We start from the raw sequence: 57204 nt of genomic DNA on the forward strand, positions 1-57204 counted from the left end.
GGGCAGCGGCATTGCCATCCTGGCCTTTGGAACCCTGCTGCACCCGGCTTTGCAGGCGGCCGAGGCGCTGGGCGCCACGGTGGTCAATATGCGCTGGGCCAAGCCGCTGGATACCGCCTTGCTGCTGCAGGTGGCCGCCAATCACCAGGCGCTCGTTACGGTGGAAGAGGGTGCCACCATGGGCGGCGCCGGCAGCGCGGTGACCGAAGCGCTGCATGCCGCTGGGGTGCTGTTGCCGGTGCTGCAGCTGGGGCTGCCAGACGTGTTCATTGAGCACGGTGATCCGGCCAAGCTGCTGGCCCTGCAGGGGCTGGACGCGCCGGGCATCCAGGCGTCCATTGCACAGCGCTTTGCCGAGCTGTTGGCACCTCGGGCACGCGCCGCTTGACAGGCTGGTAGCCGCGCCCCGGGAGTCCGTCGCCCGCCGCAGCGGGGTGGGCCACTGCCTTCCGGTGGAGTGCGACAACGCTGTCTTGGTTTTGTAGCCGTTTTGTCATATGCGTTTGGCAACATCACGCCATGACACTACTTGCCAATTTGCGTATCCGTTCGCGGCTGATGTTGCTGCTGGTCTTCTCGGTGGTTGCCCTGGTGGGGCTGGGGGCATTCGCCTCGCTCACCATCAAGCGGGAGGCCGACCGGGCCACGGCCTTTATCGACGGGGAGTTTGAATCGGTACGCGCGGTCAGCGATGTCCGCTTTGCCATCGGGAACGCGCGCCGTTACGAGAAGGACGTGTTCCTGAACATGGGCGATGAAGCCCAGACCGAACGCTATACCGGCTTGTGGAACGGCGAGATCGTCGCGATCCGCAAGGCCATTACCCATGCCCAGGACCTGGCTCACCCCGCCGAAGCTGCCCGGCTGCAGGACATGCTCACCGGAATCGACGGCTATGCCAAGGGGTTCAAGGACATCCTGGGTCATCTGGAGCGGGGGGAGTTGAATGACCCCTGGGCTGCCAACAAGGCCATGGAGCCGCTCAAGACCTACATCGACCAGACCGACAAGGCACTGGTGGAGGTGTCCGACACCATCTCCGCGCGGGCCAACGCACGGCGCAGCGCATTGGCCATCACCGCGGGGCAGGCGCCCTGGCTGGTGGTGGCGGCCACGGCGCTGGTGTCGGTGATGGCAACCCTGCTGGTGCTGGCCATTGTCCGGTCCATCCTGGTGCCGATCCGGGATCTGCAGGTGACGGCGGATGCCTGGGGACTGGGGGACCTGAGTGTAGGTGTGCACAGCAGCGGCAAGGACGAGCTGGCGGACGTCAAGCGGGATCTGGGGCGCATGCACCAGTCCCTCACCCATCTGGTGGCACAGGTGCGCTCGGGCGTGGAGGTGGTCAACAGCAATACCAGCGAGATCGCCAGCGCCAACAACGACCTGTCGGAGCGCACCGAGAGCGCCGCCATTGCCCTGCAAAAAACAACCTCGTCCATCGACCGGCTGTCGCTGGCGGTGAAGCACACGGCCGATTCGGCTACCCAGGCCGTCGGAACGGCCGCAAATGCAACGCAGGTAGCCGTTCGCGGAGGGGATGTGGTGGCGCGGGTGGTGGACACCATGCACGCCATCAACACCTCATCGCAAAAAATTGCCGACATCATCGGCGTGATTGACAGCATTGCCTTCCAGACCAATATTTTGGCGCTCAACGCGGCGGTGGAAGCGGCCCGTGCCGGGGAGCAGGGGCGGGGCTTTGCGGTGGTGGCCAGTGAGGTGCGCAGCCTGGCCGGGCGCTCAGCCGACGCGGCCCGGGAAATCAAGTCGATCATCGATGCATCAGTCGACCAGGTGCGCGAGGGCTCGGTGCTGGTGGAAAGCGCCGGGCAGACCATGCAGGAAATTGTGCGCAGCGTGGGGCAGGTGTCGGCCGTCATCGACCAGATTCGCGTGGCGGCGCAGGAGCAGCATGAAGGCATCGGCCTCATCAGCGCGGCCATGGGAGGCATCGACCAGGCCACGCAGCAGAATGCCGCCATGGTGGAAGAGTCGGCGGCCGGCGCCATGAGTCTGGCCGAAGAGGTCAAGCACCTGCGGGGTGCCGTGTCGGTGTTCAAACTGCACCACGGCGAGGCCGGCGTGGGGCTGGCCAAGCCGGTAGCCTTGGTCGGGTATGCGTGAGAAGCGCGGGGGTGCTAGCGGCCCAGCCAGTGGCGCAGCGCGCGCAGCCGCTGGCGTGCACGGGCACGCACGGTGTGGACCATGCCGGCAACGGCGCGCCACGCCGCAGTGGCTCTGAAGCGCTGCATTAGGTTGTCCTTCCAGGGTTTCCAGCGCGCATAAAGCCGGGCAAACCATGCCAGGCGCATCAGCGCGGGCTGCGTCAGCGTGAACAGACGCGCCACGCCGGCCGTGCCCAGCACCTTGGCCGCCAGCACCACCAGCAGGCCCAGCAGGGCGTGGCCCTGGCTGATGGCGTAGAGCGCCAGCAGTTTGATGGGGAACAGCAGCAGCATCGGGACGGCAAACACCACCAGCGCGGCATAGGGCGGCAGGCGTGCAATCCATGCCTCCATGTGGGCCCACAGCGGCAGGCGGGCCAGCCGGGTCATCAGGCGCGCGAGCGGCTCCCAACCCCATTCTTCGAAGATCAGCAGCAACGCCAGCACCGGGGCCAGCGTGGCGTTGAAGGCGGCGGTCAACAGGCGTTTGAACATCGGCAGGACCTTACCTGTGTGCGGCAGGCGTGGCGGTTTGCGTGGTGCCAGCGGGCAGGGCCGGTACCCGCTGCTATTGCAGGGGGGGCAACTGGTGGACGGTCCAGATGCCGGCCGCCGTCATCAGCAGGGAACCCATGACGTGCAGGCTGGCCGTGCCCAGTGCCAGCGCGTAGCGTTGCTGCAGCAGCATGCTGACCACCTCGGCGCTGAAGCTGGAGAAGGTGGTAAGCCCTCCTAGAAAGCCTGTAACCAGGGCCAGACGCCACACTGGGTCGAGCTGGGGCAGGGCCTGGAACACGGCAACGCACATGCCGATGAGATAGCCGCCCACCAGATTGGCCACCAGGGTGCCCCAGGGGATGACGCCTCCGGGGCTCAGCCACAGCCCCAGGCCCCAACGGGCCAGTGCGCCCACGCTGGCGCCCACGCAAATTGCAATCACAGACAACATGGCCCTAGTTTGCCATCTTTTGCCGGGCCATTTGCCGGGTTACGAACGCGCGTGCGTGACCCCGCCATCGACCACCAGCGTGGACCCCACGACATAGTCGCCGGCGCGCGAGGCCAGGTAGATGGCCGCGCCGGCCATGTCCTCATCGGTCCCGATGCGCCCGGCCGGGATGTGGTGCGACACCTCTTCGGCATGGTCGCGTGCGAGCTTGTTCATGTCCGACGCAAAGGCTCCGGGCGCGATGGCGCTGACCACGATGTTGTCCTGGATCAGCCGCAGCGCCATGCGCCGCGTCATGTGGATCAGGCCGGCTTTGCTGGCCGCATAGGAGTAGGTTTCCATGGGGTTTACCGATACCCCGTCAATGGACGCAATGTTGATGACCTTGGCCGGCCGGGCTCCTCCATTGGCGGCCGCCGCCGTGCGCAGCAGGCCGGCCAGGGCCTGGGTCAGGAAGAAGGGGGTCTTGAGGTTGAGGTCAACCACCTTGTCCCAGCCCGATTCGGGAAATTCATCGAAGGGCGCGCCCCAGGCAGCGCCGGCGTTGTTGACCAGGATGTCGAGCGAGGTCTCGTGCCGGCCGTAAGCGGCAGCCAGGGCCTTGGCACCCTCCACCGTGGACACGTCAACCGGCAGGGATACGCATTTGCCCAGTGCCGACAATTCCTGGGCCGTCTGATCACAGGCAGCCGCCTTGCGCGCGGTGATGTAGACCGTGGCGCCCTGGGCCAGAAAGCCAGCGGCAATCATGCGGCCAATGCCGCGCGAGCCGCCAGTGACCAGGGCGGTGCGGCCTTTGAGGGTGAAAAGTTCGCTGGTGTTCATGGGGGAGTCTCCTTGTGTTGTGGGGTCATGGGATGGCAAGTGTCGCCGCGCGCTGCAAGCGTAGCCGCAAGGCGCGGGGCCGACCGTCGCCGACGTGCCATCCTGGCGGGCGGCGGGGGGCATGAAAAAAACCCGCCGCAGCGGGTTTTTGGAGGGAGGCCGGGAGATTACTTCTTGGCGGCGCTGGCGGCGGGCTTGGGCGCTTCGGCTTTGGCATCTGCCTTGGCTTTTTTCGCTTCTTCAGCCTTCATTTTGGCTTCAGCTTTGGAGTCTTTCTCTTCCTTCTTGGCGGCGGGGGCTGCGGCAGCGTCCTTGAAGCCGGCGCCGTTGACCGTCAGGCCTTCGGCGGAAAACTTGGCGGCGTTGCCTTCGCCCACGCCCTTGACGCGTTCAATGAAGTCGTTCCAGTCCTTGAAACTCCCTTTTTTACGCTCATCCAGGATCTTGGTGGAGATGGCCGGGCCAATGCCCTTGATGCCGTCGAGCTCGGCGGCAGTGGCTTTGTTGACGTCGACGGCGGCAAAGGCGGCGGCGGCGTACAGCATGGCCACGATGGCCAGGATTTTTTTCAACATGGGTTGGTTCCTTCAGGGTAGGCGATGAACTCGGACCAGTGACACCAGGGCTCTGGTGTCCACTGGATAACGGTTCGGCATCTGCCATGCCGTCAGGGTAAACCCGGAATTGCGCCGGTCAGCCTTGCGCCGCCAGGGCCTGCACGTAGCGGCGCACGCCGGTTTGCACATCGGCGAACACATGCTGGCAGCCGGCGCTGCGCAGGGCGCCGAGGTCGGCCTGGGTGTAGCTCTGGTATTTGCCGCGCAATGCGTCGGGGAAGGTGATGTACTCAATCAGGCCTGCCGATGCGGCCTGTTCCAGCGTGAGCGGGCCCTCGCCACGCTGCTGGCGCAGGGTGTTGACGACGGTGAGGGCGACGTCGTTGAACGGCTGCGCGCGACCGGTGCCCAGGTTGAAGATGCCCGATTCGCCCGGATGGTCGAAGAACCAGAGATTCACCGCCACCACGTCGTCGATGAAGACGAAGTCGCGCATTTGGCCGCCAGCAGCGTAACCACCGTACTCGCCAAACAGCTTGACCTTGCCCTCGGCCTGAAACTGGTGGAACTGGTGGAACGCCACGCTGGCCATGCGGCCCTTGTGCTGCTCGTGGGGACCGTAGACGTTGAAGTAGCGAAAGCCGACGACCTGGTTGGTCTTGCCCGCCTTGGTGCGCTGGAAGTCGGACCCGCATTCGCGGCGCATGCGCTGGTCAAACAGCAGCTTGGAGTAGCCGTAGACATTGAGGGGGCGCTCAAAGGCCGGGTCTTCGCGGAAGGTTTCCGAGCCGCCGTAGGTGGCGGCCGAGGAGGCATAGAGCAGGCGCGCGCCACGCTTCTGGCAGGCGTGGAACAGGTTGCACGACAGCGTGTAGTTGTTGTCCATCATGTACTTGCCGTCCTGCTCCATGGTGTCGCTGCAGGCGCCTTCGTGGAAAACCGCTTCGATCTGGCCGTACGCACCGTTGACAAATGCGTCGTAGAAAGTGTCCACGTCCACGTAGTCGGAGATGCGCAAATCGACCAGGTTGCGGAATTTGTCGCCCTGTTTGAGGTCATCAACGGCGATGATGTCGTCGATGCCGCGGGCGTTGAGCCCCTTGATGATGTTGCTGCCAATGAAGCCGGCGGCGCCGGTTACTACGATGCGGGTCATGGTGTTCTCTTTTCAGTCAGGCGGTGGCAAACAGCTCGTCAAAGCTTACCGTGGCGGTGCCGAATTTGCCAACGACCAGGCCACCGGCCTGGTTGGCGATGGGGACGGCATCGCGCAGGCTGACGCCGGCCGCCACCAGGGCCGCCATGGTGGCGATGACCGTATCACCGGCACCGGTGACGTCAAACACTTCGCGCGCCTGGGCGCTGACATGCAGTTCACCCTGGGCGTCAAACAGGGTCATGCCCTCTTCGCTGCGCGTGAGCAGCACGGCCTCCAGGTTTAGCTGCTGGCGCAATTGCTGGACTTTGGCGCGCAAGTCGTCTTCGTCGCGCCAGTTGCCGATGACCTGCTGCAGCTCGGCGCGGTTGGGGGTGATGACGCTGGCGTTCTGGTAGCGCGTGTAGTCGCTTCCCTTGGGGTCCACCAGAATGGGTTTGCCGGCGGCGCGCGCGCGCGCGATCATGTCGGTGATGTGGGCCAGCCCGCCCTTGCCGTAGTCCGAAAACAGCACAGCGTCGTGCAGGGGCAGCAGGTTCTCGAACGCGGCCGTCTGCGAAGCCAGTATTTCGCTCTTGGGCGTGTTTTCAAAGTCGAGCCGCAGCAGCTGCTGCTGGCGCCCGATGACGCGCAGCTTGACAGTGGTCTTGAGGTCGGCATCGCGCCCGAAATGGGTCTGGATGCCGGTGTTGGCAACCAGGGCTTCAAGCTTGTGGCTGGCTTCGTCGTCGCCTACGACGGTCAGCAGGGAAGCCTGGGCGCCCAGGGTCACCACGTTGTAGGCCACGTTGGCGGCGCCACCGTTGCGTTCCTCTTCGCGTGTGATGCGCACCACGGGTACCGGGGCCTCGGGGGAGATGCGGTCCACCGCACCGTACCAGTAGCGGTCCAGCATGACGTCGCCGACGACCAGCACGCGCGCGGCCGCCATTTGTTCTCGGGATATTTTCATGGAATTGACGTGTGGGGTCATAGCTCTTCTACGCGCCGCGCCGGGTAGCTGTCCCAGGCCTGGCAGCCCGGGCATTGCCAGAAGTGCAGCTTGGCTTCAAAGCCGCAGGCCGCGCAGCGGTAGCGGGTCAGGGGTTTGACGGCGTGGTCCAGTGCCCGCTGCACCTGGGGGTGAAACTGCTCGTGTTCAAGCTTCTCGCCGGCAATCCATTTGGCGGCTGCCACCAGCGAAGGCTCTTGCTCCAGGTGGCGCGCATACCACTCACGGGCACTGGCGCTGGGTGCGCCGCTGGCGGCTTCCAGTGTCACGATGGCGTCGAGCACGTCCAGCGACGGGGCCTGGGCATAGGCGGCCTTGAATTGCTCCAGTGTGCGCAGGCCCTGGTGGGCCGCGATGGCGTACTGGGCTAGCGGTGCTGCAATCAAGCCCATGGCGGTGGGTGCGGCGACCATGGCATCGGCCAGCGTGTCGCAGGCCAGGGCGGGCTGGCCCAGCGTGCTCTGGATCTGCGCCAGGTCCATGCGCGGGCGGGGTGCTTCAGGGGCAATCTGCACGGCTTGGAGCAGATGCGCCTGGGCCTGCGGGATGTCGTGGGCTGCCACGCAGGCTGCGGCCTGCTCGCACAGGTAGTGGGACAGGCGCCCGGTAAAGCTGCCCTGGCCGGATGTCTGCAGCTTCTGGGCCACCTGTGCCGCGTGCTCCCAGTCGCGCGAGCGTTCGTAGTTGGCCAGCAGCGCCAATCGGGCCTGGGCTTCAAAGCGCGTGCCTTCCAACTTGATCAGGGCTTCTTCTGCGCGGTCCAGCAGGCCGGCCTTCAGGTAGTCCAGCGCCAGCGCGTGCTGGGCTCGGTGGCGGTCGTCTTCGCTCAGGTCACCCCGCGAGAGCAGGTGCTGATGGACCCGCACCGCGCGCTCGTATTCACCGCGGCGGCGAAACAGGTTGCCCAATGCGAAGTGCAGCTCGGAGGTGTCCGGGTCGTTCTGGACGGCCTCGATGAACGCATCGATGGCCTGGTCCTGCTGCTCGTTGAGCAGGAAATTCAGACCCTTGAAATAGGCTTTGGGGGCTTGGCGGTTCTCCATGCGCAACTGGCGCACGTCGAACCGGGAGGCCATCCAGCCCAACGCAAAGGCAAGGGACAGCCCCAGCAGTATCCAACTCAGATCAAATTCCATAGGGCGGCGGGGCAGGCGGTTTATCGGCTTCGGCGGGCACTGCGGCAACCTGGCGCGCGCGCGTTGCGTCGCGGCGGTGTTTCCACCAGCGCGGCACCATGCCCAGCACACCGATGACGAGTCCGATGGCGAAGGCAATCAGAACCACGAGAACCAGCGGGGCCGTCCATTGCTGGCCGAAGAAGAAGTGCACGGTCACGTCGTGCTGGTTGTTCAGCGCGAAGGCGAAAAGAGTAAAAAAAATGGCTGCTTTAAGTATCCACTTAAAGAACCATGCAAGTTGTTTCATTGATCTCCCCGGTGTCGAGGTGATTCTACCGTTGCCGTTCAGGCCTGGGGCTTGGCTTCGAGTTCGGCCGTGCGCTGGTCCACCGCCTCACGCAGGGCTTTGCCAGGCTTGAAATGGGGGACGCGCTTTTCCGGGATGGCCACGCTTTCGCCGCTGCGCGGGTTGCGGCCCATGCGCGGGGGCCGGCGGTTGATGGAGAAGCTGCCGAAGCCGCGGATCTCGATGCGGTGCCCAGCCACCAGGGCATCGTTCATGGCGTCCAGAATCGCCTTGACGGCGAATTCAGCGTCGCGATGCGTGAGCTGGCCAAACCGGTTGGCGAGTTCTTCAACAAGGTCGGAGCGTGTCATGAAAAAGTATCTTCTTTAATGAAAAAACGACCGGAGCACACAGGCAACCGGTCGTTTGTTCAGTTCAACAGCAAGGCTTAGTTGTTGTTGTCCAGCTTGGCGCGCAGCAATGCGCCCAGGCTGGTGGTGCCGGCGTTTTCACGGGCGGACTGCTGGCTCAGGCTGGCCATGGCTTCGGACTGGTCGGCAGCATCCTTGGCCTTGATGGACAACTGGATGTTGCGGGTCTTGCGATCCACGTTCACGACCACGGCGGTGACTTCGTCGCCTTCCTTGAGCACGTTGCGGGCATCTTCCACGCGGTCGCGGGAGATTTCGGAAGCGCGCAGGTAACCGATGATGTCGTCACCCAGGTCGATTTCAGCGCCCTTGGCGTCCACAGTCTTGACCTTGCCGGTAACAACCTGGCCCTTGTCGTTGATCGACACGAAGGTGGTGAACGGGTCGGAATCGAGCTGCTTGATGCCCAGGGAGATGCGCTCGCGGTCCACGTCCACGGCCAGAACGATGGCTTCGACTTCCTGACCCTTCTTGAACTCGCGCACGGCGGCTTCGCCGGTTTCGTTCCAGGACAGGTCGGACAGGTGCACCAGGCCGTCGATGCCAGCAGCCAGACCGACGAACACGCCGAAGTCGGTGATGGACTTGATCGGGCCCTTGACGCGGTCGCCGCGCTTGGTGTTCTGCGCGAACTCTTGCCAGGGGTTGGCCTTGCACTGCTTCATGCCCAGGGAGATGCGACGCTTGTCTTCGTCGATTTCCAGGACCATGACTTCGACTTCGTCACCCAGGGCAACGATCTTCGAAGGAGCAACGTTCTTGTTGGTCCAGTCCATTTCGGACACGTGCACCAGACCTTCGATGCCGGGTTCGAGTTCCACAAACGCGCCGTAGTCGGCGATGTTGGTGATCTTGCCAAACATGCGGGTACCTTGGGGGTAACGGCGGTTGACGCCCATCCAGGGATCGTCGCCCATCTGCTTCAGACCCAGGGACACGCGGTTCTTCTCGGTGTCGAACTTCAGGATCTTGGCGGTGATTTCCTGGCCAGCGGTCACCACTTCGGAGGGGTGACGGACGCGGCGCCATGCCATGTCGGTGATGTGCAGCAGGCCGTCGATACCACCCAGGTCCACGAACGCACCGTATTCGGTGATGTTCTTGACCACGCCTTGGACCACAGAACCTTCCTTGAGGGTCTGCATCAGCTTGGCGCGCTCTTCGCCCATGGAGGCTTCCACCACGGCGCGGCGGCTCAGCACCACGTTGTTGCGCTTGCGGTCGAGCTTGATGACCTTGAATTCCATGGTCTTGTTCTCGTACGGAGACAGGTCCTTGGTGGGACGTGTGTCGACGAGGGAGCCGGGCAGGAATGCGCGGATGCCGTTGACCAGAACGGTCAGGCCGCCCTTGACCTTGCCGGAAGTGGTGCCGGTGACGAATTCGCCGGATTCCAGGGATTTCTCCAGGGACATCCAGGAAGCCAGGCGTTTGGCGGTGTCGCGGCTGACGATGGTGTCGCCGTAGCCGTTTTCCATGGCCACGATGGCGACGGAAACGAATTCACCGACCTGGACTTCGAGTTCGCCCTTGTCGTTCTTGAATTCGGAGATTGGCACGTAGGCTTCGGACTTGAGGCCGGCGTTGACGACCACGAAGCTGTGTTCGATGCGAACGACTTCAGCGGTGACGACTTCACCGATGCGGGTTTCCGAGCGTTTTTGCGACTCTTCGAATAGGGCTGCGAAAGATTCTGACATTTTGTGATGCGGCGCGAACCGCAGGTTAATTCGCGGGTTGAGCCGCGGGTTAGTTGTTGAACCACACCACCAGTGCGCTGCTGCGCGAGAGGGGCGGTGTGGGCCGACCAGCCTTTCAAACGGTTTTGAAAGGCTGTTTGCCCTGCCACCAGTCCAACACCAGATCGACCGATTTTTCAACCGTCAAATCCGAGTTGTCCAGCAACCGGGCGTCTTCTGCAGGTTTGAGTGGCGCTACGGCCCGGGAGGAATCCCTGGCGTCACGTGCTTCCAAGTCCGCGCGAAGAGACGGGAGTGTAGCGGAAATTCCCTTAGAAATCAACTGCTTATACCGCCGCTCGGCCCGCCGCTCGGCACTGGCCGTCAGAAACACCTTCAGTGGCGCCTGCGGGAAGATCACGGTGCCCATGTCGCGTCCGTCGGCTACCAGGCCCGGCAACTGGCGAAAGCTGTGCTGCAGGTCGACCAATGCCGCGCGGACCTGGGGCAGGGCCGAAACCTTGGAGGCGTTCATGCCGGCTTCCTCGGTGCGGATGGCGTCGCTGACGTCATCCCCGTCCAGCAGCACCCGCCCCCCGGTAAAACGGATCTGCAGGCGTGGGACCAGGCTGGCAATGGCGACTTCACTGCCGCCATCGAGCCCCAGGCCGGCGCGCAGGGCGGCCAACGCCGTGATGCGGTACAGGGAGCCGGAATCCAGGAAGTGGTAACCCAGTTTTTGCGCCAGCACCACTGCCAGCGTGCCCTTGCCGGAGGCCGTGGGGCCGTCCACGCAGAGCACGGGAATGTCGGTCTGCGGGGTGTGGGCGACGGAAAACAGGGCCTCGAAGTAGTCCGGGAAGGTCTTGGCCACGCACTTCGGGTCTTCAATGCGCACCGGCAGCGCGGCCGGGTTGAAGGCCGCCAGTGAGAAGCACATGGCGATACGGTGGTCGTCGTAGGTGTGGATGCTGGCAGCGCGCCAGTCGCCGGCCGTGGCTGGGGGTGTGACCTGGATGAAATCGGCGCCCTCCACGACCCCGGCGCCCAGCTTGCGCAACTCCGCGGTCATGGCGGCAATGCGGTCGGTCTCCTTGACGCGCCAGCTGGCAATGTTGCGCAGCGTGGTGGTGCCGTCGGCGTACAGCGCCATGACGGCCAGGGTCATGGCGGCATCGGGAATGTGGTTGCAATCCAGGTCAATGGCCTTGAGCGGCCAGCTTCCGCGCCGGATTTCCAGCCAGTTGGGGCCGCTGGTGATGTGCGCGCCCATCTGTTGTGCGGCGTCCATGAAGCGGATGTCACCCTGGATGGAGTCTGCACCCACACCCAGGATCTTAATGCCATTTTGGCTTCCAGCGCCCGTGGTAATTGCGCCAAGCGCTATGAAATAGCTAGCAGAAGAGGCGTCGGCTTCCACATGGATGGCGCCTGGCGAGCGCAGGCGGCAGCCGGCGGGAATGGTGAAACGTTGCCAGCCATCGCGCCGGACCTGGACGCCAAAGCGTGCCAGCAGGTTCAGCGTGATTTCGATGTAGGGGCGGGAAATCAGCTCGCCCACCACGTCGATCACGATGTCCTGCTGCGCCACCAGTGGCAGGGCCATCAGCAGGGCCGTCAGGAACTGGCTTGACACGTCACCGCGTACCAGAATCGGTGCGTCGAGCTGGAGTTGGGGGCGACCAATGTGCAGCGGCGGGTAGCCGTCGTTGCCGAGGTAGTCAATCTCGCAGCCGAGCTGGCGCAAGGCGTCCACCAGGTCGCCAATGGGGCGTTCATGCATGCGCGGCACGCCGCCCATCTCAAAGTCGCCACCCAGCACGGCCAGCGCGGCGGTCAGCGGGCGCATGGCGGTGCCGGCATTGCCCAGGAAAAGCTTGGCCTGCTGGGTGCTGAGCCGGCCGCCCAGGCCGTCGATGTAAACCGTGGAGCCGTCCTGGCGAATGCCGCAGCCCAGCACGCGCAGGGCGTCCAGCATGACGCGGGTGTCGTCGGAGTCGAGCAGGTCGTGGACCGTGGTGGTGCCGTCGCACAGGGCCGAGAGCAGCAGCACCCGGTTGGAAATGCTTTTGGAGCCGGGGAGGGTGACGGTTCCGCTGGCGTGGCGCAGCGGTGGTAGATCCAGGAATGCGGTAGAAAACATTAGGCGTTGTGCTTGGAGGTCATGCTCCAGTGGGCGCGGGTGTTGCTGGCCTGCTCCAGCAGGCCTTCGAGTGCATCGGCGTTGCCACTGGCAATCATCAGTTCCAGGGCGTGGAGGTTGCGCTGGAAAATCTGGGATTGCGCCAGCAGCTCTTCCCGGTTGGAGGCCAGAATGTCGCGCCACACCTTGGGGTCACTGGCGGCAATGCGGGTGAAGTCCCGAAACCCCGGGCCTGCCAGCGAGAGGTAGTCCTTGCCCTGTGGCTGGCCCGAGATGGCGTTCATCAGCGCAAAAGCGATCAGGTGGGGCAGGTGGCTGACGGCGGCAAAGGCGGCATCGTGCTGCTCGGGGGACATTTTCAGCACCCGGCACCCCAGCGCAGTCCACAGGTCCACGGCCTTTTGCAGTTGCGCGGTAAGGGTGCGCTCAATGGGCGTGATGATGACCTGACGGCCCCGGTACAAGTCGGCGTCGGCGTGCTCGACGCCGGACACTTCCTTGCCGGCAATGGGGTGGGCCGGAACAAATGAGCCGATCTGTTCGCGCAGGGCGCGCCGGCCGGCATCGATCACGTCGCGTTTGGTGGAGCCCACGTCCATCACCAGCATGCTGGGGGTCACCAGGTGCTTGATGGCCTTGAAGGTGGCTTCGGTTGCCGCCACTGGGACGGCAATGAGCACGATGTCGGCGCCGGAGACGGCCAACAGGGCCGAGGGGGCCTCCACATCGATGACTCCCATGGCGCGGGCGCGTTCCGTGGTGCTGGGCGACTTGCTGTAGCCCACGACGCGTTTGACCAGACCTGCGCGTTTGAGGGCCAGGGCAAACGAGCCCCCCATCAAACCGCATCCAATCAAACCAAGCTGTTCAAACATAGGGTTTCCTGAGGGGCCGCATCAATCGGCCAGCGGGTAAGTGCCCAGCACTTTGTAAAAAGCGCACAGACCCTGCAGGTCCTTGAGCGCTGCCGCGACGTGGGGCTGCGAGGGGTGGCCCTGCAGATCAATGTAGAAATAGTATTCCCATTGTCCGGAACGGGCCGGACGCGATTCAAAGCGCGACATCGACACGCCATGTTGCTTGAGGGGCACCAGCATGTCGTGGACGGCGCCCGGACGGTTGGGCACCGACACCACCAGGCTCACGCAGTCTTTTCCGGTGGCTTCCGGTGCGGGCATGGTGCTGGGCAGGCTCACCACGACAAAACGGGTGCGGTTGTAGGCATCGTCCTGGATGGCGTGGGCCGCCACATGCAGGCCGAAACTGGAGCCGGCACGCTCGCTGGCAATGGCGGCCCAGGCCGGATTGCCGGCAGCCAGGCGGGCACCCTCGGCGTTGCTGGACACGGCGCGCCGCTCGGCGTGGGGCAGGTGGGTGTTGAGCCATTGCTGGCATTGGGCCAGCGCCTGGGGGTGGGCCAGAACCACTTCGATGCCAGGCAGTTCGGGCGTGGTGCGCAGCAGGTTGTGGCGTACCAGCAGGCTGATTTCTCCCACGATGTGCAAGGGCGACTGCAGCAGCAGGTCCAGCGAACGGGTGACGACGCCTTCGGTGCTGTTCTCCACGGGCACGACGCCAAACTCGGCGGCGCCGGAGGTGGCTGCGTGGAAAACCTCGTCGAAGTTGTCGCAAGGCACATGCTGAATGCTGGAGCCAAAGAACCGCAGGGCGGCATCTTCGCTGAACGTGCCGGACGGGCCCAGGTAAGCCACCCGTTGGGGGGCCTCCAGCGCGCGGCAGGCCGACATGATTTCACGCCAGATCAGGGCTACGCTGCTGTCCTTGAGCGGGCCCGCGTTGCCCTGCTGCAGGGTCTGGATGACCTGGGCTTCGCGCTCCGGGCGGAACACGGGTGAGCCTTCGACGCGCTTGATTTCGCCCACTTCATGGGCCAGCGCGGCCCGCCGGTTGAGCAGGGTGAGCAGTTCCAGATCGACGGCATCGATCAGGACGCGGAGTTCGGGGAGTGTCTTGGCCATGGCGGGTAGAGCGCTGCGTGGGGCGGTGGGTTGGGCTTAGGCGCTGGTGCGCTCGAATTCGCGCATGTAGCCCACCAGGGCCTGCACGCCCTCCAGGGGCATGGCGTTGTAAATACTCGCGCGCATGCCACCGACCGATTTGTGGCCCTTGAGTTGCAGCAGGCCGGCCGCCTTGGCGCCGGCCAGGAAAGCGTCGTTGCGCGACTCGTCGCGCAAAAAGAAGGGCACGTTCATGCGCGAGCGGCAGTCGGGATGAACCTTGTTGACGTAGAAGCTGGAGGTGTCGATGGCTTCGTACAGCAACCGGGCCTTGGCCACGTTGCGCGCTTCCATGGCCGCTACCCCTCCCTGGCGCTTGAGCCACTGGAAAATCAGGCCGGCAATGTAGATGGAGTAGGTGGGCGGCGTGTTGTACATGGACTGGTTGTCCGCCACCGTCTTGTAGTTGAAGGCGCTGGGGCAGATGGGGAGGGCGTGGCCCAGCAAGTCTTCGCGCACCACCACCAGGGTCAGGCCCGCCGGCCCCAGGTTCTTCTGGGCGCCGCCGAAGGCCAGGCCGACGCGGCTCCAGTCCACGGGCCGGGAGGCTACATGGGAGGAAAAATCGATCACCAGTTCGGCGCTGGAGCCCAGCGCCTTCAGGTCGGGCAGGGTGTGGTACTCCAGACCGTTGATGGTCTCGTTGGTGCACAGGTGGACATAGCTGGCGTGGTCGCTCAGCTTCCAGGTGGCGGGGTCGGGAATGCGGGTGTGACCGTCTGCCTGGTTACTGGCGGCAATGTTGACCTGGCAGTACTTGCGGGCTTCTTTTTGCGACTTGTCGCTCCAGCTACCGGTGACGACAAAGTCGGCCGTGCCCTGAAACCCCGGTGTGGCCCGCATGCCGCCCAGGTTGAGCGGAACAATGGCGTTTTCCGCCAGCCCGCCGCCCTGCATGAACAGGATCTTGAAGTGCGCCGGAACGGCCAGTAACTCCCGCAGGTCGGCTTCGGCCTGCGTGTAGATGGACTGGAATTCCTTGCCGCGGTGGCTCATCTCCATCACGCCCATGCCGCAACGCTGACCGCTGGCATCCGGCCAGTCCAGCATTTCGGCCGCGGCTTGCGCCAGCACTTCCGGGGCAATGGTGGCGGGGCCTGCGGAGAAATTGAAAGGACGCTGCATCAGGATTTTCTGAGTCAAATACGTGAATGGCCCGCGCACATTGTGCGCGGGTAGCTATGAAAAAGAGAGCAATCAGGTGGCGCTGGCCTCGCCGTCGTCTTCGCCGGAAGCCTCGTCTCCGGCTGCATTGGCATCGTTTTCCACGATGCGCTGCAGGCCGCTGAGCTTGGAGCCCTCGTCCAGGCCGATCAGGGTGACGCCCTGGGTCGCACGGCCGAGCTCGCGGATCTCGGCGACGCGGGTGCGCACCAGCACGCCCTTGTCGGTGATCAGCATGATTTCGTCGTCCGCATGCACCAGCGTGGCGGCAACCACCTTGCCGTTGCGCTCGGACTGCTGGATGGCGATCATGCCCTTGGTACCGCGACCGTGGCGGGTGTATTCGGTGATGCTGGTGCGCTTGCCGTAGCCGTTTTCGGTGGCGGTCAGCACGCTTTGTTGCTCGTCTTCGGCAACCAGCATGGCGATCACGCCCTGGCCGTCTTCCAGCATCATGCCGCGCACGCCGCGTGCGTTGCGGCCCAGGGGGCGCACGTCGTTCTCGTCAAAGCGCACGGCCTTGCCGCCGTCGCTGAACAGCATCACGTCGTGCTGGCCGTCCGTGAGGGCAGCGCCGATGAGGTAGTCGCCGTCATCCAGGTTGACGGCAATGATGCCGCCCTTGCGCGGGTTGTTGAACTCGTCCAGCGCCGTCTTCTTGACGGTGCCCATGCTGGTGGCCATGAACACGTACTGGTCGGCGGGAAAACTGCGTTTCTCGCCGGTGAGGGGCAGCACTACGGTGATCTTCTCGCCTTCCTGCAGCGGGAACATGTTCACGATGGGGCGCCCGCGCGAACCGCGCGAACCCTGCGGCACTTCCCAGACCTTGAGCCAGTACAGGCGGCCCCGGTTGGAGAAGCACAGGATGTAGTCGTGCGTATTGGCAATGAAGAGCTGGTCCACCCAGTCGTCTTCCTTGGTGGCGGTGGCCTGCTTGCCGCGTCCGCCGCGTTTCTGGGCACGGTACTCGCTCAGTGGCTGGCTCTTGATGTAGCCGCTGTGGCTGAGGGTGACCACCATGTCGGTGGGCGTGATCAGGTCTTCGGTGCTCAGATCGTGCGAGGAGTGCTCGACCAGACTACGGCGTGCGCCCAGCTTGCTCTGACCGAACTCGGTCTTGATGGCGGTGAGCTCTTCGCTGATGATGGTCGACACGCGTGCGGGCTTGGCCAGAATGTCCAGCAGGTCCTCGATCTCGGCCATCACCTCTTTGTATTCGGCGACGATCTTGTCCTGCTCCAGCCCGGTCAGGCGCTGCAGGCGCATCTGCAGGATTTCCTGGGCCTGGGTCTCGGACAGGCGGTACAGGCCGTCTGCGCCCATGCCGAATTCCTTCTCCAGCCCGTCAGGGCGGTAATCGTCGGCATTCACCACGCCGCCGTCGGTGCGCGTGCGGGTGAGCATTTCGCGCACCAGCTTGCTGTCCCAGGGGCGGTTCATCAGTTCCACCTTGGCCACCGGTGGGGTGGGCGATTCACGGATGATGCGGATGAACTCGTCAATGTTGGCCAGGGCAACTGCCAGGCCCTCGAGCACGTGGCCGCGTTCGCGGGCCTTGCGCAGGTTGAAGATGGTGCGCCGGGTGACCACTTCGCGCCGGTGCTCCAGGAAGACTTCGAGCAGGTCCTTGAGGTTGCACAGCTTGGGCTGGCCGTTGACCAGGGCCACCATGTTCATGCCGAAGGTGTCCTGCAGCTGGGTCTGCTTGTACAGGTTGTTGAGCACCACCTCGGGCACTTCGCCGCGCTTGAGCTCGATCACCAGGCGCATGCCGGACTTGTCGGACTCGTCCTGGATGTGGCTGATGCCTTCGAGTTTCTTCTCGTGCACCAGTTCGGCCATGCGCTCCTGCAGCGTCTTCTTGTTGACCTGGTAGGGCAGCTCGTCAACGATGATCGACTGGCGCTGGCCCTTGTCGATGTCTTCAAAATGGCACTTGGCACGCATGACGACGCGGCCACGACCGGTGCGGTAGCCATCCTTGACGCCACTGATGCCATAAATGATGCCGGCGGTAGGGAAGTCCGGCGCCGGAATGATTTCCATCAGCTCGTCCACACTGGCTTGCGGGTTGCGCAGCAAGTGCAGGCAGCCATCGACCACCTCGTTCAGGTTGTGGGGAGGGATGTTGGTGGCCATGCCCACCGCGATGCCCGAAGACCCGTTGACCAGCAAATTGGGAAACCGGGCGGGCATGACCAGCGGCTCCTGCTCGCTGCCGTCGTAATTGGGGCCGAAATCCACCGTTTCCTTGTCCAGGTCGGCCAGCAGCTCGTGGGCGATCTTGGACATGCGGATTTCCGTGTAGCGCATCGCTGCCGCGTTGTCACCGTCGACCGAACCGAAGTTGCCCTGGCCATCCACCAGCATGTGGCGCAGGGAAAAATCCTGGGCCATGCGCACGATGGTTTCATACACCGCGCTGTCGCCGTGCGGGTGGTATTTACCAATGACGTCACCCACGATACGGGCGGACTTCTTGTAGGCCCGGTTCCAGTCGTTGTTCAACTCGTGCATGGCAAACAGCACGCGCCGGTGTACCGGTTTCATGCCGTCGCGCGCATCGGGCAGGGCACGGCCCACGATCACGCTCATGGCGTAATCAAGGTAGCTGCGCCGCATTTCCTCTTCGAGACTGATGGGCAGGGTTTCTTTTGCGAACTGGGTCATGGATGGATGCGCCTGGGTCTGGGACAACCCGTGATTCTACGGCCCACGAGATGTGGCTTGCGGGCAACATTCGGCCTGATATACGTCCCCAGGGGCTGGGCTGGCCATTGTGGGTATTCATAAATTGAGATTAGCTATGGCACAATAGGCCAAGCGCTCAAAATGGTAGCCATGGTGGGCGTCGTCCGATTATTCGCAGCGTTGCTGCTGTTTGTTACGCAAAGGGAAAATCATGAAACAACTGAATCGAGTAGCAATCGTCATCGCTGCCGCTGCTTTCGCTACTGTTGCTGGCGCACAGGAAATCCACAACTGGAAGAGCGCTGCTGGCGACGTCTGGAAGAACGCTTCCGGCGAATGCTGGCGTGATGCCAGCTGGACTCCCGCAACCGCAGCTGCTGGCTGCGATGGCGCGCTGACCGCTGCTCCCGCCGCCGCCGCTGCTTCCGGCGCTGCTGCTCCCGCTGCCGCCGCTGCTGCTCCCGTTGCGGCTGCCAGCAAGGTGACCTACGCTGCTGACGCATTTTTTGATTTCGACAAGTCGGTTCTCAAGCCCGAAGGCAAAGCCAAGCTGGATGACCTGGTTGGCAAGGTCAAGGGCATCAACCTGGAAGTGATCATTGCTGTCGGCCACACCGACTCCGTGGGCTCCGATGCCTACAACCAGAAGCTGTCGATTCGCCGCTCTGAGGCAGTCAAGGCTTACTTGGTGTCCAAGGGCATTGAAAAGAACCGCGTGTACACCGAAGGCAAGGGCGAAAAGCAACCCGTTGCTGACAACAAGACCAAAGAAGGTCGCGCTAAGAACCGTCGCGTTGAAATCGAAGTGGTGGGTACCCGCTCTTCCAAGTAATTCGACAGGCGCAAGCCCATCCCAAAAAACCCGCTTCGGCGGGTTTTTTGTTGCCCCTCGCAAACGGTGTTTGCCGTTTGGCCATAATTGCAACATGAACACAACCCTGAATGCCGATCCGGCCGAATTGGCCAAATTCTCCGATTTGGCCCATCGCTGGTGGGACCTCGACAGCGAGTTTCGCCCCCTGCACCAGATCAACCCTTTGCGGCTGGACTGGATCAACGCCATCAGCCCGCTGCAAGGCCAGCGCGTGCTGGACGTAGGGTGTGGCGGCGGCATTCTGGCGGACTCCATGGCGCGCAGGGGGGCGGATGTGCTCGGCATTGACCTGTCTGGCAAGGCGCTCAAAGTGGCCCAGTTGCATGCGCTGGAGGCCCAGACACCGCGTGTGGCGTACCGCGAAATCAGTGCCGAGGGCCTGGCGGCCGAAGTTCCCGGGCAATTTGATACCGTGACCTGCATGGAAATGCTGGAGCATGTGCCCAACCCCGCCTCGGTGGTGCAGGCGTGCGCGGACCTCGTCAAACCGGGCGGCTGGGTGTTCTTTTCCACCCTGAGCCGCAACACCAAATCGTTCCTGTATGCCATCCTGGGGGCGGAATACCTGCTCAATCTGGTGCCCCGTGGCACACATGAATACGCCAAGCTGATTCGCCCCAGCGAACTGGCCGCTTATTGCCGCCGCGCGGATCTGGATGTGCGCCATACCAGCGGGCTGGAATACAACCCGCTGACCCAGCGCTATGCCCTGAGCGCCAATACCTCGGTCAATTACATGGTTGCCGTCCAAAAACCCGGCCAGGTGGCCTGATGACCGTATTTCAGGGAATAGCCGCGGTACTTTTTGATCTGGATGGCACGCTGATCGACAGTGCCCCCGACCTGGGGGCGGCGGCCGACCAGATGCGTGTGGCGCGGGGGCTGCCCTCGCTGCCCCTGGAGGCGTACCGCCCTATGGCGGGTGCAGGCGCCCGCGGGATGCTGGACGTGGCGTTTGGCATGGGTGTGGACGACCCGGCCTTTGAGGCCATGCGGGAAGAGTTTTTCGCCAATTACCAGCGTTGCATGACCCAGCGCACCGTGGCATTCGAGGGGGTGCCGCAGCTGATAGCCCAAATCGACCGGCGACAGATGCTGTGGGGCGTGGTGACCAACAAATCGGCCCGTTTTACGGATCCGCTGACACAGGCCATGCCCCTCTTTGCCACCGCCAAGGCCGTGGTGAGTGGCGACACCACACCCCACGCCAAGCCCCATCCCGAGCCGCTGCTGGAGGCGGCCCGCCGCCTGGGGGTGGCGCCGGCGCGCTGCCTGTACGTGGGCGACGACGAACGCGACGTGGTGGCCGGCCTGGCTGCGGGCATGCAAACCGTCGCGGCGACCTATGGCTACCTGGGCGACAAGGCCGATGTCCGGGCCTGGGGTGCGCATGCGGAGATAAATTCTCCCTTGGGGCTCTTGCAATTGCTGGCAAACGCCTAAAATAGGAACCTTGGGGCTGCACTGGTTTCGACGTGGGTTCGGACGCGCAGCAGGGCATGTCGAGGTTCTGTCACCTCGTAAAACCGCAGAAAAAAACTAACTGCAAACGACGAACGTTTCGCACTCGCCGCTTAATTGCGCGTGAGCCTCACAACAGCAAGCCGATAGGCTGGGCAAGGGTGGCGCAAGCTGTCCAGGCTGTGGGGTAACTTCATTCGGCTGGGTTTGCCTTGGGTAACTTAGGGCAGATCGAGAAAATAGGTTGCTGGCGTTTTGCATAGCGTGCCACTGCGCGATGCAAAAGGCGAGACTCAAATCAGACGGCTACACATGTAGAACTGTTCGAAGAAGGCTTGCGGACGGGGGTTCAAATCCCCCCAGCTCCACCAAATAGGAAAAACCAACCGGATCTCCGGTTGGTTTTTTTTCGTCTGTACCGGCGTGTTTCGCGGCGTTGCGCAGCTTGGATGTTTGGGGGGCCGTGACTTCACGCCTTAAATTTTCATGTTGTGGAATTTTCTTGAACCGACGTCATTATTTCGTCATAAAGTGGTGCATTCAGGGTAAACCCTTGATTGGTATACCGTATACGAAAATACAATATACGCACAACAAACGTTTGCAAGCTATCCATTCAAACCACAGGCAGGTCAGTCCGGTGAATCTTTCCAGCACACTCGTCGAGTCAAATTCCTTGCAGGGTCTCGGCGTACTGTCTTTGTCGCTGCCCGCAGAGGTCCGGCGATCCACTTCCGATTTCGTGGCCGAAACGCTGCGCAATGCCATCGTTTCGGGTCAACTCGAGTCCGGAACGCTGTTGCGGCAGGACGCGCTGGCCGAGCAGTTCCATGTCAGCAAGATTCCGCTGCGCGAGGCGCTCAAGCGCCTGGAGGCAGAGGGTCTGGTCAGCTTCATCCGCAACAAAGGGGCGGTAGTGGCCTCGCTGTCCACCCATGAAATCCGGGAGTATGTCGAGATCCGGGCGATGCTGGAGGCCCGTGCCGCCGAGCTGTCCGCCCCGCTGATCAGTGACGACAGCCTGCAGCAGGCGCGTCTGGCGCTGGAGGCTTTTGGCGTCGAACGCAACCCGGCAAACTGGGCGCAAATCAATTGGCAACTGCACTCGGCTCTGTACGCCGATGCCAGACGGCCGGTTTTGCTGGCCGAGATCCGATCCCTGTACGACAAGGTCGAGCGCTATGTACGGGCGCTGCTTGCCGTGACATCCGAATTGCCGAAAACCCAGGGCGAACACCACGCGATCATCGACGCGTTTGCCGCCCGGGATGCGGAGAGGGCGGCAACTCTGACGCGGGCCCATGTGCTCGACGGTGGAGCCTCCCTGGTGAAGTACCTCTCCGAACACCGCGCCTAAACGCGCATCCACCCAGCCTGAAGTTCCTCACCCTAGGAGATCGAAATGAAGAAAACATTGATTGCAGCCGCGGCTTTTGTCGCCCTGTCCGGCACGGCCTTTGCCGATACGGTTGTGGCCATTGCCGGCCCCATGTCGGGCCAGTACGCGTCCGCCGGCGACCAGATCAAGAAGGGCGCCGAGATGGCGATTGCCGACATCAACGCCCGTGGCGGCGTCCTTGGCCAGAAGCTGGTGCTGGAAGTGGGCGATGACGCCTGTGACCCCAAGCAGGCCGTTGCCGTGGCCAACCAGATGGTCAACAAGAAGATCGCCTTCATGCACGGCCACTGGTGCTCGTCGTCCACGATTCCCGCATCCGAGGTCTATCTCGAATCCAACATCCTGATGGCAACCGTGTCCACCAACCCCAAGGTGACGGACCGTGGCCTCAAGAACGTGTTTGCGATCGCCGGTCGCGATGACCAGCAGGGTCTGGTTGCCGGCACCTATCTGGCCGAGCACTTCAAGGGCAAGAAGATTGCCGTGCTTGACGACAAGAGCGCCTACGGCAAGGGCCTGGCCGACGAGATCGCCAAGGCCATGGAAAGCAAGGGCGCCAAGCCCGTGCTGCGCGAGTCCATCACCGCGGGCGAGAAAGACTACTCCGGCGTGATCGCCAAGCTCAAGCAAGCCGGTGTCGAAGTCATGGCCTATGGTGGTTACCACACCGAGGTTGCACTGATCCTGCGCCAGGCAGAACAGGCCAAACTCAAGCTGACCGTGTTCGGCGGCGACACCATGTCCAATACCGAGTTGGTGACGGCTGCCGGCAAGGCATCCAACAACGTGATGTTCACCTTCGGTCCGGATGCACGCAAGAATCCCGCAGCCGCTTCGGTGGTCAAGAAGTTCCGTGATGCCAAGATCGAACCCGAAGGCTACGTGATGTACGCCTACGCGGCCTTCCAGTTGTTCGAGCAGGCAGCCAAGAACGCGAACAGCATCAAGTTCAACGATCTGGAAAAGGCCATGCGCGGCGGCAACTTCGACACTGTGATCGGCAAGGTCTCGTTTGACGCCAAGGGCCTGAGCAAGGCGCCGGCCTTCGTTGTGTACCAGTGGAAAGACGGCAAGTACGACTACGTCAAGTGATCGGGTGCGGCGTGCTGAACGCCGCCTTGCTCACGCTTCAGTGAACGTTCCCCGCCGCGTCGATCCGCTGGCGGGGAACGCCGGGCGAAAAAGGCCCTGACTCAGGGTACTTCGCTCCTTTTAAGGAATCGGAACATGCTTGCCTTTGCCTTCCAGCAACTCATCAACGGACTGGCCCTTGGCTCCGTCTATGGCCTCATTGCCATCGGTTACACGATGGTGTACGGCATCATCGGCATGATCAACTTTGCGCACGGCGACATCTATATGGTGTCGGCCTTCATTGCCGTTACCAGTTTTACGTTGCTGGCGTCGTTCGGCGTGACGTCGATCCCGCTGGCCATACTGCTTGTGCTGGTCGTGGCCATCGTTCTGACTTCGGCCTATGGCTGGAGTGTCGAACGCATTGCCTACAGGCCGTTGCGCGGTGCTCCCCGCCTGGCCCCCCTGATTTCGGCCATCGGCATGTCCATCTTCCTGCAAAACATGGTGCAGGTCACCCAGGGCGCGCGGGTCAAGCCCATTCCGCCCATGCTGACCGGCGGTATCGATTTGTTCACGCTCGACGGTGTCACCGTCTCGCTGGCATACAGCCAGATCCTGATCATCGCCGTAACGATCGTGCTGATGCTGGCCTTCACGTACCTGATCACCCGGACGTCGTTTGGCCGCCAGCAGCGGGCCTGCGAGCAGGACCGCACGATGACCGGTTTGCTGGGTATCAACGTCGACCGGACGATCTCGATGACGTTCATGATCGGCGCAGCGCTGGCTGCCGTTGCGGGGGTGCTCGTGACGGTCTACTACGGCGTGGTCGATTTCTATATCGGATTCGTGGCCGGCATCAAGGCGTTTACCGCCGCCGTGCTCGGGGGCGTGGGGTCCTTGCCGGGCGCCATGCTGGGCGGTCTGCTGATCGGCCTGCTGGAAGCTTTCTGGGCCGCCTACCTGTCGCCCGAATACAAGGATGTAGCCACCTTCGCGCTTCTTATCCTGGTTCTGATGTTCCGTCCCAGCGGCCTGCTCGGACGGCCTGAAGTGGAGAAAGTCTAATGAGCGCCGTAATCCAGACATCCCATACGCCCACGCTGCCTGAGCGCCTGAAGGACGCCGGGGGCGTTGCGTGCGTCGCCCTCGTGCTGGGCATTCCCATGATCGGGTTGACGACAGTCGACAGCGGCGGTGCGCTGCAGGTCCAGACCCGTTGGGGCGCTCTGGCCTTGTGCATTGCGCTGGTCTTTGTCGGACGCCTGCTGTTTGCGGTGATGGGCGACCGGCTTCGCGCGAAGCAGAAGACCCGCGTTCGTGCGGCTGAGCCAGCCAAGACGGCCTCGCCGGTGGCCTTGAAGGCACTGGGTTGGACACTGCTGGGCCTGGCGCTCGCGCTGCCCATTTTTTGGTCCGGAAACCGGTATGTTGTCGACACTGCCACCACGGTACTGATCTACGTCATGCTGGGCTGGGGCCTCAACGTCGTGGTCGGACTCGCTGGCCTGCTGGATTTGGGCTATGTGGCTTTCTACGCCGTCGGCGCGTACTCGTATGCACTGCTCTCCACCCAGTACGGCTGGGGCTTCTGGGAGGTACTGCCCGTGGCCGGCGCTGCCGCCGCGACCTTCGGCATCGTGCTGGGTTGGCCGACACTGCGTTTGCGGGGCGACTACCTCGCCATCGTGACACTGGGTTTTGGCGAGATCATCCGGGTCATCCTGGTGAACTGGACGGACTTTTCCGGTGGCCCCAATGGCATTTCGTCCATTCCGCGTCCCACCTTCTTTGGTCTGCCCTTCAAGGCGCCGACGGAAGACGGGCCGGCCACTTTCGCCAGTTTCTTCGGGCTCGAATATGTCCCCGAGCACCGGGTCATGTTCCTCTACTACCTCATTCTGGCGCTTGCGCTGCTGACCAACCTGCTGGTGCGCCGCTTGCGCAAGCTGCCGATCGGGCGGGCCTGGGAGGCCATGCGCGAAGACGAGATTGCCTGCAAGGCGATGGGCATGAACGTAACGAATATCAAGCTGTCCGCCTTTGCGCTGGGCGCGATGTTGGGTGGCTTTGCGGGGGTCTTCTTCGCAGCGCGCCAGGGTTTCATCTCGCCGGAATCGTTCGTCTTCTCCGAGTCCGCCATCATTCTGGCCATCGTGGTGCTCGGGGGCATGGGCAGCCAGCTGGGCGTGGTGCTGGCCGCACTGGTGCTAGTCCTGATCCCCGAAGTCGGTCGTGACTTTGCGGAGTACCGCATGCTGATCTTCGGCGCGGCCATGATCCTGATCATGGTGTGGAAGCCGGGCGGCCTCCTGTCCCATCGGGAGCCTACGTTGAAGGCCCCCGCCACCTTTACCCGCCGTTCCAGCCAGGAGTCCGCATGAACAACATCCTTCATGTCGAAAACCTCACCATGCGTTTTGGTGGGCTGACCGCCATTGACGACCTGTCCTTCTATGCCCCGGGCAAGCAGATCACGTCGATCATCGGCCCCAACGGTGCCGGCAAGACCACGCTGTTCAACTGCATCACCGGTTTCTACAAGCCAACCGTGGGCAGCGTGCGCCTGCAGCACCCCGTCAACGGTGAGATGCGTCTGGAGGCGCTGGCCAGCCACAAGGTGGCCAGTGATGCCCAGGTCGTTCGCACCTTCCAGAACATTCGCCTGTTCCCCAAGATGACCGTCCTGGAGAACCTGATCGTGGCGCAGCACAACACCCTGCAGGGTGCGTCGGTGTTCTCGATCGCCGGCCTGTTCGGCCTGCCGTCCTATCGGCGCGCCGAAACCGCGGCGATGGAGCGCGCAATGAACTGGCTGGAGCGGCTGGGCCTGCTGGACCTGGCCGATACCCCGGCTGCCGGTTTGCCCTACGGTACCCAGCGCCGCATCGAAATCGCGCGGGCCCTGTGCGTCAACCCCGTGTTGCTGTGCCTGGATGAGCCTGCCGCGGGCCTGAACCCCCGTGAGTCGGCGGAACTCAACCAGTTGCTCCTGAATCTGTCGCGCGACGAGAACATTGCCGTGCTGCTGATCGAACACGACATGAGCGTCGTGATGAAGGTGTCGGACCACATCGTCGTGCTCAACCATGGAAGCAAGATTGCCGAGGGTACGCCCGTGCAGGTCCAAAACGACCCGCATGTGATCAAGGCCTATTTGGGCGAAGACGATTCAGAAGAGGTGGCCGCATGAGCATGCTGCAACTAAAAGGGGTGCATACCCACTACGGCCACATCCATGCCCTCAAGGGGCTGGACGTGGAGGTCGGGACGGGCGAGGTGGTCACGCTGATTGGCGCCAACGGTGCCGGGAAATCGACCCTGATGATGACGCTCTTCGGTGCGCCGCGCGCCAGTGCCGGCCGCATCGTCTTCGAGGGCGAGGACATCACGAAACTGAGTCCGCACGAAGTCGCCCGGCGCGGCATTGCACTCGTGCCGGAAGGGCGACGGATCTTCCCGCGCATGACCGTGCTGGAAAACATCCAGATCGGCGCAACATTTGCCGACCCCGTGAACTTCGATGCCGACATCCAGCGCATGTTCGCCATGTTTCCCATCCTGGAAAAACGCCTGCAACAGCGGGCCGGAACGCTCTCGGGTGGCGAGCAGCAGATGCTGGCCATTGCGCGGGCGCTGATGGGGCGACCCAAGCTGCTGATGCTTGATGAACCCTCGCTGGGGCTGGCGCCGATTTACATCCGGCGTGTGTTCGAGATCATTCGTGAACTCAACCGTGACCATGGCATGACCATTCTGCTGGTCGAGCAGAATGCCCACCACGCCCTGCGCGTGGCCCATCGGGGCTATGTGTTGCAGCACGGCGAGGTGGTGCTGGCGGGCACGGGTGCCGAGTTGCTGGCCAGCCCCGAAGTGCGCGCAGCCTATCTGGAGGGTGGGCACTGAACGCCCGTGCGTTTCAGCGCAGCATCAGGCGGGTCGAGTTCTTGACTTCTTCCATGACGGCATAGGTGCGTGTTTCACGCACGCCGGGCAGTTGCCACAGAACCGATCCGGCAAAGGTGCGGTAGGCGTCCATGTCGGCGGCCCGGGTCTTGAGCAGGTAGTCAAAGCCCCCCGCCACCATGTGGCACTCCATGATCTCGGGGCGCACCTGCACGGCCGCCTTGAACTGCTCGAACACATTGGGCGTGGTGCGGTCCAGCAGGACTTCCACAAAAACCATCATGCCCGCACCGAGTTTGAGCGGATTGAGCCGCGCCTCGTAGCCCAGGATGAAGCCTTCGCGCGTGAGGCGCTGCACCCGTGCCAACACGGCGGTGGGGGACAGCGCCACGGTTTCGGCCAGCTTGAGGTTGCTGGTGCGCCCGTCTTGCTGCAAAACATCCAGTATGCGCAGGTCGATGCGGTCGAGTTGGTCCATGGTTGTGCTCATGAGCCGAATTTTATTCGGTAATACGCGAATAAATAGACATTTAATTTTGCGCCGATACCGGCATTATTTCGCCATTCATTTCTTTTTCCGGAACACACCATGAGCAACGTTTTTGTCCCGTTTGTCGATGGCCCTGTGCAGCGCGAGCCGCTGCGTGCCGCGATCACCGCCGCCTACCGTCTGCCCGAGACCGAGGCCGTTGCCACCCTGCTGGAGCAGGCCCGCCTGCCCGCAGCGCAGGCACAGGCCGCGCAGGGGCTGGCCCACCGCATTGCCACGCAACTGCGGGGGCGCAAGAGCGACAGCGGCCGCGCCGGCATCGTGCAAGGCCTGTTGCAGGAGTACGCGCTGTCTTCGCAGGAAGGGGTGGCACTGATGTGCCTGGCCGAGGCGCTTTTGCGCATTCCTGACAGCGCCACGCGGGACGCGCTGATCCGCGACAAGATCAGCAACGGCGACTGGTCTCCGCACCTGGGCAACAGCCCCTCGGTGTTCGTCAATGCCGCGTCCTGGGGCCTGCTGCTGACCGGCAAACTGGTCGCCACCCACAGCGAACGCGGGCTGGGCGCCACCCTGGGCGGCTTGATCCGCAAGGGCGGCGAGCCGCTGATCCGCAAAGGCGTGGACATGGCCATGCGCATGATGGGCGAGCAGTTCGTCACCGGCGAGACCATCGGTGAAGCGCTCAAGCACGCCAAGGACCTGGAGGCCCAGGGCTTCCGCTATTCCTACGACATGCTGGGCGAAGCCGCGCTGACCAGCGAGGACGCTGAGCGCTACCTGGCCTCCTACGAGGCCGCCATCCACGCCATCGGCAAGGCCGCAGCCGGCAAGGGCATCTACGAAGGCGCCGGCATTTCCATCAAGCTGTCGGCCTTGCATCCGCGCTACAGCCGCGCCCAGTACACCCGCGTCATGGACGAGCTGTATCCCGTGCTGCTCAAGCTGACGCTGCTGGCCCGGCAGTACGACATCGGCCTGAACGTGGACGCGGAAGAGACCGACCGCCTGGAGCTGTCGCTGGATCTGCTCGAGAAGCTGTGCTTCGCGCCTGAACTCAAGGGTTTCAACGGCATCGGCTTTGTGATCCAGGCCTACCAGAAGCGCTGCCCCTTCGTCATCGACTACGTCGTCGACCTGGCCCGGCGCAGCGGCCACCGCCTGATGATCCGCCTGGTCAAGGGCGCCTACTGGGACAGCGAAATCAAGCGCGCCCAGCTCGACGGCCAGGACGGTTACCCCGTCTACACCCGCAAGTCCTACACCGACCTGTCGTACCTGGCCTGTGCCCGCAAGCTGCTGGCTGCACCGGACGCGGTCTACCCGCAGTTCGCCACGCACAACGCGCACAGCCTGGCGGCGATCTACCAGATCGCCGACCCTGAGCGCTACACCCCGACCCAGTACGAGTTCCAGTGCCTGCACGGCATGGGTGAGCCGCTGTACGAGCAGGTGGTGGGGGCCAGCAAGCTGGGCCGTCCCTGCCGCATCTACGCCCCGGTCGGCACGCACGAGACCCTGCTGGCCTACTTGGTGCGCCGCCTGCTGGAGAACGGCGCCAACACCTCGTTTGTCAACCGCATTGCCGATGCCTCGATCTCGATCGAGGAACTGATTGAGGACCCGGTCGCCACCGTGGACCGCATGGGTGCCCAGGAAGGGCGCATCGGGCTGCCGCACGCCGCGATCTCCGTGCCCTCCGGGCTCTACGGCGAGCAGCGCGCCAACTCCATGGGCCTGGATCTGTCCAACGAAATGACGTTGGACAGCCTGGGCCAGACCATGCGGGCAGGTGCTGCCCAGCCGCTCACGGCGGGCCCGATGCTGGGTGTGGACCGGCAAGCGTCTGCCGGCGCGGCGGCCAGCACCGTCCGCAACCCGGCCAACCACGCCGATGTGGTGGGCGAGGTGGTGCATGCCGACGAATCCGATGTCGACGTGGCACTGGCCCGCGCCGTTGCTGCCGCGCCGGGCTGGGCCGCAGTGGCGCCGGCTGAGCGTTCCGCCTTGCTGGAGCGCGCCGCCGACCAGATGCAGGCCGAGATGCAGCCGCTGATGGGCCTGCTGGTCCGCGAGGCCGGCAAGACTGCCAGCAACGCCATTTCGGAGGTGCGCGAGGCGATCGATTTCCTGCGCTATTACGCCGCCCTGGTGCGCGCCGATTTCGCACCCGACACCCACCGCCCGCTGGGTCCGGTTGTCTGCATCAGCCCCTGGAATTTTCCGCTGGCCATTTTCACTGGCCAGGTCGCTGCCGCACTGGCCGCTGGCAATCCGGTGCTGGCCAAGCCGGCCGAGCAGACCAGCCTGATCGCCGCCCAGGCCGTGCGCATTCTGTGGCAGGCCGGTATACCGCGTGACGTGGTGCAGCTGGTTCCCGGCCGGGGTTCGGTGATTGGCGCACGTCTGGTCAAAGACGAGCGCACCCAGGGCGTGATGTTCACCGGCTCCACCGAAGTGGCGCGCGTCCTGCAGGGCAATGTGGCGGGCCGCCTGGATGCCGAAGGCCACCCGATCCCGGTGATTGCCGAAACCGGTGGCCAGAACTGCATGGTGGTGGACTCCTCGGCGCTGGTCGAGCAGGTCGTGTTCGACGTGCTGGGCTCCGCCTTCGACAGCGCCGGCCAGCGCTGCTCCGCGCTGCGCGTGCTGTGTGTGCAGGAAGACATTGCCGAGCGCATGCTCACCATGATCAAGGGTGCGATGGGCGAACTGCGCATCGGCCAGCCGGACCAGTTGGCGGTGGATGTCGGCCCGGTAATCGACACCCGCGCCCGTGACGGCATCAACGCCCACATCGAGGCAATGCGGGCCAAGGGCCGCCCGGTGCACCAGATTGCACGCGACCAGGACGACGCCACCCGCCAGGGCAGCTTCGTGCTGCCGACCCTGATCGAACTGGAAAGCATCCAGGAACTCGAGCGCGAGATCTTCGGCCCCGTGCTGCACGTGGTGCGCTTCAAGCGCCGCGATCTGGGCGCCATGGTCGAGCAGATCAACGCCACCGGCTACGGCCTGACCATGGGCGTGCACACCCGCATCGACGAGACCATTGCGCAGGTCATCTCCAGCGGCCATGCCGGCAACCTGTACGTCAACCGCAACATGGTGGGCGCCGTGGTGGGCGTGCAGCCTTTCGGCGGCGAAGGCCTGTCCGGCACCGGCCCCAAGGCGGGCGGCCCGCTCTACCTCTACCGCCTGCTGTCGCGCCGCCCCGATGACGCGATGCGCCGCGCCGTGGCCCTGTCCGACGCCGTGGCGGCCGAGGCCATCCGCGGCCAGCGCGAACCGCAGGGCGCGCTCAAGGCCTTGCAGCAATGGGCGCTCGACGTGGCCCGCAAGGATCTGGCCGCGCTGTGCCAGCGCTACGCCGAGCAGGCCTGTGCCGGTGCCATCTGCACCCTGCGCGGCCCGACCGGGGAGTCCAACACCTACAGCCTGCTGCCGCGTGAGGCCGTGCTGTGCCTGGCCTACAGCGAGCCGGACCGCCTGGTCCAACTGGCCGCCGTGCTGGCGGTGGGCAGCCGCGCTGTCTGGCCGGTCGAGGCGGCCGACCTGCGCGACCGCCTGCCGGAGGCCGTCCAGGCCTCCATCGTGCTGGCCAAGGACTGGTACGCCCCGACGGTTGCCTTCGATGCCGTGCTGCACCACGGCAATCCCCGGCAGCTGACGGCGCTGTGCACCCACCTCGCACAGCGCCCGGGCGCCATCGTCAGCGTCCACGGCCTGTCTTCGGGCGAAACCGCGGTGCCGCTGGAGCGGTTGCTGCTGGAGCGCGCGGTCAGTGTCAACACGGCAGCAGCCGGTGGAAACGCCAGTCTGATGACCATGGGCTGAACGGGGAGCCGTCAAGCGACCGGCTTGGCGGCGCCCGCACCACAGCGGCGACAATAGCGCCATGCAGCTACAGGACATTCTTTATTCGCAGGGCTTTGGCACGCGGCGCGTGTGTGCCGGCCTGATCCAGCAGGGTCTGGTGCAGGTTTATACGGAAAACAACGCGGAAGCGCCCGAAACCATTGCGCAGGCAGCTATGGAATTTGTAGCGGATGGCTTGCGCTTCCGGGTCCAGGGCGTGGACTGGCCGTACCACGAGAAGGCCTACGTGATGCTGAACAAGCCCACGGCCACCGAGTGCTCGCAAAAGCCGTCGACCTACCCCAGCATCTACACCCTGCTGCCGTCGCCCTTGCGGCTGCGCCCGCAGAAGGCGGCGGTGCAGGGCGTGCAGGCGGTGGGCCGGCTCGATCAGGACACCACCGGGCTGCTGCTGCTGACCGACGACGGCAAGTTCATCCACCGCATGAGTTCGCCACGCCACCACGTGCCCAAGGTCTACGAGGTCACGACCAAGCACGCGCTGGACGAGCGCCAGGTGCAGCGGCTGCTGGAGGGCGTGGTGCTGGACGACGACCCCAAGCCCGTGCGCGCCGCCGCCTGCGTGGCTGTGGACACCCACCACCTGCGCCTGACGCTGACCGAGGGAAAGTACCACCAGGTCAAGCGCATGCTGGCCGCGGTCGGTAACCGGGTGGAGGCCTTGCACCGCTCGCAAATTGGCGGGTTGCGTCTGCCCGACGACCTGGCACCCGGGCAATGGCGCTGGCTCAGCCCGGCAGACCTCGACAGCATCCAGCACGGGGCCTGAGAGGGCGCGCGGATGGCGCCGCGCTATGCTTGCGCCATGAACCTGCTATTTGATTCGTTCTGGCGTGCCGTGGCCTACTGTCTGCGCCCGCGCCTGATGTTCCTGTCGCTGCTCCCGCTGTTCCTGATTACCGGGCTGACTGTCGGCCTGGGTTACTTCTACTGGGAAGCGGCCATGGATGGCGTGCGGCAGTTGCTGGAGTCGTCTCCCTTCTTCAACAATGTCTGGGCCTGGCTCGACAGCATGGGGCTGGGGCGCTTCAAGACCGTGCTGGTGCCGCTCATCGTCATCTTTGGGGTGACCCCGCTGATCGTTGTGGTGTCCCTGCTGGTGGTGGCCCTCCTGATGACCCCGTTCGTGGTGCAGCTGGTGGCGCGGCGGCGTTTTGCCGACCTGGAGAAACGCAACGGCGCCTCGTTCTGGCGCAGCCTGGGGTGGTCGCTGGGGTCGACTGCGCTGGCCCTGCTGGCCACGGTGGTGTCCATTCCCCTGTGGTTTGTGCCGCCGCTGATGCTGGTGCTGCCGCCGCTGATCTGGGGGTGGCTAGCGTACCGGGTCATGGCCTTTGACGCGCTGGCCGAACACGCCACCCAGGAAGAGCGCCACACCCTCTTTCGCCGCCACCGCCTCCCGCTGCTGGGCATGGGCGTGCTCACCGGCTACCTGGGAGCCGCGCCCAGCCTGGTCTGGGCCTCCGGTGCACTCTTTGCGGCTGCGTTCGTTATCCTGGTGCCCCTGGCCATCTGGATTTACACCCTGGTATTTGCCTTCTCTTCGCTGTGGTTCGCGCACTACTGCCTGGCCGCGCTGCAGGACCTGCGTCGCGAGCGCGCGCTGGCCGAGAAGACAACCATCCCCCCTGTAGCCGAGGCCGTGCTGGCCGACTAGACCATGAACTTTGGACTCATCATCATTGGCGACGAAATCCTGTCCGGCAAACGGGCCGACAAGCACCTGGCCAAGGCCATCGAGCTGCTGTCGTCGCGCGGACTGCAGCTGGGCTATGCCGACTACGTGGGCGATGCCCCGGAGCGCATCACGGCCACGCTGAAGCGGGCGTTTGCGTCCGGCGATGCCGTGTTTTCCTTTGGCGGCATTGGCGCCACGCCCGATGACCATACCCGCCAGTGCGCGGCCAGTGCGCTGGGGCGTGAACTGACCCTGAACCCGCAGGCCGAAGCGCTGATCCGCGAACGCATGCAGGATGTGGCCCGGGAGCAGGGCGTGCCCTACGAGCCCGACCGCGACGACAACCGCCACCGCCTCAACATGGGCATGTTTCCGGTGGGCGCGCAGATCATTCCCAACCCCTTCAACAAGATTCCGGGGTTTTACTGCGAGAGTGGCTTGCACGCCGCCGGATCGCCCCAAGGTGCGAAGGCCTCCTCAGAGGGCAGCGACCCCCACGCAGAGTGGGAGCGTGGGGGCGTTTACTTCGTGCCCGGCTTTCCGGTCATGGCCTGGCCCATGGTGGAGTGGGTGCTGGACACCCACTACGCCCACCTGTTCGCTCGGGGTGCCTGGCGCGAGCAATCGGTGATTGTGTTCGGCGCCATGGAGGCCGCGTTGACGCCACTGATGGAAGCGATTGAGCAGCAGCACCCGGTGAAGGTGTTCAGCCTGCCCAGTGTCGACCATCCCGAATATGGACGGCATATAGAACTGGGTGTCAAAGGCGCCCCGGCCGCCGTGGCGGGTGCCTACGCGGCCCTGCGGGCCGGTTTGCAGGCGTTGCAGGCCCGGCTAGGCCCTGAATTGGTGCGGAATTAGCATTGCACCTATTTGGTGCAATATGCGAATGCGCATTTTTGGTGCATACCGGGGCGCCGGGATGGATCTTTGATGCCCGGCGGCGGGAAAACCACCAATCTCAAGGCAAAATAGGGCGCTTTGCCCGAATTGTCCGCGGGGTGACCGTTGGCACAAAAGCTGCATTGTGGACCGGGCAACATTTTTAACAACCGTGCAACAGGAGTATTTGATGGGCAAGACCGTCGCAGACGTGATGAAAATGGTGAAAGAGAACGAAGTCAAGTTTGTTGACTTCCGCTTCACCGATACCCGCGGCAAGCAGCAGCACACCACCGTGCCTGTTTCGCATTTTGACGAAGACAAGTTCACTTCCGGCCACGCGTTTGACGGTTCTTCGATCGCTGGCTGGAAGGGTATCGAAGCATCCGACATGTTGCTGATGCCCGATCCGAACTCCGCCAACATCGACCCCTTCTTCGAAGAAACCACCATCATCCTGACCTGTGACGTGGTGGAACCTGCCGACGGCAAGGCCTATGACCGCGATCCCCGCTCCATCGCCAAGCGCGCTGAAGCCTACCTGAAGGCCTCCGGCATCGGCGACACCGCCTTCTTCGGTCCCGAACCCGAGTTCTTCATTTTTGACGGCGTGCGCTGGAGCACCGACCCCAACAACACTTTCTACGAAATCGAAGAGTACGAAGCGCCCTGGAACACCGGCGCCAAGCTCGAAGGCGGCAACCGCGGCCACCGTCCCACCGTCAAGGGCGGCTACTTCCCCGTGCCCCCGGTCGACAGCACGCAAGACATGCGCGCCGAGATGTCCCTGATCCTCGAATCCCTGGGCATCCCGGTCGAAGTGTTCCACCACGAAGTGGCTGGCGCCGGCCAAAACGAAATCGGCACCCGCTTCAGCACCCTGGTGGAGCGCGCTGACTGGACCATGCTGCAGAAGTACGTGATCCACAACGTGGCCAACGCCTACGGCAAGACCGCCACCTTCATGCCCAAGCCCTACCACGGTGACAACGGTTCCGGCATGCACGTGCACCAGTCCGTGTGGAAAGACGGCAAGAACCTGTTCGCCGGTGACGGCTATGCCGGTCTGTCCGACTTCGCCCTGTACTACATTGGCGGCATCATCAAGCACGCCCGTGCCCTGAATGCCATCACCAACCCCGGTACCAACAGCTACAAGCGCCTGGTTCCCCACTTCGAAGCGCCTGTGAAGCTGGCTTACTCGGCCAAGAACCGTTCCGCTTCCATCCGTATTCCGTTTGTGGCCAACCCCAAGGGCCGTCGCGTGGAAGCCCGCTTCCCCGATCCCCTGATGAACCCTTACCTGGGCTTTGCCGCCCTGTTGATGGCCGGTCTGGACGGCGTGGAAAACAAGATCCATCCGGGCGAAGCTGCCACCAAGGACCTGTACCATCTGCCCCCCGAGGAAGATGCATTGGTGCCTACCGTGTGCCACAGCCTGGACCAGGCGCTGGAGCACCTGGACAAGGACCGCGCGTTCCTGACCAAGGGTGGCGTGTTCACCGACAGCATGCTCGATGCCTACATCGAGCTGAAGATGTCCGAAGTGACCCGCATGCGCATGTCGGTGCACCCAGCCGAATACGACATGTACTTCTCCCTGTAATGTGCGCTGCCGTTTACGGCAGCCCGACAGGAGCAAGAAAGGACGGCGCAGGCCGTCCTTTTTTTTGCAACCTAATGTTGCAATTCCCGTCCAATGCGGTGGGGCGCGTGGTGTTCCGGGTTTTTTGGGACTTTTTTGACGCATACTGGACAATCGGCCCGGCACTGGAGGGCATGGACACAGCATGAAAACCATTTATTTGATTCCCTTGGCAACCCTGTTGCTGGCGACGGGCAGTTGGGCCCAGAACCGCATCTACCGCTGCGGCAACGAGTACACCAACACCGTTTCAGAGGCCCAGGCCAAGAACTGCAAGCTGGTGTCCGGTGGCAACGTCACCGTGGTGCAAGGCCAGCGCCCCACGCGCGCGGCCGCAGCCAGCCAGCCGGGGCAACCGGGGCAACGCGTCGATGCAGGTGACCAGCGCGCCAAGGACTCGGATGCCCGCCTGATTCTGGAGTCCGAGCTGAAGAAGGCCGAAGCCCGCCAGGCCGAACTGCTGAAGGAATACAACAACGGCGAGCCGGAGAAGCTGGGCCCGGAGCACCGCAACAACCAGAAATACCTGGAGCGCATCGCTGAACTCAAGGCCGCCATCAGCCGCAATGAGAGTGACATTGCCGGCATCCGCCGCGAGTTGGGCCGCGTACCGGGTTCGACCGCGAAATAGACGGCTTGGACGCTTCCACCCGCTTCCAGTCGTTTGACCTGCTGGCCACCCTGGTGGCTGTGGTGGACGCCCATGCGCTGGTGTTGTTCTCCAACGCCGCGCTGGAAGACGCGCTGGGCACCTCCCGGCGCACGATTGTCGGCTCGTGCTTTTCCGACATGTTTACCGAGCGGCTGCAGCTGCAGAACGCGCTCGAAGGCGCGCGCGACAACGCCTTTGCAGCCCTGCGCTACGACGCCTGGCTCAAGCGGGCAGGGCAGGAGGCCATGCCGGTGCACGTCATCGTCACCCGCACCGAGTCACTGGACGAAATCATTGTGGAAATGGTGCCGCTGGAGCAGCAGACCCGCCAGGACCGGGAAGAGCGGCTGGCGGAGCAGGCCCAGACCAACAAGGAGCTCATCCGCAACCTGGCCCACGAGATCAAGAATCCGCTGGGCGGCATCCGTGGCGCGGCCCAGCTGCTAGAAATGGAGATGGAGTCGCCGGAGCTGACCGAATACACCCAGGTCATCATCCACGAGGCGGACCGCCTGCAAAGCCTGGTGGACCGCCTGCTGGCGCCCCACCGGCGCCCGCACCTGGTGGGAGACGTCAACATCCACGAGGTATGCGAGCGGGTGCGCTCGCTCATCCTGGCCGAGTTCCCCAAGGGCCTGCGCGTGGTGCGCGACTACGACATCTCCATCCCCGAGTTCCGTGGTGACCGTGAGCAACTCATCCAGACCGTGCTCAATATCGCCCACAACGCCTGCCAGGCGCTGGCCGAGCGCATGGCCGCAGGCGACGCGATGCTGACTTTTCGCACCCGCGTGACGCGGCAGGTCACTTTTGGCAAGCAACGCTACCGGTTGGCACTGGAATTGCATGTGATTGACAATGGACCCGGCGTGCCGGATTCGATCAAGGACCGCATTTTCTACCCGCTGGTGTCGGGCCGGGAGGGCGGTTCGGGCCTGGGGCTGACATTGGCGCAAACCTTTGTCCAGCAGCACCATGGATTGATCGAGGTCGACAGCGTGCCGGGCCATACGGATTTCAAGATATTGATTCCGCTTCCGTAATTGCCAGAACCAGGGGACTGATAGAACATGAAGCCGATTTGGATCGTAGATGATGACCAGTCCATCCGCTTCGTGCTGGAGAAGGCCCTGTTGCGCGAGCAGCTTCCCACACGCAGCTTTTCCAACCCGCGCGACGTGCTGGCCGCGCTGAACACGGCCGCCGACGATGAAGGCCCCCAGGTCCTCGTCAGCGACATCCGCATGCCCGGCGGCTCCGGACTGGAGCTGCTGGAAAAAGTGAAGGCCAAGTACCCGGGGCTGCCCGTCATCATCATGACGGCGTTCTCGGACCTGGACAGCGCCGTGAGCGCCTTCCAGGGCGGCGCCTTTGAGTACCTGCCCAAGCCCTTCGATCTGCCCAAGGCGGTGGAGCTGATCCATCGCGCGGTGGAGGAAAGCCAGCGCGAAGAGGTGAGCGAGGAACGCATGGGCGAGACGCCCGAGATGCTGGGCCAGGCGCCCGCCATGCAGGACGTGTTTCGCGCCATCGGGCGCCTGAGCCAAAGCAACGTCACGGTCATGATCACCGGCGAATCCGGTTCCGGCAAGGAACTGGTGGCCCGCGCCCTGCACAAGCACTCGCCCCGCGCCAACGGCCCCTTCGTGGCCATCAACACCGCGGCCATCCCCAAAGACCTGCTGGAAAGCGAACTCTTCGGCCACGAGCGCGGCGCCTTCACCGGCGCGCAGACCATGCGCCGCGGCCGCTTCGAGCAGGCCGATGGCGGCACCCTGTTCCTCGACGAAATCGGCGACATGCCCTTTGAGCTGCAGACCCGTCTGCTGCGGGTGCTCTCCGACGGGCATTTCTACCGCGTGGGCGGCCACAGCGCGGTGAAGACCAACGTGCGCGTGATTGCCGCCACGCACCAGGACCTGGAGCGCCGCGTCAAGGACGGCCTGTTCCGCGAAGACCTGTTCCACCGCCTCAACGTCATCCGCCTGCGTTTGCCGGCCCTGCGGGAACGTCGCGAAGATGTGGCCATGCTGACGCGGCATTTCCTGCAGCAGAGTGCGGGGCAGCTCGGAGTGGAGCCCAAGCGCATTTCGGAGGCCGCGCTGGCCTGGCTGGAAAACTTCAACTTCCCCGGCAATGTGCGCCAGTTGGAGAACATCTGCCATTGGCTTACCGTCATGGCGCCGTCGCAGGTGATCGAGGCCAAGGACCTGCCGCCCGAAGTGGGGGTGACCCGCTCCGAGGCCGCGCGGGACGCCGCGCCCGCGGCCCCGGCGCAGCCGGTTGCCGGTGCCGAGGGAGCCGCCCCGGCAGGCGCCGAGTCCGACCTGCTGGATGTGCCCGTGCGCCTGCCGGTTCCCAGCGGACCGCTGATGGGCTGGGAGGCCGAAATCGAGGCCGAGGCGCTGACCTTGCTGGGTGCTGGCCAGACCGACGTGTGGGACGCACTGACCCGCCGTTTCGAGTCGCGGCTGATCCTGGCGGCGCTGGCCCACACCAAGGGCCGGCGCATCGAGGCCGCGCACAAGCTGGGCATTGGCCGCAACACCATCACGCGCAAGATCCAGGAACTGGGGCTGGAGTAAAAAACGGCAGCCGTGCCTGCCCATGGGGCACGGCGGGCTTAAATCCGTGGCGTGGCGGGCGGCAATTGCGCACAATGGGGCTTCCTGCCAAACCCTTGCCGGAGGTTACCCATGCGCATCGGCGTTCCGAAAGAAATCAAGGACCATGAATACCGCGTCGGCCTGACGCCGGCCAGCGTCCGCGAACTGGTGGCCCACGGCCACCAGGTGCTGGTGCAGCGGGATGCGGGCGCCGCCATCGGCCTGGACGATGCACAGTACCTGGCCGCCGGCGCCGTGGTGGCGGACACGGCCGCTTCGGTGTTCGAGCGGGCGGAGATGATCGTCAAGGTCAAGGAGCCGCAGCCGGTGGAGTGCGCCTTGCTGCGTCCCGGCCAGATCCTCTATACCTACCTGCACCTGGCACCCGACCCCGCCCAGACCCGGGCGCTGATCGCGTCCGGGGCGGTGTGCATCGCCTACGAAACCATCACCGGCCCCGGTGGCGGTCTGCCCTTGCTGGCCCCCATGAGCGAGGTGGCCGGGCGCATGGCCATCCAGGCCGGCGCCACGCACCTGGAAATTGCCCACGGGGGGCGCGGCGTGCTGCTCGGTGGCGTGCCGGGCGTGGCTCCGGCGCACGTGGCCATCATCGGGGCCGGCGTGGTCGGCAGCAATGCGCTGCAGATGGCCGTGGGGCTGGGTGCGCGGGTGACGGTGCTGGATAAGAACGTGGACCGCCTGCGCCAGCTCGACCTGGTGTTTGGCAACCGCATCAGCACCCTGTACTCCACTGCCTCCAGCATCGAGGAAGCCGTGCTCGACGCTGACCTGGTCATCGGCGGCGTGCTGGTGCCCGGCGCAGCGGCGCCCAAGCTGGTCACCCGCGCCATGATCAGCCGCATGAAAAAGGGCGCGGTGGTGGTGGATGTGGCCATCGACCAGGGCGGCTGTTTCGAGACCTCGCACGCCACCACCCACACCGCCCCCACGTTTGTGGTCGACGGTGTGGTGCACTACTGCGTGGCCAACATGCCCGGCGGCGTGGCTCGCACGTCGACCTTTGCCCTGAACAACGCCACCATTGCCCACGCCGTTGCACTGGCCAACCGGGGCTGGAAGGCGGCGCTGCGCGAGGATGTGCACCTGCGCCACGGCCTGAACGTGTGCGAAGGTCACGTCACCTACGCCGCCGTGGCGCACGATCTGGGGCTGGCCTATGTCAGCGCCGACAGTTTGCTGAAATAACGGAAATTGCTGATTTAGCCCCGTGGACAGGGCGCATGCAGCTATCGAATCAATAGCTTATTCGATGGTCAGGACCACCGGGGCGTGGTCGCTGGGGCGTTCGTTCTTGCGCGGCGCCTTGTCGATGGTGCAGGCCGTGGCGCGGGCCTTGAGCGCATCGCTGACCAGGATGTGGTCAATGCGCATGCCGCGGTTGCGCCGGAAGGCAAAGTCGCGGTAGTCCCACCACGAGTAGCTTTTCTCGGGCTGCGCAAACAGGCGCAGGCTGTCGTGCAGGCCCAGCGCGATAAGCGCGCGCAGGTGGTAGCGCTCTTCTTCCGTGCAGTGGATGGTGTCCTTCAGGCCCACCGGGTCCCACACGTCCAGGTCATCGAAGGTGATGTTGTAGTCGCCCATCAGCACCAGGTTGGGGTGTGCCGCCAGCTCAGCCTGCACCCACTGGCGCAGGCCCTTGAGCCATTCCATCTTGTACTCGAACTTGTCGCTGCCGGGTTCCTGGCCGTTGGGAAAGTAGGCGCCAATGACCCGGATGCTTTGTGCCGTGCCACCGGCTGCCGCCGGCAGGGCGTAGGTGGCGGCAATGACGCGGGACATGTCGTCGGCAAACCCCGGAATGTTCTTCACCACGTCGCTGGCCGGCGTGCGCGAGAGCAGGGCCACACCGTTGTAGGTCTTCTGGCCGAACCACTGAGCAGAGTAACCCGCTGCTGCAATCGCCGCCGCCGGAAACTTGTCGTCCGTCATCTTCAGCTCCTGCAGGGCCAGCACGTCCACCGGGTTGGCGGCCAGCCAGTCCAGCACCTGGGGCAGGCGCACGCTGAGGGAGTTCACGTTCCAGGTGGCGAGTTTCATGCGTTTTACAAGTTACAGAATGGCATCCATGATAGCTACATCTCTTGCGTTCGCAGCCCGTCATAATCGCCAGAGAAGAACCAAAACCCATTGGTTCCAGGGAACCCCGATTCATGCTCGACGACATCAAAAAAACACTCTGGGCCACCGCCGACAAGCTGCGCGCCAACATGGACGCCGCCGAATACAAGCACCTGGTGCTCGGCCTCATCTTCGTCAAATACATTTCCGACACCTTTGCCGCCCGCCGTGCGGAGCTGACCACGCGCCTCACCAACCCGGCAGACGACTACTACTTTGCTGATGCCACGGCAGAAGACCTGGCGCAGGAGCTGGAAGACCGCGACTACTACAAAGAGGTCAACGCCTTTTGGGTGCCCGAGCCTGCCCGCTGGGAAAGCCTGCGCGCCGCCGCCAAGCAGCCCGACATCGGCAAGCGCATCGACGAAGCCCTGACGCTGATCGAAGCCGAAAACGCCAAGCTCAAAGGCATTCTGGACAAACGCTACGCCAGAGCCCAGTTGCCCGACGGCAAGCTGGGCGAACTGGTGGACTTGGTTTCCACCATCGGCTTTGGTGACAACCCCAGCACAGCACGCGACGTGCTGGGCCAGGTCTACGAATACTTCCTGGGCATGTTCGCCAGCGCTGAGGGTAAGCGCGGCGGGCAGTTCTACACGCCGGCCAGCATCGTCAAAACCCTGGTCGCCGTGCTCAACCCGCACGAAGGCAAGGTGTACGACCCCTGCTGCGGCTCGGGTGGCATGTTTGTGCAGAGCGAAAAGTTCATAGAAGCCCACGGCGGCAAGCTGGGCGACGTGTCCATCTATGGCCAAGAAGCCAACCCCACCACCTGGCGGCTGGCGGCCATGAACCTGGCTATTCGCGGCATCGACTTTAACTTAGGGAGGGAACCCGGTGACACCTTCACCCGCAACCAGCATGCCGATCTGCGGGCCGACTTCATCCTGGCCAACCCGCCCTTCAACATCAGCGACTGGTGGCACGGCAGCCTGACGGGAGACCCGCGCTGGGTTTATGGCGACCCACCCGCTGGTAACGCCAACTACGCTTGGCTGCAGCACATGCTGCACCACCTCAAACCCACAGGCCGCGCCGGCATTGTGCTGGCCAACGGCTCCATGAGCAGCAGCCAGAACAGCGAGGGAACTATCCGCGCCGCCATGGTGGATGCCGATGTGGTGGAGGTCATGGTGGCGCTACCCGGCCAACTGTTCTTCAACACTCAGATACCGGCCTGCCTGTGGTTCCTGGTCAAGCAAAAGCAGCACCGCAAGGGCCAGGTGCTGTTCATCGACGCCCGCAAGCTGGCCACCATGATCAGCCGCGTGCAGAGCGAGTTGACCGATGAGGTGATTGCGCGCATTGCGGCCACGGTGGCCGCATGGCGCGGCGAGGCGGATGCCGGCGAGTACGCAGACATTGCCGGCTACTGCCGCAGCGTGCCACTGGCTGAAATCGCCCAGCACGGCCATGTTCTGACACCCGGCCGCTACGTGGGCGCGGAAGAGGTGGAAGACAACGACGAAGACTTCGCCATCAAGATGCAGCAGCTCACGGAGAAGCTGAGCGAGCAGATGGCGAAAGGTGCGGAGCTGGACAAGTTGATTCGGCAGAAGCTGGGGGGGCTAGGGTATGAGTTTTGAATCACCAACAGATGCCGTTCAAGTAGCCCCCTATACAAGATGGAGTTATGTACGTTTGGGCGATCTGATCAGCCTAAGAGGAGGCCTTTCATACAAAGGAGAGGATGTCTCCAACATAGGGAACGCAATGATCACCATGGGTTGCATCACACCGAGTGCTCCGTTTAAATTTTCTGGCTTGAGGAGGTACAAAGGGACATTTGGACCACAACACCTGCTGCAAGTTGGAGACTTAGTAATTGCAACGCGAGATGTCACGCAAAATCGAGAGTTGATCGGCTGCCCCGCCCTAGTACCTTCAGGACTTCCTGGAAACGCAATCATCGCGGCCACTAATCTATACAAGGTGATTAACGGCTCAAATACGGAGAATAGATTTCTGTACTGGGTTATGAAATCCCCAGCTTATCGTAAGCAAGTTGTAGCCTCTGCCAAAGGCACAACAGTTGTCATGCTTACTAAGGATGCGGTGGAAAACTTTGTATTTCCGCTCCCGCCACCTGTTGAGAGAAGTGCTATTTGCGAGTTGCTATCCGGGCTAGACGACCGCATCACCCTCCTGCGCGAAACCAACGCCACGCTCGAAGCCATTGCCCAGGCGCTGTTCAAGTCATGGTTTGTCGATTTCGACCCCGTGCGCGCCAAGATGGAAGGGCGTGTGCCCGAAGGCATGGACGAGGCCACAGCGGCGCTATTTCCGGATGCGTTGGTGGAGTCGGAGTTGGGGTTGGTGCCGGAGGGGTGGGCGGTCATGCCGGTTGGTGATGCGGTGGACGCTGTTGGTGGCGCAACACCCGACACCAAAAACTCCGCCTATTGGGAACCAGCGGCTCACTGCTGGACTACCCCCAAGGACCTATCGGGCATTCCTTCGCCGGTGCTGCTCGACACGGAGCGGAAACTAAGCGACGAAGGCTTGGCGAAGATCGGCTCAGGCCTGCTGCCTGCAGGCACGCTCTTGTTATCTTCGAGAGCGCCAATTGGCTATTTAGCGCTGGCCCAAGTGCCACTGGCCATCAATCAGGGCTATATCGCGATGCTGCCGGATGGCCTCTTGCCACCTTTGTACATGTTGTTCTGGTGCCAACTGAACATGGAAACAATCAAAGGGCGGGCCAACGGATCAACGTTCATGGAGATCAGCAAAAAAGCATTTCGTCCGATTCCGGCGTTGGTGCCGCCGCCAGAGTTGGTTTCTGGGTTTACCAATATTGCAGAGGCTTTGTTTGGGCGGTTGGTGGAAAACGAAAAGCAAGCCCAAACCCTCGCAACCCTCCGCGATACCCTGCTCCCCCGCCTGATTTCGGGCCAGTTGCGCGTAAGTGAACTTTCCGAATAGTCCAAACCTGGAACTCCATATGGCATTTGTACCCAACGAGAAATTTTCCGATCTATTGGCTCTACTCAAAGCGGGTGGTACATCTATTCCGCGCAGCCAGACCCCCGAGTGCATTGCATTTGCAAAGGCATACCCGTCCAACTCGTTGGAGACACTGACGCTTGACCAGTATTGCGTTGGGAAGAAGTCGCAGGACAGCTTTTGCTGGTGGATAGAACGCGGTCTTCAGCCAGTGCTGGGTCGCTATATGCCTGGAACTTCCCGAGGCCATATCGTCTACTTCAAGCCGGATGGGACGGTTTACAAGAACCGCAAGTTGCAAGACCTCTCGGATACAGAAGCACTCCAATACACCTTAAAGATTCAGTCTGCCATTGCCAATGCAGACATTTCCAAAGACCTCAGTTGGATCGACGATGACGAGCAGCTATATAAGCGTGCGGGTGTGGCACCCCGTGTCACTATTGGCGACGGTCGGAAGCTGCGTATCCTGAGTTGCTATAACCCGGACGCAGTGTTGCCGATTTCATCATCGAATCACGTGAAGCACTTTCTGGAATTGTTTGGCTGTCCAGTTGCAGACATTCCCAAGGTTGAGCAGCCCGTAGCGCGCTCAATGTTGTTGCGTGAACTGTTTTTTGCCGCTCAAAAACAGATTCCTGGCGTTACGCCATACGACTTCATGCATGTCTTGTACAGCCCTACTGCTGGATTCGCTCCGGTCAAGGAGGCAAGTGCAGATGTGGAGGATGATTCTGACGAAGAATCGGCCCTTGCTCCCTCGGTTCCTGATGATGAGGATTCTGAGCTTCCTACTGGACTGAATACGATTCTTTACGGCCCACCGGGTACGGGAAAAACGTTCACGACCATAGATGAAGCGATCAAGATTCTCGACCCCGAGTTCTATGCCAAGAACGAGAGTGAGCGTGAGTCACTCAAGGAACGGTTTGACGATCTGGTTGCTAGCAATCGAATCCGGTTCGTGACGTTTCACCAGAGCTTTAGCTACGAAGACTTCGTGGAAGGCTTGCGCGCAGAAACTGATGAAGCGGAAGGCGGCCAAATTCAATATGTGATTGAGAAAGGGGTTTTCAAAGCGATCTGTGAAGACGCGAGCAAACCCATTCAGAGTGCGACCGCGAAACTGGGTGTTAGCGACAGCCCTCGCATCTGGAAAATTTCCATTGAGGGAACTGGTGACAGTGCCACGCGCCAATACTGTTTGAAGCATGGCGAAGCCCGAATCGGGTGGGGCCACGTCGGCGATCTGAAGACGGCGCAACTGAGTAACCAGTCTTTTGAATTGGGATCGAACGATAGAAGCACACTCGAACTTTTTGGCAACGAGATTGCCGTTGGCGATGTCTTGCTTTGCATTGGAAGCAACACGGAGGTGGCTGCAGTTGGCATCGTCAGTGGCAACTACCGCTACGAAGCAACCGTGCCCAGTGGGGTACGAGCAGATTACAAGAACGTTCTGCCAGTTAACTGGATAGTGACCGATTGCAACTTTTCGATACTGAACCTCAACAGCCAGAAACGCTTTACGTTAAAGACGGTCTACGAGATTACCCGCTTCAATTGGTCCGAATTGCTGGAAGGTCTACGTGCAGCGGGTGTTGATTTGAAAGCTGTTGGACCTACCGAGATCAACTCAGCTTCTTTTGTGCTGATCATTGATGAAATCAACCGTGGAAACGTTTCCCGCATATTTGGTGAACTCATCACGCTCATTGAACCCAGCAAGCGCCTTGGTGCGAAAGAGTCTTTGACCGTCACATTGCCCTACTCAAAGAAGCCATTTGGCGTTCCCAAGAACGTCTACTTGATTGGTACGATGAACACTGCTGACAAGTCGTTGACTGGCATCGACATTGCATTGCGCCGCCGATTTGTCTTTAAGGAAATGCCTGCTAAGCCTGAGTTGCTGGACAAATTGACTATTTCCGGACTGTCCATAGGTCAGATGCTGCGGGCGATTAATCAGCGCATTGAAGTGCTACTCGACCGGGATCACTGCATTGGCCATGCTTACTTTCTGCCACTAGAAAAGGACCGATCCATTGAGCGTTTGTCGGCAATATTCAAGCAGCAGGTTTTGCCGCTCCTTCAGGAGTATTTCTTTGAAGACTGGGAGCGCATTGGCTGGGTGTTGAATGATCAACGCACCAAGGTTGAGCCATTCATTCGGTCTGGCGGTCTTGGCTCAAAGTCATTGGCAAAACTGTTTGGTTCAGAAGTGGCGGGCGGCCTTCGTGACACGCGATGGACGGTGAATGACGCTGCTTTCACATCAATTGGCAGTTACATCAACATCATTGGAGCCTCAGAGTGATTGTGCAATCAGTTGTGGTGCGCGAGTACGCACGCCTCACAACTGAAGATGTGGCCGGCACGTCCATTGAGAGCACGCTTGATCGGGCGCAGATTTCACAGTCTGCTTTCGATTGGATATGTAAATTAAACCAACGGTTTAGTGCGGCTGGCACATCACTTGCCGTAGTTGAGGGGCGGACTTGGTTGCGTCTGGATAAACATGTCGGGGTCATTGAGACTCCGTGCGGCACGCGGATTGAAATCCTGCCAAAACATCATGAGTCCGGCGACGTGGCTCACGAAAGCAGAGCACTATTGCAACGAATGATTGCGGCGTCGCTTGATCTTCCAGTCCGTGAGGTCGGAACAGCGGACCTGCAGCTATTCGATGCACCACTGACTGAATGGGTCATGGGACGGTTCTTGGCTGCTCTTGAGCGCATTGTTAAAGCAGGCATTCGCTTCGACTACCGTCGCGTAGAGGAAGAACAACGCTACATGCGCGGGCAACTGAACACCGTGCGTCAAATGCGACAGCCACCGGGCAAACAGCATTACTTTCATATTCGGCATGATGTTTTCGACCCCGATGGTGCTGAAAATCGGCTGTTGAAGTTGGCACTGGAGCAGGTATCGAAGTCCACTCGGGACGCTGGAAACTGGAAACTGGCTGGTGAATTGCGTAGCCTCATGAGTGAGATTGACTCCAGCAAGGACGTGACTGGTGACTTCAAACGGTGGCGCAATGAAAGACTCATGAGCCATTACCGCCTGGTTAAACCGTGGTGCGAACTGATCTTGAACCAGCAAATGCCAGTTTCCGTTGCTGGCGACTGGCATGGCCTGAGTCTGCTCTTTCCAATGGACAAGCTGTTTGAGAGGTACGTGGCAGCATGGTTGCGCCGCAGTATTCCGCCAACGATTCGACTAAGAAGCCCTGCCGCTAGTGAGTACCTAACAGTGCATGACGGCGACAAGATGTTCAGGTTGGAGCCTGATCTATTGCTGGAATCCAGCAGTCATAGGTGGGTATTGGATACCAAGTGGAAGAAGTTGGATTCCACAGATCGAAGCAACAAATACGGTTTGAGTCAGGGCGACTTCTACCAACTCTATGCCTACGGAAAGAAGTACCTCGCTGGTCAGGCATCGAGCGAACTTGTGCTTATCTATCCGGCGACAGAATCTTTTCCAAAGTCGCTGCCTGTGTTTGATTATGGCGATGGGATGAAGCTCTGGGTTCTACCCTTTGACCTAGCGGATCAGGTTCTAATTGAATCTGAGAAAACGACACTTCCAGTCAGAATTCAAGCAATGGAAAAGAAGACTGCGTAGCCGAGCGCCATTCAGGGAAAGATGCAATGACCGAAGACCAACTAGAGCAAGAAGCCCTTGGCTGGCTGACCGACGTGGGTTACACCCACCTCTACGGGCCGGACATTGCGCACGACGGCATTTCCCCCGAGCGTGCCGATTACCGCCAGGTGGTCTTGCCGCTTCGGCTGCGCGAAGCCATCAACCGGCTGAACCCCGACATTCCCGCTGCCGCCCGCGAGGATGCGTTCAAAAAAATCACCGACTTGGGGCTGCCGGTCTTGCTGTCGGCCAACCAGCACTTTCACCGCATGCTGGTGACGGGTGTGCCGGTGCAGTACCAGCTGGCAGGTGAAACGCGGGGTGACTTTGTTCGCCTGATCGACTGGGCGCAGCCTGCGCGCAACGAGTGGCTGGCGGTGAACCAGTTTTCCATTCGCGGCCCGCACCACACGCGCAGGCCCGACATCATTTTGTTCATCAACGGCTTGCCGCTGGTGCTGATGGAGCTGAAGAACCCGGCCGACCTGAACGCGGATGTGTGGAAGGCGTACGACCAGATTCAGACTTACAAGGCGCAAATAGCGGATACCTTCCAGTACAACGAGGTGCTGGTCATTTCTGACGGCACCGAGGCCTTGCTGGGCTCGCTGTCTGCCGATGCCGAGCGCTTTATGGCGTGGCGCACGATTGATGGCGTCACCCTCGACCCGCTGGGGGCATTCAACGAACTGCAAACCTTGGTGCGTGGCGTGCTGGCGCCGCAATACCTGCTGGACTACCTGCGTTACTTTGTGCTGTTTGAAGACGACGGCGCGCTGGTCAAGAAGATTGCCGGCTACCACCAGTTCCACGCGGTGCGCGCGGCCATTGTTCAGGTGGTGGAAGCATCGCGCCCCGGCGGAAATCAAAAAGGCGGCGTGGTCTGGCACACGCAGGGCAGTGGCAAGAGCATCACCATGACCTGCTTTGCTGCTCGCGTGATGCAGGAGCCCGCCATGGAGAACCCCACCATTGTGGTCATCACCGATCGCAATGATCTGGATGGGCAGCTCTTTGGCGTGTTCAGCCTGGCGCAGGACCTGCTGCGGGAGCAACCGGTGCAGGTCAGCACCCGGCAAGATCTGCGCGCCAAGTTGGCCAACCGGCCATCGGGCGGCATTGTGTTTTCCACCATTCAGAAGTTCATGCCGGGTGAAGACGAAGACACGTTCCCCGTGCTGTCAGACCGCCACAACATTGTGGTGATTGCAGACGAAGCCCACCGCACGCAATACGGTTTTGAGGCCAAATTAAAGACGCGAAAAGTGCCGTCAACCGGCGTAGAACCTGTGCAGGCAGCTACTAATGTGATAGCAACTAGCGATGGTGTGGTGACGCCACACCGCGCGGAGTTGGCCCCACCTGCGTATGTGGAGTGGTATGAAGCGGGCTACGCCCAGCACCTGCGCGATGCATTGCCCAACGCCACCTTTGTTGCCTTTACCGGAACGCCCGTCAGCAGTGAAGACCGCGACACCCGGGCCGTGTTTGGCGACTACATCCATGTCTACGACATGCAACAGGCCAGGGAAGACGGCGCTACCGTTGCCATCTACTACGAGAGCCGCCTGGCCAAGCTCAGCCTGGGTGCTGCCGACATGGCCGCGATGGACGTAGAAGTAGACGAACTGGCCGAAGACGAGGAAGAAACCACCCAGTCCCAACTCAAGAGCCGATGGGCCGCGCTGGAGAAGGTGGTGGGTGCGCAGCCCCGTGTGGTCAGCGTGGCCGCTGATTTGGTGGCCCACTTTGAGGAACGCAACAAGGCGCAGACCGGCAAAGCCATGGTGGTGGCCATGAGCCGCGAGATTTGCGTGCACCTGTACGACGAAATCATCAAGCTGCGACCGGACTGGCACAGTGCCGACCCCGAGCAGGGCGCGGTCAAGATCATCATGACCGGTTCGGCCAGCGACAAGGCGCTGTTGCGGCCGCACATCTACAGCGCGCAAACCAAGAAGCGACTGGAAAAACGTTTCAAAGATCCGGCCGACCCGTTGCGCCTGGTCATTGTGCGAGACATGTGGCTCACCGGCTTTGATGCCCCGTGCGTACACACCCTGTACGTGGACAAGCCCATGAAGGGCCACAACCTGATGCAGGCCATTGCGCGCGTCAACCGGGTGTTCAAGGACAAGCAGGGCGGCCTGGTGGTGGATTACATCGGCATTGGCAACGAGCTCAAAGCCGCCATGAAGGAGTACACGGCCAGCAAGGGCCGCGGCAAGCCGACGGTGGATGCCCATGAAGCCTATAGCGTGCTGATGGAAAAGATGGACGTGTTGCGCGCCATGCTGCACGGCTTTGATTATCAAAACTTCCTGACCGCAGGGCACCGCATGCTGGCCGGTGCGGCCAACCATGTGCTCGGCATCAAAGACGGCAAGAAACGGTTTGCCGACGTGGCGCTGGCCATGGCCAAGGCATTTACGCTGTGCTGCACGCTGGATGAAGCCAAGGCGGTGCGGGAAGAGGTGGCTTTTTTGCAGGGCGTGAAGGTCATCCTGACCAAGCGCGACATTACCGCCCAACGCCGTACCGACGAGGCACGCGAGTTTGCCATCCGCCAGATCATCAACTCTGCGGTGGTATCCGAAAGCGTGGTGGACATATTCGACGCGGTGGGCTTGGAGAAGCCCAACATTGGCCTGCTGGATGATGAATTTCTGGCGCAGGTGCGCAACCTGCCGGAGAGGAACCTGGCTGTGGAACTGTTGGAGCGCTTGCTGGAAGGCGAAATCAAGAGCCGCTTTGCCAGCAACGTGGTGCAGGACAAGAAGTTCTCCGAGATGCTGGCCAACGTCATCACCCGTTACCAGAACCGATCCATTGAAACCGCACAGGTCATGGAAGAACTGGTGGCCATGGCGAAGAAGTTCCGCGAAGCGGCCGCGCGGGGCGAGGCCTTGGGCTTGTCCGAAGACGAGGTGCGCTTTTACGACGCCCTGGCGAACAACGAATCAGCGGTACGGGAGTTGACCGACGAGACGCTGAAGAAAATTGCACACGAGCTGACCGAGAACCTGCGGCAAAACCTGAGTGTGGATTGGTCCGAGCGCGAAAGCGTGCGTGCCAAATTGCGGCTGATGGTCAAGCGGATATTGCGCAAGTACAAGTACCCGCCTGATTTGCAGGATGCCGCGGTGGAACTGGTGCTGCAGCAGGCGCAGGCGCTGGGCGAGAGCTGGGGCGAGTAACGGCTAAATATGTAGCAATGCCAGCACGCCCACGGCCACGCCAATGCCACCGGCGCCAAACATGGCGTACTCCAGCCATTTTTTCTTGGTCAGCAGAGCGATGGCCGCCAGCGCAATGGCAACCTGCAGCACGGTGGTGGACTGGGCCCAGCGGTGGTGCTGGTGCATCTGCTCGTCACTCTGGTGGTCCCATTCGGTGGCCTCGGCTTCGAGCTTGTCGGCCACGGCCTTGATCTCGTTCTTCTCCTTCTCGTAGCGGTCCACCTTGGCCTGGTACTTGGTCTTGTCGTCTTCCTTGGTGGACAGGTCGCGCGACATCTCGGCCAGCGACTGCTTGGTGCTCTTGGACTGGAAGTAGTTCCACTGGTTGGATGCTTCGGTCTTCTTGATGGCTGCGTTGTTCTTGTAGAGGCCGGCGTTGGCCTGGGTGGCGCCGCCCATGTAGCCGAACAGGGCGCCCACCGTGGCGATGATGGCGGTGAACAGCGCGATCTGGTTGGTCATCTTGGCGTCTTCGCCGTGTCCGTGGTCGCCCTGAGCCGCGTGCTCCAGCGCGTGGTCGTGGGGGCCGTGTACGTGGAATCCGTGTCCTGACATGTCAATTTCCTTGGGGTTTCAAATGCTGGTAGGTAACAAAGCTGAAGGCAAGGCCGCTGGCGGTGACGTGGGGCTCGCGTGCCACCTCGGTCCAGCCAGGCCCGAAAGCGGGGGCATGGGCGTCGCCGTCAAAATCGGCGTCGATCTCGGTCACCACGGCGGTGTCGGCCAGGGGCAGCGCCAGCGCATAGAGCTGCGCGCCGCCAATCACCCAGGCGTTGTCGTGCTGCTCACATAGTTGTAGCGCCTCACGCATGCTGCGTGCCGACTGTGCGCCGTTTTCATGCCAGTTTTCCTGGCGGGTGACCACGATGTTGGCGCGCCCCGGCAGGGGGCGGAATTTCGGCGGCAGCGAGTCCCAGGTCTTGCGGCCCATGATGACCGGGCAGCCCATGGTCACGCGCTTGAAGTGCGCCAGGTCCTCGGGCAAATGCCAGGGCAGGGCGTTGTCCTTGCCGATGACGCCGTTGCGGGCCTTGGCGAAGATGAGGTGGAGCTGCATTGGCCTACACCGCCACCGGGGCCTTGATGGCGGGGTGGCTTTCGTAGCCCAGCACCTCGAAATCTTCGTACTGGTAGTCGAAGAGGGAGTCGGGCTTGCGCTTGATGTTCAGTGTGGGGTAGGCCAGGGGTGCGCGGCTCAGCTGCAGTTCCACCTGTTCGTGGTGGTTGCTGTAGATGTGGCAGTCGCCGCCGGTCCAGATGAAGTCGCCCACGTCCAGGTCGCACTGCTGCGCCACCATGTGGGTCAGCAGCGCATAGCTGGCGATGTTGAACGGCACGCCCAGGAAGATGTCGGCACTGCGCTGGTACAGCTGGCAGCTCAGTTTGCCCTTGCCGCCGGGCTCGGTGGCGGGCGCCACGTAGAACTGGAAGAAGGCATGGCAGGGCATGAGGGCCATCTTGTCCAGGTCAGCCACGTTCCAGGCGCTGACGATGATGCGGCGCGAATCAGGGTTGCTTCTGAGCGTCTTGATGACTTCGGCAATCTGGTCGATGTGGCCGCCGTCGGGCGTGGGCCAGCTGCGCCACTGCACGCCGTAGACCGGCCCTAGGTCGCCATCGGCGCGTGCCCATTCGTCCCAGATGGTGACGCCGCGTTCCTTGAGCCAGTTGTTGCTGCTGGAGCCCGTCAGGAACCACAGCAGCTCCTGGATGATGGAGCGCAGGTGCACCTTCTTGGTGGTCACCAGCGGGAAGCCTTCGTTCAGGTCGAAGCGCATCTGGTAACCAAACACGCTGCGCGTGCCGGTGCCGGTGCGATCCATCTTGGTGACGCCGGTGGTGTACACGTGGCGCATGAAGTCTTCGTACTGGGAGCGGATGGGGTGGGGTGTGGTCATGTCAATTGACGCCTGGGTTACACAAATTGTAGGGGCAGCCGTTTTTGCGAGAAAATGGCGGGTTGCGCTGGACGCAGGTCCGGGGCGAGAACACAAGAAAATTTTATTCAAGAAGCAGCAGGAAGTCCGTCTCTATGTTCCCACATGCGCCCCAGAAGGACGCCGGTCCGTCGGCCAGCACACACCAGCAGAAGAAGCAGTCGCCCCTTACCGAGGCTGAAAACCGCTTGTCCGAGGCCGCGCTGGCCTACCACCGCCCCCGCAACGACGACGACATTGGCGGCAAGATCCAGATCAGCGTGACCAAGCCGGTGGCCAGCATGGACGACCTGTCCCTGGCCTACTCCCCCGGTGTGGCCGTGCCCTGTCTGGAGATCGAGCGCGACCCCACGCTGGCCTACGAATACACCGCCAAGGGCAACCTGGTGGCCGTCATCACCAACGGCACGGCCGTGCTGGGCCTGGGCAACATCGGCGCCCTGGCGGGCAAGCCCGTCATGGAGGGCAAGGCGGTGCTGTTCAAGCGCTTTGCCGGCATCGACGCCTTTGACATCGAGATCGACGAGACCGACCCGGCCAAGCTGATCGCCATCATCGCCAGCCTGCACCCCACTTTCGGCGGCATCAACCTGGAAGACATCAAGGCCCCTGAGTGTTTCGAGATTGAGCGCACGCTGCGCGCGCGCCTGCCCATTCCCGTGTTCCACGACGACCAGCATGGCACGGCCATCGTGGTGGCCGCTGGCATGCTCAACGCGCTGCACCTGCAGGGCAAGGCGCTGGAAAACGTACGCCTGGTGTGCAGCGGCGCTGGCGCCGCCGCCAATGCCTGCCTGGAGCAGTTGCTGAGCCTGGGCCTGAACCCGGCCCATGTGCTGGTGTGCGACTCCAAGGGCGTCATCTACAAGGGCCGCGGCGCACCGGGTGACGACGGCGAGAAGGCTGCCTGGGCGCGCGACACCGCCGCGCGCACCCTGGCCGACGCCCTGATGGGGGCCGACGTGTTCCTGGGGCTCTCGGGCCCCGGTGTGGTCAGCGAAGACATGGTGCGCAGCATGGCGGCCAAGCCGGTGGTGTTTGGCCTGTCCAACCCCGAGCCGGAGATCCGTCCCGAGCGGGTCTATGCCGCGGCGGCCGACGCCATTGTGGCCACGGGCCGTTCCGACTACCCCAACCAGGTCAACAACGCGCTGTGCTTTCCCTACCTGTTCCGCGCCGCGCTGGACGTGGGCGCTCCGCAGATCAACGAGGCCATGAAGGCCGCCGCCGTGCGCGCCCTGGCCGACCTGGCCCGTGAAGACAGCGCCTTTGGCGTCAACAAGCTGCTGCCTACGCTGCTGGACCCGCGCCTGCTGCAGGCGGTGGCGTCCCGCGTGGCCCAGGCGGCCGTGGACAGCGACAACGCGCGCAACCACCACTACGACGCAGCGGCCTACCGCCTGCGTCTGGAGCGCCTGGCGCGCAAGCTGGCACACGGCTGATCCGGCGCCGGCCGCTGGAGGCGGGGCGGGTCACTTCGACAGCGTCACCTCGCCCAGCCGCACAGGCGCCTCGCCGGCAAATCGGTAGAAGACGGTGTACCGGCCGGCCAGCGTGTTGGCGATGAATACGGGGGGGCAGCGGGATGCGCCGCCCGAGCCCGGACTGCGGGTGATGAGGGTGAGGTAGATCGCCTGCCCCTCCAGCGCCGCCCGCGTTTCGCTGCACACCAGAGCCGGGTTCACGGCGGTGGGGCGTGCCGTGATGGTGCTCAGGCCACTGACATCGGCGTCCACGGGAAGTACCCAGCCGGTGGGTCGGGGCACCGGTTTGCCCAGCCGCAGGCCGCCCGCCGCCTGCACGAAGGACCACGGCTGTTGCTGCGCGGCGGCGCCGCCGGCCAGTAGTGCGAGGGCCACACAACAGAGTAGGCGAAGCAGGGTCATTTCAGTGCCTTTTTGGTTGCCGGACGCCGCAGATACTGCGCAGACAGCTATTCAATTGATAGCACCCGGTTCGGATTCATGCGGTTGTGCGGGTCCAGCGCCTGCTTGATGGCGCGCATCATGCACAGCGCCACGGGTGACTTGTGGTGCTGCAGCTCGTCGCGCTTGAGGCTGCCAATGCCGTGTTCGGCCGAGATCGAGCCGCGGAACTGGTCAACCCGTTCGTACACTAGGGCATTGACGGCCGCCTCCTGGTTTTTCAGGAAGGCTTCGGCGTCGCTGCCTTCGGGGGCCTGCACGTTGTAGTGCAGGTTGCCGTCGCCCAGGTGGCCGTAGTTGACCAGGCGCGCGCCGGGGAACTGCTGCGCCAGCAGGGCATCGGTGCTGCGCACGAATTCGGGGATGCGCGAGACGGCAATCGAGATGTCGTGCTTGATGTTGAGCCCCTCCTGCGCCTGCGCCAGCGGAATGCTCTCGCGGATGTGCCAGAGCTGGCGCGCCTGGGTGATGCTCTCGGCCACCACGGCATCCAGCACGCAGCCCTGCTCCAGGGCGGCTTCCAGCAGGCGCTCGAAGCGCTCGCGGGCATGGGTTTCAGACTCCTGGTCGGAGTTTTCCAGCACCACGCAGTACGGGCAGTCCGTGTCCTGGAACGGCACCTTGATCTGCGGGAAGTGCCGGGTCACCAGGCTCAGGGCGAACCGGCCCATCACCTCGAAGCCGGTCAGGCCGGCGCTCAGGTGCCGGTGCGCCAGGCCCAGCAACTCCACCGCCGCTTCCAGCGAGGGCACGGCGGCAAATGCGGTGAGCTGCGAGACGGGCAGCGGGTAGAGCTTCATGGTGGCGGCGGTGATGACGCCCAGTGTGCCCTCGGAGCCGATCATCAGGTGGCGCAGGTCGTAGCCGGTGTTGTCCTTGCGCAGGCCGGTCAGGCCGTCCCAGATGTCGCCCTGGGGCGTGACCACCTCTAGGCCCAGGCACAGCTCGCGCGTGTTGCCGTAGCGCACCACCTGCGTGCCGCCCGCGTTCGTCCCCAGGTTGCCGCCAATGGTGCAGCTGCCTTCGGAGGCCAGGCTCAGGGGGAACAGAAAGCCGGCCCGCTCGCAGGCTTCCTGCAGGCTTTGCAGCACGCAGCCGGCATCCACGGTGACGGTGAGGTTGGCGCCGTCGAGTACGCGCACCTGGTTCATGCGCTGCAGGCTCAGCACCACCTGGGTGCCGCTGGTGTCGGGGGTGGAGCCCACCACCATGCCGGTGTTGCCGCCCTGGGGCACCATGCTCACGCCAGCCTGCGCGCAGGCTTTCACCACGGCGGCCACTTCCGCCGTGGAGGCCGGGCGCACCACGGCCAGTGCGCGCCCGTGCACGCGCTTGCGCCAGTCCAGCTCCCAGGCGCTGAGGTCGCCCTCGGTCAACACGTTGGCCGCGCCCACAATCTGGCGCAGCGCTTCAAGGACGGGGTGGGGTGTGGTCATGGTGCGGGAAGCGGGGTCTCTGGGGAACGGGGGTGCTTGCGGCTCCCCAGGCGGGTGCGCACGTGCCAGACGCAAGCCGTGAACAGCAGCAGGCACAGCACGATTTCGAGCAGCGCCAGGGCGTTGCCCGGCGCCTTGTCGCTCCAGGCGCGCACCACGCCTTCAATGAAATACAGCCACACCAGCAGGCTGACCCAGCGGTAGGTGTAGAGGCGGTTTTTCAGCAGGCCGGCCAGCGGCACGCACAGCGGCAGCGCCTTGAGCGCCAGCCACGAGCCGCCCGGGCGCAGCGGCGCCCAGTAGAGCTCCCAGCCCAGGGCCAGCAGAATCAGGCCCAGAAGGCTGGCGACGGCGAGCCAGCGGGAGCGTTGGACGGTGTGGATCGGTGTGTTCATGTCGGTGGCATCATAGCGGCCATGCAATTCCTACAACGTTTACAGGGCTGGCTGCAGGACGTCGTCCATGTGCCATGGTTTCACGCGCTGCAGACCCTGCGCGAACGCTTCCGCGAAGACCGGCTGGGCCTGACCGCCAGCAGCCTGACCTTCACCACCACCATCGCCCTGGTGCCCTTCATCACGCTGGCGCTGGCGGTGTTCACGGCCTTTCCCATGTTCGCCAAGTTCCAGGACGTGCTGCAGAAGTGGCTGATCCAGAGCCTGGTGCCCGACAACATTGCGCGCCAGGTGCTGGGCTACCTCAACCAGTTTGCGGGCCAGGCCAGCCGGCTTGGCGCCGTGGGCCTGGGGGCCCTGCTGGGCACGGCGCTGGCGCTGATCTTCACCATTGACCGCACGCTCAACAGCATCTGGCGCGTGCGCAAGCCGCGCCCGTTTGCCCAGCGCGTACTGATCTACTGGGCGGCCCTCACGCTGGGGCCGCTGCTGCTGGGGGTGAGCCTGAGCATGACGTCGTACGCGCTGTCGGCTTCCAAGGGCCTGGTAGGGGCCTTGCCCGGGGGCGTGGCGCTGGTGCTCAACGTGCTGCAGTACGTGCTGGTGGCCGCGGGCATGGCGGCCATGTTCCGCTATGTACCCAATACCACCGTGCGCTGGGGCCACGCCTGGATGGGCGGGTTTTTCGTGTCCACGGGCATGGAGCTGGCCAAGAAGGCGCTGGCCGTCTACCTCAGCTCGGTGCCCACCTATTCGGTGGTGTACGGGGCGTTTGCCACGGTGCCTATCCTGCTGGTCTGGATCT

The 57204-nt window shown here is 63.0% G+C and carries 50 protein-coding genes and 1 other RNA gene (2 of these 51 cut by a window edge); 28 read left to right on the plus strand and 23 right to left on the minus strand.

Annotation, left to right across the window (positions count from 1 at the left end):
- Together dxs and AC1Q5W_RS10325 are read left to right on the plus strand one after the other, a co-directional pair.
- On the plus strand, window positions 1-388 hold the 3' end of the coding sequence (gene dxs / locus AC1Q5W_RS10320; protein WP_492645535.1) for a 1-deoxy-D-xylulose-5-phosphate synthase. The gene continues 1499 nt to the left of window position 1, outside the view; 388 of the gene's 1887 nt are visible here — the last part of the coding sequence; its start codon lies beyond the left edge, outside the window; its stop codon occupies window positions 386-388.
- A 131-nt stretch (window positions 389-519) separates the two neighbouring features.
- Entirely contained in the window at window positions 520-2127 is a 1608-nt protein-coding gene (locus tag AC1Q5W_RS10325; protein ID WP_492645536.1) for a methyl-accepting chemotaxis protein, read from the plus strand.
- Between the two features lie 14 nt (window positions 2128-2141).
- Here AC1Q5W_RS10325 and AC1Q5W_RS10330 read toward each other — a convergent pair whose 3' ends face one another.
- The 15 genes from AC1Q5W_RS10330 to gyrA all read right to left on the minus strand — a co-directional run bounded on the left by AC1Q5W_RS10330 (window position 2142) and on the right by gyrA (window position 18158).
- Window positions 2142-2663, minus strand: coding sequence for a hypothetical protein (locus AC1Q5W_RS10330; RefSeq protein WP_492645537.1), 522 nt, complete (start codon window positions 2661-2663; stop codon window positions 2142-2144).
- 73 nt (window positions 2664-2736) lie between these two features.
- The gene (gene crcB, locus AC1Q5W_RS10335) at window positions 2737-3117 is read right to left on the minus strand and encodes a fluoride efflux transporter CrcB (protein ID WP_492645538.1); all 381 of its coding nucleotides are present in this window, start codon (window positions 3115-3117) and stop codon (window positions 2737-2739) included.
- Window positions 3118-3156: 39 nt separating this feature from the next.
- On the minus strand, window positions 3157-3942 hold the full coding sequence (locus tag AC1Q5W_RS10340) for an SDR family oxidoreductase (protein ID WP_492645539.1): 786 nt from the start codon (window positions 3940-3942) through the stop codon (window positions 3157-3159).
- A gap of 167 nt (window positions 3943-4109) precedes the next feature.
- Window positions 4110-4517 carry a ComEA family DNA-binding protein gene (locus AC1Q5W_RS10345; protein ID WP_492645540.1) on the minus strand — a complete coding sequence of 136 codons (408 nt, stop codon included), beginning with the start codon at window positions 4515-4517 and terminating at the stop codon, window positions 4110-4112.
- A 118-nt stretch (window positions 4518-4635) separates the two neighbouring features.
- A complete protein-coding gene (gene rfaD, locus AC1Q5W_RS10350) occupies window positions 4636-5655 on the minus strand; it encodes an ADP-glyceromanno-heptose 6-epimerase (RefSeq protein WP_492645541.1) in 1020 nt (339 codons plus the stop codon).
- Between the two features lie 16 nt (window positions 5656-5671).
- Window positions 5672-6607: a D-glycero-beta-D-manno-heptose-7-phosphate kinase gene (gene rfaE1 / locus AC1Q5W_RS10355; protein WP_492645542.1), complete on the minus strand. Its 936-nt coding sequence runs from the start codon at window positions 6605-6607 to the stop codon at window positions 5672-5674.
- A 17-nt stretch (window positions 6608-6624) separates the two neighbouring features.
- Window positions 6625-7782: a lipopolysaccharide assembly protein LapB gene (lapB, locus tag AC1Q5W_RS10360; RefSeq protein ID WP_492645543.1), complete on the minus strand. Its 1158-nt coding sequence runs from the start codon at window positions 7780-7782 to the stop codon at window positions 6625-6627.
- Window positions 7772-8071, minus strand: a complete 300-nt coding sequence (locus AC1Q5W_RS10365; protein WP_492645544.1) for a LapA family protein — start codon at window positions 8069-8071, stop codon at window positions 7772-7774. Before AC1Q5W_RS10365 ends, lapB begins: the two co-directional genes overlap by 11 nt.
- Window positions 8072-8109: 38 nt before the next feature.
- A complete protein-coding gene (locus AC1Q5W_RS10370) occupies window positions 8110-8421 on the minus strand; it encodes an integration host factor subunit beta (RefSeq protein WP_492645545.1) in 312 nt (103 codons plus the stop codon).
- Window positions 8422-8498: 77 nt separating this feature from the next.
- A complete protein-coding gene (rpsA, locus tag AC1Q5W_RS10375) occupies window positions 8499-10205 on the minus strand; it encodes a 30S ribosomal protein S1 (protein WP_492646173.1) in 1707 nt (568 codons plus the stop codon).
- 91 nt (window positions 10206-10296) lie between these two features.
- Window positions 10297-12303, minus strand: a complete 2007-nt coding sequence (locus tag AC1Q5W_RS10380; RefSeq protein ID WP_492645546.1) for a bifunctional 3-phosphoshikimate 1-carboxyvinyltransferase/cytidylate kinase — start codon at window positions 12301-12303, stop codon at window positions 10297-10299.
- Window positions 12303-13178 carry a prephenate dehydrogenase gene (locus AC1Q5W_RS10385; protein ID WP_492645547.1) on the minus strand — a complete coding sequence of 292 codons (876 nt, stop codon included), beginning with the start codon at window positions 13176-13178 and terminating at the stop codon, window positions 12303-12305. Before AC1Q5W_RS10385 ends, AC1Q5W_RS10380 begins: the two co-directional genes overlap by 1 nt.
- A 21-nt stretch (window positions 13179-13199) precedes the next feature.
- On the minus strand, window positions 13200-14282 hold the full coding sequence (gene pheA / locus AC1Q5W_RS10390; RefSeq protein WP_492645548.1) for a prephenate dehydratase: 1083 nt from the start codon (window positions 14280-14282) through the stop codon (window positions 13200-13202).
- A 36-nt stretch (window positions 14283-14318) separates the two neighbouring features.
- Window positions 14319-15446 carry a 3-phosphoserine/phosphohydroxythreonine transaminase gene (serC, locus tag AC1Q5W_RS10395; RefSeq protein ID WP_492645549.1) on the minus strand — a complete coding sequence of 376 codons (1128 nt, stop codon included), beginning with the start codon at window positions 15444-15446 and terminating at the stop codon, window positions 14319-14321.
- A 72-nt stretch (window positions 15447-15518) separates the two neighbouring features.
- Window positions 15519-18158, minus strand: a complete 2640-nt coding sequence (gene gyrA / locus AC1Q5W_RS10400; protein ID WP_492645550.1) for a DNA gyrase subunit A — start codon at window positions 18156-18158, stop codon at window positions 15519-15521.
- A 232-nt stretch (window positions 18159-18390) separates the two neighbouring features.
- On the opposite strand from gyrA, the gene ompA reads away from it, so the two are divergent.
- The 10 genes from ompA to AC1Q5W_RS10450 all read left to right on the plus strand — a co-directional run bounded on the left by ompA (window position 18391) and on the right by AC1Q5W_RS10450 (window position 26896).
- Entirely contained in the window at window positions 18391-19011 is a 621-nt protein-coding gene (gene ompA / locus AC1Q5W_RS10405; protein ID WP_492645551.1) for an outer membrane protein OmpA, read from the plus strand.
- Between the two features lie 94 nt (window positions 19012-19105).
- Window positions 19106-19825 carry a bifunctional 2-polyprenyl-6-hydroxyphenol methylase/3-demethylubiquinol 3-O-methyltransferase UbiG gene (gene ubiG, locus AC1Q5W_RS10410; RefSeq protein ID WP_492645552.1) on the plus strand — a complete coding sequence of 240 codons (720 nt, stop codon included), beginning with the start codon at window positions 19106-19108 and terminating at the stop codon, window positions 19823-19825.
- Window positions 19825-20496 (plus strand): HAD-IA family hydrolase, encoded by a 672-nt coding sequence (locus AC1Q5W_RS10415; RefSeq protein WP_492645553.1) that lies wholly within the window; start codon window positions 19825-19827, stop codon window positions 20494-20496. The genes ubiG and AC1Q5W_RS10415 overlap by 1 nt, the downstream gene beginning before the upstream one ends.
- Before the next feature lie 12 nt (window positions 20497-20508).
- Window positions 20509-20885, plus strand: a transfer-messenger RNA (tmRNA) gene (ssrA, locus tag AC1Q5W_RS10420).
- A gap of 269 nt (window positions 20886-21154) precedes the next feature.
- The gene (locus AC1Q5W_RS10425; protein ID WP_492645554.1) at window positions 21155-21871 is read left to right on the plus strand and encodes a GntR family transcriptional regulator; all 717 of its coding nucleotides are present in this window, start codon (window positions 21155-21157) and stop codon (window positions 21869-21871) included.
- 45 nt (window positions 21872-21916) lie between these two features.
- Window positions 21917-23005, plus strand: a complete 1089-nt coding sequence (locus tag AC1Q5W_RS10430; protein ID WP_492645555.1) for an ABC transporter substrate-binding protein — start codon at window positions 21917-21919, stop codon at window positions 23003-23005.
- A gap of 135 nt (window positions 23006-23140) precedes the next feature.
- The gene (locus AC1Q5W_RS10435) at window positions 23141-24058 is read left to right on the plus strand and encodes an ABC transporter permease subunit (protein ID WP_492645556.1); all 918 of its coding nucleotides are present in this window, start codon (window positions 23141-23143) and stop codon (window positions 24056-24058) included.
- Entirely contained in the window at window positions 24058-25374 is a 1317-nt protein-coding gene (livM, locus tag AC1Q5W_RS10440) for a high-affinity branched-chain amino acid ABC transporter permease LivM (RefSeq protein WP_492645557.1), read from the plus strand. The genes AC1Q5W_RS10435 and livM overlap by 1 nt, the downstream gene beginning before the upstream one ends.
- Window positions 25371-26183, plus strand: coding sequence for an ABC transporter ATP-binding protein (locus AC1Q5W_RS10445; RefSeq protein ID WP_492645558.1), 813 nt, complete (start codon window positions 25371-25373; stop codon window positions 26181-26183). Before livM ends, AC1Q5W_RS10445 begins: the two co-directional genes overlap by 4 nt.
- Before the next feature lie 2 nt (window positions 26184-26185).
- Window positions 26186-26896 (plus strand): ABC transporter ATP-binding protein, encoded by a 711-nt coding sequence (locus tag AC1Q5W_RS10450; protein WP_492646174.1) that lies wholly within the window; start codon window positions 26186-26188, stop codon window positions 26894-26896.
- A gap of 13 nt (window positions 26897-26909) precedes the next feature.
- Here AC1Q5W_RS10450 and AC1Q5W_RS10455 read toward each other — a convergent pair whose 3' ends face one another.
- Window positions 26910-27386, minus strand: a complete 477-nt coding sequence (locus AC1Q5W_RS10455; RefSeq protein WP_492704158.1) for an Lrp/AsnC ligand binding domain-containing protein — start codon at window positions 27384-27386, stop codon at window positions 26910-26912.
- Window positions 27387-27485: 99 nt separating this feature from the next.
- Here AC1Q5W_RS10455 and putA point away from each other — a divergent pair, with 99 nt between their 5' ends.
- The 9 genes from putA to ald all read left to right on the plus strand — a co-directional run bounded on the left by putA (window position 27486) and on the right by ald (window position 39934).
- Window positions 27486-31223, plus strand: coding sequence for a trifunctional transcriptional regulator/proline dehydrogenase/L-glutamate gamma-semialdehyde dehydrogenase (gene putA, locus AC1Q5W_RS10460; protein ID WP_492645560.1), 3738 nt, complete (start codon window positions 27486-27488; stop codon window positions 31221-31223).
- Between the two features lie 61 nt (window positions 31224-31284).
- Window positions 31285-32034: a pseudouridine synthase gene (locus tag AC1Q5W_RS10465; RefSeq protein ID WP_492645561.1), complete on the plus strand. Its 750-nt coding sequence runs from the start codon at window positions 31285-31287 to the stop codon at window positions 32032-32034.
- A gap of 36 nt (window positions 32035-32070) precedes the next feature.
- Complete coding sequence (locus AC1Q5W_RS10470; RefSeq protein WP_492645562.1) at window positions 32071-32922, plus strand: EI24 domain-containing protein; 852 nt, start codon at window positions 32071-32073, stop codon at window positions 32920-32922.
- A gap of 3 nt (window positions 32923-32925) precedes the next feature.
- The gene (locus AC1Q5W_RS10475) at window positions 32926-33804 is read left to right on the plus strand and encodes a competence/damage-inducible protein A (protein WP_492645563.1); all 879 of its coding nucleotides are present in this window, start codon (window positions 32926-32928) and stop codon (window positions 33802-33804) included.
- A 211-nt stretch (window positions 33805-34015) separates the two neighbouring features.
- Entirely contained in the window at window positions 34016-35431 is a 1416-nt protein-coding gene (glnA, locus tag AC1Q5W_RS10480) for a type I glutamate--ammonia ligase (protein WP_492645564.1), read from the plus strand.
- Window positions 35432-35615: 184 nt separating this feature from the next.
- Complete coding sequence (locus tag AC1Q5W_RS10485; RefSeq protein WP_492645565.1) at window positions 35616-36101, plus strand: hypothetical protein; 486 nt, start codon at window positions 35616-35618, stop codon at window positions 36099-36101.
- Between the two features lie 5 nt (window positions 36102-36106).
- Window positions 36107-37165, plus strand: a complete 1059-nt coding sequence (gene glnL / locus AC1Q5W_RS10490) for a nitrogen regulation protein NR(II) (RefSeq protein ID WP_492645566.1) — start codon at window positions 36107-36109, stop codon at window positions 37163-37165.
- Window positions 37166-37192: 27 nt separating this feature from the next.
- Entirely contained in the window at window positions 37193-38707 is a 1515-nt protein-coding gene (gene ntrC, locus AC1Q5W_RS10495) for a nitrogen regulation protein NR(I) (protein ID WP_492645567.1), read from the plus strand.
- Between the two features lie 111 nt (window positions 38708-38818).
- Entirely contained in the window at window positions 38819-39934 is a 1116-nt protein-coding gene (gene ald, locus AC1Q5W_RS10500) for an alanine dehydrogenase (RefSeq protein ID WP_492645568.1), read from the plus strand.
- Between the two features lie 57 nt (window positions 39935-39991).
- On the opposite strand, the gene AC1Q5W_RS10505 is transcribed toward ald, so the two are convergent.
- Window positions 39992-40786, minus strand: a complete 795-nt coding sequence (locus AC1Q5W_RS10505) for an exodeoxyribonuclease III (RefSeq protein WP_492645569.1) — start codon at window positions 40784-40786, stop codon at window positions 39992-39994.
- 113 nt (window positions 40787-40899) lie between these two features.
- Here AC1Q5W_RS10505 and AC1Q5W_RS10510 point away from each other — a divergent pair, with 113 nt between their 5' ends.
- The 5 genes from AC1Q5W_RS10510 to AC1Q5W_RS10530 are packed head-to-tail and all read left to right on the plus strand — an operon-like array spanning window position 40900 to window position 50664.
- A complete protein-coding gene (locus tag AC1Q5W_RS10510; protein WP_492645570.1) occupies window positions 40900-42453 on the plus strand; it encodes a class I SAM-dependent DNA methyltransferase in 1554 nt (517 codons plus the stop codon).
- Entirely contained in the window at window positions 42443-43792 is a 1350-nt protein-coding gene (locus AC1Q5W_RS10515; protein ID WP_492645571.1) for a restriction endonuclease subunit S, read from the plus strand. The genes AC1Q5W_RS10510 and AC1Q5W_RS10515 overlap by 11 nt, the downstream gene beginning before the upstream one ends.
- A gap of 19 nt (window positions 43793-43811) precedes the next feature.
- On the plus strand, window positions 43812-46130 hold the full coding sequence (locus AC1Q5W_RS10520) for a DUF8426 domain-containing protein (protein WP_492645572.1): 2319 nt from the start codon (window positions 43812-43814) through the stop codon (window positions 46128-46130).
- A complete protein-coding gene (locus AC1Q5W_RS10525) occupies window positions 46127-47446 on the plus strand; it encodes an McrC family protein (RefSeq protein WP_492645573.1) in 1320 nt (439 codons plus the stop codon). The genes AC1Q5W_RS10520 and AC1Q5W_RS10525 overlap by 4 nt, the downstream gene beginning before the upstream one ends.
- 26 nt (window positions 47447-47472) lie before the next feature.
- A complete protein-coding gene (locus tag AC1Q5W_RS10530; protein WP_492645574.1) occupies window positions 47473-50664 on the plus strand; it encodes a type I restriction endonuclease subunit R in 3192 nt (1063 codons plus the stop codon).
- A 3-nt stretch (window positions 50665-50667) separates the two neighbouring features.
- Here AC1Q5W_RS10530 and AC1Q5W_RS10535 read toward each other — a convergent pair whose 3' ends face one another.
- From AC1Q5W_RS10535 to AC1Q5W_RS10545, 3 genes are read right to left on the minus strand one after another with little or no spacing between them, the layout of a single operon-like run.
- Complete coding sequence (locus AC1Q5W_RS10535) at window positions 50668-51261, minus strand: DUF4337 domain-containing protein (protein ID WP_492645575.1); 594 nt, start codon at window positions 51259-51261, stop codon at window positions 50668-50670.
- A 1-nt stretch (window position 51262) separates the two neighbouring features.
- Window positions 51263-51763, minus strand: coding sequence for a dihydrofolate reductase (locus AC1Q5W_RS10540; protein ID WP_492645576.1), 501 nt, complete (start codon window positions 51761-51763; stop codon window positions 51263-51265).
- A 4-nt stretch (window positions 51764-51767) separates the two neighbouring features.
- Window positions 51768-52604, minus strand: coding sequence for a thymidylate synthase (locus tag AC1Q5W_RS10545; RefSeq protein ID WP_492645577.1), 837 nt, complete (start codon window positions 52602-52604; stop codon window positions 51768-51770).
- A 134-nt stretch (window positions 52605-52738) separates the two neighbouring features.
- Between AC1Q5W_RS10545 and AC1Q5W_RS10550 the strand changes: the two genes are divergently transcribed.
- The gene (locus tag AC1Q5W_RS10550) at window positions 52739-54085 is read left to right on the plus strand and encodes a malic enzyme-like NAD(P)-binding protein (protein ID WP_492645578.1); all 1347 of its coding nucleotides are present in this window, start codon (window positions 52739-52741) and stop codon (window positions 54083-54085) included.
- A gap of 30 nt (window positions 54086-54115) precedes the next feature.
- Here AC1Q5W_RS10550 and AC1Q5W_RS10555 read toward each other — a convergent pair whose 3' ends face one another.
- From AC1Q5W_RS10555 to AC1Q5W_RS10565, 3 genes are all read right to left on the minus strand, one after another.
- The gene (locus tag AC1Q5W_RS10555; protein ID WP_492704159.1) at window positions 54116-54502 is read right to left on the minus strand and encodes a hypothetical protein; all 387 of its coding nucleotides are present in this window, start codon (window positions 54500-54502) and stop codon (window positions 54116-54118) included.
- Window positions 54503-54576: 74 nt separating this feature from the next.
- On the minus strand, window positions 54577-56004 hold the full coding sequence (locus AC1Q5W_RS10560) for an FAD-binding oxidoreductase (RefSeq protein ID WP_492645580.1): 1428 nt from the start codon (window positions 56002-56004) through the stop codon (window positions 54577-54579).
- Window positions 56001-56399 (minus strand): DUF2069 domain-containing protein, encoded by a 399-nt coding sequence (locus AC1Q5W_RS10565; RefSeq protein WP_492645581.1) that lies wholly within the window; start codon window positions 56397-56399, stop codon window positions 56001-56003. Before AC1Q5W_RS10565 ends, AC1Q5W_RS10560 begins: the two co-directional genes overlap by 4 nt.
- Before the next feature lie 21 nt (window positions 56400-56420).
- Between AC1Q5W_RS10565 and AC1Q5W_RS10570 the strand changes: the two genes are divergently transcribed.
- Window positions 56421-57204, plus strand: the 5' portion of a protein-coding gene (locus AC1Q5W_RS10570) for a YihY family inner membrane protein (RefSeq protein ID WP_492645582.1). Its footprint extends 434 nt past the window's final position; 784 of the gene's 1218 nt are visible here — the first part of the coding sequence; its start codon is at window positions 56421-56423; its stop codon lies beyond the right edge, outside the window.

This window comes from Rhodoferax sp. MLSD5-FHT05B10, from assembly GCF_058793415.1.

Excerpts from the sequence above, each read along its gene's own strand:
- AC1Q5W_RS10430 (WP_492645555.1), top strand. The coding sequence starts at position 21,917 with ATGAAGAAAACATTGATTGCAGCCGCGGCTTTTGTCGCCCTGTCCGGC.
- rfaD (WP_492645541.1), bottom strand. The coding sequence starts at position 5,655 with ATGACCCGCATCGTAGTAACCGGCGCCGCCGGCTTCATTGGCAGCAAC.
- AC1Q5W_RS10415 (WP_492645553.1), top strand. The coding sequence starts at position 19,825 with ATGACCGTATTTCAGGGAATAGCCGCGGTACTTTTTGATCTGGATGGC.
- ompA (WP_492645551.1), top strand. The coding sequence starts at position 18,391 with ATGAAACAACTGAATCGAGTAGCAATCGTCATCGCTGCCGCTGCTTTC.
- putA (WP_492645560.1), top strand. The coding sequence starts at position 27,486 with ATGAGCAACGTTTTTGTCCCGTTTGTCGATGGCCCTGTGCAGCGCGAG.
- AC1Q5W_RS10560 (WP_492645580.1), bottom strand. The coding sequence starts at position 56,004 with ATGACCACACCCCACCCCGTCCTTGAAGCGCTGCGCCAGATTGTGGGC.
- AC1Q5W_RS10535 (WP_492645575.1), bottom strand. The coding sequence starts at position 51,261 with ATGTCAGGACACGGATTCCACGTACACGGCCCCCACGACCACGCGCTG.
- AC1Q5W_RS10435 (WP_492645556.1), top strand. The coding sequence starts at position 23,141 with ATGCTTGCCTTTGCCTTCCAGCAACTCATCAACGGACTGGCCCTTGGC.
- AC1Q5W_RS10470 (WP_492645562.1), top strand. The coding sequence starts at position 32,071 with ATGAACCTGCTATTTGATTCGTTCTGGCGTGCCGTGGCCTACTGTCTG.
- AC1Q5W_RS10520 (WP_492645572.1), top strand. The coding sequence starts at position 43,812 with ATGGCATTTGTACCCAACGAGAAATTTTCCGATCTATTGGCTCTACTC.
- AC1Q5W_RS10450 (WP_492646174.1), top strand. The coding sequence starts at position 26,186 with ATGCTGCAACTAAAAGGGGTGCATACCCACTACGGCCACATCCATGCC.
- pheA (WP_492645548.1), bottom strand. The coding sequence starts at position 14,282 with ATGGCCAAGACACTCCCCGAACTCCGCGTCCTGATCGATGCCGTCGAT.
- rfaE1 (WP_492645542.1), bottom strand. The coding sequence starts at position 6,607 with ATGAAAATATCCCGAGAACAAATGGCGGCCGCGCGCGTGCTGGTCGTC.
- serC (WP_492645549.1), bottom strand. The coding sequence starts at position 15,446 with ATGCAGCGTCCTTTCAATTTCTCCGCAGGCCCCGCCACCATTGCCCCG.
- AC1Q5W_RS10540 (WP_492645576.1), bottom strand. The coding sequence starts at position 51,763 with ATGCAGCTCCACCTCATCTTCGCCAAGGCCCGCAACGGCGTCATCGGC.
- AC1Q5W_RS10365 (WP_492645544.1), bottom strand. The coding sequence starts at position 8,071 with ATGAAACAACTTGCATGGTTCTTTAAGTGGATACTTAAAGCAGCCATT.
- AC1Q5W_RS10340 (WP_492645539.1), bottom strand. The coding sequence starts at position 3,942 with ATGAACACCAGCGAACTTTTCACCCTCAAAGGCCGCACCGCCCTGGTC.
- AC1Q5W_RS10345 (WP_492645540.1), bottom strand. The coding sequence starts at position 4,517 with ATGTTGAAAAAAATCCTGGCCATCGTGGCCATGCTGTACGCCGCCGCC.
- AC1Q5W_RS10465 (WP_492645561.1), top strand. The coding sequence starts at position 31,285 with ATGCAGCTACAGGACATTCTTTATTCGCAGGGCTTTGGCACGCGGCGC.
- glnA (WP_492645564.1), top strand. The coding sequence starts at position 34,016 with ATGGGCAAGACCGTCGCAGACGTGATGAAAATGGTGAAAGAGAACGAA.
- AC1Q5W_RS10510 (WP_492645570.1), top strand. The coding sequence starts at position 40,900 with ATGCTCGACGACATCAAAAAAACACTCTGGGCCACCGCCGACAAGCTG.
- AC1Q5W_RS10475 (WP_492645563.1), top strand. The coding sequence starts at position 32,926 with ATGAACTTTGGACTCATCATCATTGGCGACGAAATCCTGTCCGGCAAA.
- ubiG (WP_492645552.1), top strand. The coding sequence starts at position 19,106 with ATGAACACAACCCTGAATGCCGATCCGGCCGAATTGGCCAAATTCTCC.
- AC1Q5W_RS10545 (WP_492645577.1), bottom strand. The coding sequence starts at position 52,604 with ATGACCACACCCCACCCCATCCGCTCCCAGTACGAAGACTTCATGCGC.
- ntrC (WP_492645567.1), top strand. The coding sequence starts at position 37,193 with ATGAAGCCGATTTGGATCGTAGATGATGACCAGTCCATCCGCTTCGTG.
- AC1Q5W_RS10485 (WP_492645565.1), top strand. The coding sequence starts at position 35,616 with ATGAAAACCATTTATTTGATTCCCTTGGCAACCCTGTTGCTGGCGACG.
- AC1Q5W_RS10445 (WP_492645558.1), top strand. The coding sequence starts at position 25,371 with ATGAACAACATCCTTCATGTCGAAAACCTCACCATGCGTTTTGGTGGG.
- AC1Q5W_RS10515 (WP_492645571.1), top strand. The coding sequence starts at position 42,443 with ATGAGTTTTGAATCACCAACAGATGCCGTTCAAGTAGCCCCCTATACA.
- AC1Q5W_RS10565 (WP_492645581.1), bottom strand. The coding sequence starts at position 56,399 with ATGAACACACCGATCCACACCGTCCAACGCTCCCGCTGGCTCGCCGTC.
- AC1Q5W_RS10455 (WP_492704158.1), bottom strand. The coding sequence starts at position 27,386 with ATGAGCACAACCATGGACCAACTCGACCGCATCGACCTGCGCATACTG.
- gyrA (WP_492645550.1), bottom strand. The coding sequence starts at position 18,158 with ATGACCCAGTTCGCAAAAGAAACCCTGCCCATCAGTCTCGAAGAGGAA.
- ald (WP_492645568.1), top strand. The coding sequence starts at position 38,819 with ATGCGCATCGGCGTTCCGAAAGAAATCAAGGACCATGAATACCGCGTC.
- crcB (WP_492645538.1), bottom strand. The coding sequence starts at position 3,117 with ATGTTGTCTGTGATTGCAATTTGCGTGGGCGCCAGCGTGGGCGCACTG.
- AC1Q5W_RS10505 (WP_492645569.1), bottom strand. The coding sequence starts at position 40,786 with ATGAAACTCGCCACCTGGAACGTGAACTCCCTCAGCGTGCGCCTGCCC.
- AC1Q5W_RS10530 (WP_492645574.1), top strand. The coding sequence starts at position 47,473 with ATGACCGAAGACCAACTAGAGCAAGAAGCCCTTGGCTGGCTGACCGAC.
- AC1Q5W_RS10370 (WP_492645545.1), bottom strand. The coding sequence starts at position 8,421 with ATGACACGCTCCGACCTTGTTGAAGAACTCGCCAACCGGTTTGGCCAG.
- AC1Q5W_RS10330 (WP_492645537.1), bottom strand. The coding sequence starts at position 2,663 with ATGTTCAAACGCCTGTTGACCGCCGCCTTCAACGCCACGCTGGCCCCG.
- AC1Q5W_RS10380 (WP_492645546.1), bottom strand. The coding sequence starts at position 12,303 with ATGTTTTCTACCGCATTCCTGGATCTACCACCGCTGCGCCACGCCAGC.
- AC1Q5W_RS10385 (WP_492645547.1), bottom strand. The coding sequence starts at position 13,178 with ATGTTTGAACAGCTTGGTTTGATTGGATGCGGTTTGATGGGGGGCTCG.
- lapB (WP_492645543.1), bottom strand. The coding sequence starts at position 7,782 with ATGGAATTTGATCTGAGTTGGATACTGCTGGGGCTGTCCCTTGCCTTT.
- AC1Q5W_RS10325 (WP_492645536.1), top strand. The coding sequence starts at position 520 with ATGACACTACTTGCCAATTTGCGTATCCGTTCGCGGCTGATGTTGCTG.
- livM (WP_492645557.1), top strand. The coding sequence starts at position 24,058 with ATGAGCGCCGTAATCCAGACATCCCATACGCCCACGCTGCCTGAGCGC.
- AC1Q5W_RS10550 (WP_492645578.1), top strand. The coding sequence starts at position 52,739 with ATGTTCCCACATGCGCCCCAGAAGGACGCCGGTCCGTCGGCCAGCACA.